The organism is Pseudomonas sp. MDV22-iso1 (assembly GCF_058145095.1).
In genome coordinates this window covers 1-57,671 of the sequence record NZ_JBYVMF010000002.1, presented here as the reverse complement: position 1 = coordinate 57,671, position 57,671 = coordinate 1, and the positions used below count along the sequence as shown (strand labels likewise).

The 57,671-nt window shown below is 58.7% G+C and carries 46 protein-coding genes (1 of these 46 running past the window's edge); 18 read left to right on the top strand and 28 right to left on the bottom strand.

Annotated elements, in window-relative coordinates; translation table 11 throughout:
• On the bottom strand, window positions 1–2,650 hold the 5' portion of the coding sequence (locus tag AC3ZVB_RS02610) for an EAL domain-containing protein (protein WP_490145712.1). Its footprint begins 227 nt before the window's first position; only the first 2,650 of its 2,877 coding nucleotides appear in the window; its start codon is at window positions 2,648–2,650; the stop codon falls past the left edge of the window.
• Window positions 2,651–2,907: 257 nt separating this feature from the next.
• On the opposite strand from AC3ZVB_RS02610, the gene uvrD reads away from it, so the two are divergent.
• From uvrD to AC3ZVB_RS02595, 3 genes are all read left to right on the top strand, one after another.
• A complete protein-coding gene (gene uvrD / locus AC3ZVB_RS02605; RefSeq protein ID WP_162436587.1) occupies window positions 2,908–5,091 on the top strand; it encodes a DNA helicase II in 2,184 nt (727 codons plus the stop codon).
• Between the two features lie 286 nt (window positions 5,092–5,377).
• Complete coding sequence (locus tag AC3ZVB_RS02600; RefSeq protein WP_490145711.1) at window positions 5,378–6,250, top strand: Tim44 domain-containing protein; 873 nt, start codon at window positions 5,378–5,380, stop codon at window positions 6,248–6,250.
• Window positions 6,251–6,386: 136 nt separating this feature from the next.
• Window positions 6,387–6,794 carry an SMI1/KNR4 family protein gene (locus AC3ZVB_RS02595; RefSeq protein ID WP_110657681.1) on the top strand — a complete coding sequence of 136 codons (408 nt, stop codon included), beginning with the start codon at window positions 6,387–6,389 and terminating at the stop codon, window positions 6,792–6,794.
• A 57-nt stretch (window positions 6,795–6,851) separates the two neighbouring features.
• On the opposite strand, the gene AC3ZVB_RS02590 is transcribed toward AC3ZVB_RS02595, so the two are convergent.
• A complete protein-coding gene (locus AC3ZVB_RS02590; protein WP_490145710.1) occupies window positions 6,852–8,615 on the bottom strand; it encodes a cation:proton antiporter in 1,764 nt (587 codons plus the stop codon).
• 200 nt (window positions 8,616–8,815) lie between these two features.
• On the opposite strand from AC3ZVB_RS02590, the gene AC3ZVB_RS02585 reads away from it, so the two are divergent.
• Complete coding sequence (locus AC3ZVB_RS02585; protein WP_016772447.1) at window positions 8,816–9,298, top strand: acyl-CoA thioesterase; 483 nt, start codon at window positions 8,816–8,818, stop codon at window positions 9,296–9,298.
• A gap of 46 nt (window positions 9,299–9,344) precedes the next feature.
• Here AC3ZVB_RS02585 and pdxY read toward each other — a convergent pair whose 3' ends face one another.
• Complete coding sequence (pdxY, locus tag AC3ZVB_RS02580) at window positions 9,345–10,217, bottom strand: pyridoxal kinase PdxY (RefSeq protein WP_162437649.1); 873 nt, start codon at window positions 10,215–10,217, stop codon at window positions 9,345–9,347.
• Between the two features lie 120 nt (window positions 10,218–10,337).
• On the opposite strand from pdxY, the gene AC3ZVB_RS02575 reads away from it, so the two are divergent.
• Entirely contained in the window at window positions 10,338–10,751 is a 414-nt protein-coding gene (locus AC3ZVB_RS02575; RefSeq protein ID WP_162437654.1) for a DUF3301 domain-containing protein, read from the top strand.
• Window positions 10,752–10,806: 55 nt separating this feature from the next.
• Here AC3ZVB_RS02575 and AC3ZVB_RS02570 read toward each other — a convergent pair whose 3' ends face one another.
• Complete coding sequence (locus tag AC3ZVB_RS02570; protein WP_490145709.1) at window positions 10,807–11,772, bottom strand: CobW family GTP-binding protein; 966 nt, start codon at window positions 11,770–11,772, stop codon at window positions 10,807–10,809.
• Window positions 11,773–11,799: 27 nt separating this feature from the next.
• Between AC3ZVB_RS02570 and AC3ZVB_RS02565 the strand changes: the two genes are divergently transcribed.
• Window positions 11,800–12,156: an NADH:ubiquinone oxidoreductase gene (locus tag AC3ZVB_RS02565; RefSeq protein ID WP_194690876.1), complete on the top strand. Its 357-nt coding sequence runs from the start codon at window positions 11,800–11,802 to the stop codon at window positions 12,154–12,156.
• 4 nt (window positions 12,157–12,160) lie between these two features.
• Here the strand turns inward: AC3ZVB_RS02565 and zigA are convergent, their stop codons facing one another.
• Entirely contained in the window at window positions 12,161–13,366 is a 1,206-nt protein-coding gene (zigA, locus tag AC3ZVB_RS02560; RefSeq protein WP_490145708.1) for a zinc metallochaperone GTPase ZigA, read from the bottom strand.
• 115 nt (window positions 13,367–13,481) lie between these two features.
• Here zigA and folE2 point away from each other — a divergent pair, with 115 nt between their 5' ends.
• The gene (gene folE2 / locus AC3ZVB_RS02555) at window positions 13,482–14,378 is read left to right on the top strand and encodes a GTP cyclohydrolase FolE2 (RefSeq protein WP_490145707.1); all 897 of its coding nucleotides are present in this window, start codon (window positions 13,482–13,484) and stop codon (window positions 14,376–14,378) included.
• 43 nt (window positions 14,379–14,421) lie between these two features.
• Here folE2 and AC3ZVB_RS02550 read toward each other — a convergent pair whose 3' ends face one another.
• Window positions 14,422–14,943: a DUF3617 domain-containing protein gene (locus tag AC3ZVB_RS02550; protein WP_194690873.1), complete on the bottom strand. Its 522-nt coding sequence runs from the start codon at window positions 14,941–14,943 to the stop codon at window positions 14,422–14,424.
• Between the two features lie 131 nt (window positions 14,944–15,074).
• Between AC3ZVB_RS02550 and cls the strand changes: the two genes are divergently transcribed.
• Window positions 15,075–16,514 (top strand): cardiolipin synthase, encoded by a 1,440-nt coding sequence (gene cls / locus AC3ZVB_RS02545; protein WP_490145706.1) that lies wholly within the window; start codon window positions 15,075–15,077, stop codon window positions 16,512–16,514.
• Here cls and cfaB read toward each other — a convergent pair.
• The 5 genes from cfaB to hflK (AC3ZVB_RS02520) form a co-directional block, all read right to left on the bottom strand.
• Window positions 16,511–17,698, bottom strand: a complete 1,188-nt coding sequence (gene cfaB, locus AC3ZVB_RS02540) for a C17 cyclopropane fatty acid synthase CfaB (RefSeq protein ID WP_162437642.1) — start codon at window positions 17,696–17,698, stop codon at window positions 16,511–16,513. The two genes, cls and cfaB, sit on opposite strands and share 4 nt — an antisense overlap.
• Window positions 17,699–17,882: 184 nt before the next feature.
• Window positions 17,883–19,802, bottom strand: coding sequence for a cation-translocating P-type ATPase (locus tag AC3ZVB_RS02535; protein ID WP_490145705.1), 1,920 nt, complete (start codon window positions 19,800–19,802; stop codon window positions 17,883–17,885).
• Window positions 19,799–20,857 (bottom strand): protease modulator HflK, encoded by a 1,059-nt coding sequence (gene hflK, locus AC3ZVB_RS02530; RefSeq protein ID WP_490145704.1) that lies wholly within the window; start codon window positions 20,855–20,857, stop codon window positions 19,799–19,801. Before hflK (AC3ZVB_RS02530) ends, AC3ZVB_RS02535 begins: the two co-directional genes overlap by 4 nt.
• The gene (gene hflC, locus AC3ZVB_RS02525; RefSeq protein ID WP_162437639.1) at window positions 20,854–21,891 is read right to left on the bottom strand and encodes a protease modulator HflC; all 1,038 of its coding nucleotides are present in this window, start codon (window positions 21,889–21,891) and stop codon (window positions 20,854–20,856) included. Before hflC ends, hflK (AC3ZVB_RS02530) begins: the two co-directional genes overlap by 4 nt.
• Complete coding sequence (hflK, locus tag AC3ZVB_RS02520; protein ID WP_490145703.1) at window positions 21,888–23,855, bottom strand: protease modulator HflK; 1,968 nt, start codon at window positions 23,853–23,855, stop codon at window positions 21,888–21,890. The genes hflC and hflK (AC3ZVB_RS02520) overlap by 4 nt, the downstream gene beginning before the upstream one ends.
• A 213-nt stretch (window positions 23,856–24,068) precedes the next feature.
• On the opposite strand from hflK (AC3ZVB_RS02520), the gene lpdA reads away from it, so the two are divergent.
• Window positions 24,069–25,469 (top strand): dihydrolipoyl dehydrogenase, encoded by a 1,401-nt coding sequence (gene lpdA, locus AC3ZVB_RS02515; protein ID WP_490145702.1) that lies wholly within the window; start codon window positions 24,069–24,071, stop codon window positions 25,467–25,469.
• A gap of 114 nt (window positions 25,470–25,583) precedes the next feature.
• On the opposite strand, the gene AC3ZVB_RS02510 is transcribed toward lpdA, so the two are convergent.
• The gene (locus AC3ZVB_RS02510) at window positions 25,584–26,057 is read right to left on the bottom strand and encodes an Lrp/AsnC family transcriptional regulator (protein WP_162437636.1); all 474 of its coding nucleotides are present in this window, start codon (window positions 26,055–26,057) and stop codon (window positions 25,584–25,586) included.
• Window positions 26,058–26,200: 143 nt separating this feature from the next.
• Here AC3ZVB_RS02510 and AC3ZVB_RS02505 point away from each other — a divergent pair, with 143 nt between their 5' ends.
• On the top strand, window positions 26,201–26,830 hold the full coding sequence (locus AC3ZVB_RS02505) for a LysE family translocator (RefSeq protein WP_490145701.1): 630 nt from the start codon (window positions 26,201–26,203) through the stop codon (window positions 26,828–26,830).
• Here the strand turns inward: AC3ZVB_RS02505 and AC3ZVB_RS02500 are convergent, their stop codons facing one another.
• The 7 genes from AC3ZVB_RS02500 to AC3ZVB_RS02470 form a co-directional block, all read right to left on the bottom strand.
• The gene (locus AC3ZVB_RS02500) at window positions 26,831–29,002 is read right to left on the bottom strand and encodes a hypothetical protein (RefSeq protein WP_490145700.1); all 2,172 of its coding nucleotides are present in this window, start codon (window positions 29,000–29,002) and stop codon (window positions 26,831–26,833) included.
• A complete protein-coding gene (locus AC3ZVB_RS02495; protein ID WP_490145699.1) occupies window positions 28,989–30,185 on the bottom strand; it encodes a DUF3142 domain-containing protein in 1,197 nt (398 codons plus the stop codon). Before AC3ZVB_RS02495 ends, AC3ZVB_RS02500 begins: the two co-directional genes overlap by 14 nt.
• A 180-nt stretch (window positions 30,186–30,365) precedes the next feature.
• Entirely contained in the window at window positions 30,366–31,214 is an 849-nt protein-coding gene (locus AC3ZVB_RS02490) for a class I SAM-dependent methyltransferase (RefSeq protein ID WP_162437632.1), read from the bottom strand.
• Window positions 31,208–32,365, bottom strand: a complete 1,158-nt coding sequence (locus AC3ZVB_RS02485) for an acyltransferase family protein (protein WP_490145698.1) — start codon at window positions 32,363–32,365, stop codon at window positions 31,208–31,210. The genes AC3ZVB_RS02490 and AC3ZVB_RS02485 overlap by 7 nt, the downstream gene beginning before the upstream one ends.
• Window positions 32,362–33,252, bottom strand: a complete 891-nt coding sequence (locus tag AC3ZVB_RS02480; protein WP_490145697.1) for a class I SAM-dependent methyltransferase — start codon at window positions 33,250–33,252, stop codon at window positions 32,362–32,364. The genes AC3ZVB_RS02485 and AC3ZVB_RS02480 overlap by 4 nt, the downstream gene beginning before the upstream one ends.
• Window positions 33,249–34,553 (bottom strand): glycosyltransferase, encoded by a 1,305-nt coding sequence (locus tag AC3ZVB_RS02475; RefSeq protein WP_490145696.1) that lies wholly within the window; start codon window positions 34,551–34,553, stop codon window positions 33,249–33,251. The genes AC3ZVB_RS02480 and AC3ZVB_RS02475 overlap by 4 nt, the downstream gene beginning before the upstream one ends.
• The gene (locus AC3ZVB_RS02470; RefSeq protein ID WP_490145860.1) at window positions 34,547–36,163 is read right to left on the bottom strand and encodes a glycosyltransferase; all 1,617 of its coding nucleotides are present in this window, start codon (window positions 36,161–36,163) and stop codon (window positions 34,547–34,549) included. The genes AC3ZVB_RS02475 and AC3ZVB_RS02470 overlap by 7 nt, the downstream gene beginning before the upstream one ends.
• Window positions 36,164–36,590: 427 nt before the next feature.
• Here AC3ZVB_RS02470 and AC3ZVB_RS02465 point away from each other — a divergent pair, with 427 nt between their 5' ends.
• The 8 genes from AC3ZVB_RS02465 to AC3ZVB_RS02430 are packed head-to-tail and all read left to right on the top strand — an operon-like array spanning window position 36,591 to window position 45,598.
• Window positions 36,591–37,505, top strand: a complete 915-nt coding sequence (locus AC3ZVB_RS02465; RefSeq protein ID WP_490145695.1) for a GDP-mannose 4,6-dehydratase — start codon at window positions 36,591–36,593, stop codon at window positions 37,503–37,505.
• Complete coding sequence (gene gmd, locus AC3ZVB_RS02460; RefSeq protein WP_162437627.1) at window positions 37,502–38,473, top strand: GDP-mannose 4,6-dehydratase; 972 nt, start codon at window positions 37,502–37,504, stop codon at window positions 38,471–38,473. Before AC3ZVB_RS02465 ends, gmd begins: the two co-directional genes overlap by 4 nt.
• A gap of 3 nt (window positions 38,474–38,476) precedes the next feature.
• Window positions 38,477–39,919 (top strand): mannose-1-phosphate guanylyltransferase/mannose-6-phosphate isomerase, encoded by a 1,443-nt coding sequence (locus AC3ZVB_RS02455; RefSeq protein WP_490145694.1) that lies wholly within the window; start codon window positions 38,477–38,479, stop codon window positions 39,917–39,919.
• Complete coding sequence (locus tag AC3ZVB_RS02450) at window positions 39,920–40,717, top strand: ABC transporter permease (RefSeq protein WP_162437625.1); 798 nt, start codon at window positions 39,920–39,922, stop codon at window positions 40,715–40,717.
• Window positions 40,717–41,979, top strand: coding sequence for an ABC transporter ATP-binding protein (locus AC3ZVB_RS02445; RefSeq protein WP_162437624.1), 1,263 nt, complete (start codon window positions 40,717–40,719; stop codon window positions 41,977–41,979). Before AC3ZVB_RS02450 ends, AC3ZVB_RS02445 begins: the two co-directional genes overlap by 1 nt.
• Window positions 41,976–43,352 carry a glycosyltransferase family 4 protein gene (locus AC3ZVB_RS02440; RefSeq protein ID WP_490145693.1) on the top strand — a complete coding sequence of 459 codons (1,377 nt, stop codon included), beginning with the start codon at window positions 41,976–41,978 and terminating at the stop codon, window positions 43,350–43,352. The genes AC3ZVB_RS02445 and AC3ZVB_RS02440 overlap by 4 nt, the downstream gene beginning before the upstream one ends.
• Window positions 43,336–44,466 carry a glycosyltransferase family 4 protein gene (locus AC3ZVB_RS02435; protein WP_194690851.1) on the top strand — a complete coding sequence of 377 codons (1,131 nt, stop codon included), beginning with the start codon at window positions 43,336–43,338 and terminating at the stop codon, window positions 44,464–44,466. Before AC3ZVB_RS02440 ends, AC3ZVB_RS02435 begins: the two co-directional genes overlap by 17 nt.
• 1 nt (window position 44,467) lies before the next feature.
• A complete protein-coding gene (locus tag AC3ZVB_RS02430) occupies window positions 44,468–45,598 on the top strand; it encodes a glycosyltransferase family 4 protein (protein WP_490145692.1) in 1,131 nt (376 codons plus the stop codon).
• 121 nt (window positions 45,599–45,719) lie between these two features.
• On the opposite strand, the gene AC3ZVB_RS02425 is transcribed toward AC3ZVB_RS02430, so the two are convergent.
• From AC3ZVB_RS02425 to AC3ZVB_RS02385, 9 genes are all read right to left on the bottom strand, one after another.
• Window positions 45,720–47,750: a 2Fe-2S iron-sulfur cluster-binding protein gene (locus AC3ZVB_RS02425; RefSeq protein ID WP_490145691.1), complete on the bottom strand. Its 2,031-nt coding sequence runs from the start codon at window positions 47,748–47,750 to the stop codon at window positions 45,720–45,722.
• Between the two features lie 18 nt (window positions 47,751–47,768).
• Entirely contained in the window at window positions 47,769–48,395 is a 627-nt protein-coding gene (locus AC3ZVB_RS02420; RefSeq protein ID WP_162437619.1) for a glutathione S-transferase family protein, read from the bottom strand.
• A 126-nt stretch (window positions 48,396–48,521) separates the two neighbouring features.
• Window positions 48,522–49,424 carry a LysR family transcriptional regulator gene (locus AC3ZVB_RS02415; protein WP_490145690.1) on the bottom strand — a complete coding sequence of 301 codons (903 nt, stop codon included), beginning with the start codon at window positions 49,422–49,424 and terminating at the stop codon, window positions 48,522–48,524.
• A 397-nt stretch (window positions 49,425–49,821) separates the two neighbouring features.
• Complete coding sequence (locus AC3ZVB_RS02410) at window positions 49,822–50,460, bottom strand: antitoxin Xre/MbcA/ParS toxin-binding domain-containing protein (protein WP_490145689.1); 639 nt, start codon at window positions 50,458–50,460, stop codon at window positions 49,822–49,824.
• Between the two features lie 432 nt (window positions 50,461–50,892).
• The gene (locus tag AC3ZVB_RS02405) at window positions 50,893–51,243 is read right to left on the bottom strand and encodes a copper-binding protein (RefSeq protein ID WP_490145688.1); all 351 of its coding nucleotides are present in this window, start codon (window positions 51,241–51,243) and stop codon (window positions 50,893–50,895) included.
• On the bottom strand, window positions 51,240–54,398 hold the full coding sequence (locus tag AC3ZVB_RS02400; protein WP_490145687.1) for an efflux RND transporter permease subunit: 3,159 nt from the start codon (window positions 54,396–54,398) through the stop codon (window positions 51,240–51,242). The genes AC3ZVB_RS02405 and AC3ZVB_RS02400 overlap by 4 nt, the downstream gene beginning before the upstream one ends.
• Entirely contained in the window at window positions 54,395–55,879 is a 1,485-nt protein-coding gene (locus AC3ZVB_RS02395) for an efflux RND transporter periplasmic adaptor subunit (protein ID WP_490145686.1), read from the bottom strand. The genes AC3ZVB_RS02400 and AC3ZVB_RS02395 overlap by 4 nt, the downstream gene beginning before the upstream one ends.
• On the bottom strand, window positions 55,876–57,132 hold the full coding sequence (locus AC3ZVB_RS02390; RefSeq protein ID WP_490145685.1) for a TolC family protein: 1,257 nt from the start codon (window positions 57,130–57,132) through the stop codon (window positions 55,876–55,878). Before AC3ZVB_RS02390 ends, AC3ZVB_RS02395 begins: the two co-directional genes overlap by 4 nt.
• Before the next feature lie 99 nt (window positions 57,133–57,231).
• Window positions 57,232–57,573: a hypothetical protein gene (locus tag AC3ZVB_RS02385; protein ID WP_019821287.1), complete on the bottom strand. Its 342-nt coding sequence runs from the start codon at window positions 57,571–57,573 to the stop codon at window positions 57,232–57,234.
• Window positions 57,574–57,671: the final 98 nt, after the last annotated feature.

Here is a 57,671-nt window from a genome sequence, read left to right as displayed (position 1 = left end):
CGCGGATAAACGCCTGATCGATTTTTACGTAATCGACAGGAATGCGTTTCAGGTAGCTCAGGGATGAATACCCCGTACCGAAATCATCGATAGCCAGTTTTACCCCGAGGTCGCGCAGCTGCTGAAAGGTAGAAATGATGTGCTCGACGCTGTCGAGCAATTGGCTTTCCGTCAGCTCCAGTTCCAGGCAATGCGGTTCCAGGCCTGTTTCTTCCAGCACCTGGCGAACAAGACTGACGAGCTTTCCTTGGCGCAGTTGATGCACCGAAAGGTTGACCGACACCCGAATCGGTTCAAGCCCCTGACGTTGCCACTCACAAGCTTGCCAACACGCCTGACGCAACACGAACTCACCGATCGCGCCAATCAATCCGGTTTCTTCGGCAAGCCCGATGAACTCTGCAGGTGGCACGCGCCCCATGCTCGGGTGATCCCAGCGCACCAAGGCTTCGGCGGCATTCAGTCGACCGGAAGCCAGGCAAAGTTTGGGTTGGTAAAACACTTTGAGCTGCTTTTCTTCAACCGCTTTGCGCAGTTGGTTTTCGAGCTGCAAACGCTCCAGTGTGCTGGCCTGGAGACTTTCGGTGTAGAACTGGAAATTGTTCCCGCCCAAATGTTTTGCGTGCTGCATGGCAATGTTTGACTGACTCACAAGCGCAGAAATTTCCCGGGCATTGTCCGGAAACATGCTGATGCCCATGGACGCGCTGACCACCAGTTCATGACCCTCAACTGTTATCGGCAATCTCAACTTGGTCGACAACCGCGTCGCCACACGTGCCAGGCTCGACAAATTGCCATAAGCGTCGAATAGCACGGCAAACTCGTCGCCCGACAAGCGCGCGATGGTGTCCGCCTCGGGTAACGCATTGATCAGCCGGCGGGCCATTTTCTGCAGCAACTGATCGGCCACTTCATGGCCAAGGCTGTCGTTGAGCAACTTGAAGCGGTCCAGATTGATGTGCAGCAACGCCAGACTGCGTCCGCCCTGACGCACGCGCTGATGAGCCTCACGCAGACGTTCGCGGAACAGCGACCGGTTGGCCAGCCCTGTGAGCTCATCGTAATGGGTCAGGTAACGCATACGTTCTTCGGATTCTCGACGCGCCGAGAGATCAGCGAAGAAGCCGACGATATGGCTGACATGTCCCCGATCATCGCGCACCGCATTCAATTGCAGCCATTGCGGATACAGCTCGCCATTCTTGCGGGTTTCAACCAGCTCACCCTGCCAACTGCCATGCTGCTCCAGTCCATGACGAATGGCCGCGTAATGACGACGGGCATCCCGACTGCACGGCAACTCGACGACATTGCGTCCAAGCATGTCGTTGATGTCATAACCGGTTACGCGGCTGAACGCCTGATTGACCGCGATCAGGGTGTAATCAGGGTCGAAGATCACAATGCCTTCACTGGCCGCTTCAAACACCGTCGCCGCCAGTTGTCGCTGTGCTTCCTGACCTTTGCTGACACTGATGTCGCGGCGCGTGCCGACCATGCGCAACACCCGGCCACTTTCGCTGCGTTCAACGGCTCGCCCGCGATCCTCGATCCAGACCCAATGCCCATCGCCGTGACGCACGCGATACTCGATCTGATAATCCTCGCTGCGGCCCTTCAAATGCTCCACCAGCGCTCGTTTCAACGATGGCAAGTCTTCGGGGTGCAAGCGCGGGTTCAGGTGACTGAGCAATGCCGTCACATACTCCGGAGCAATCCCGAACAGCTCCTCGAGTTGGGTGTGATGGACCTCATCGGTTTGCAGGTTCCAGTCCCACAACCCCAGCTCACTGGCCTTCAGGGCCAACGCAAGACGCGCTTCGCTTTTGCTGAGGGCCTGATTGGCGGCGTCCAGTTCAAGGCTGCGTTGCGCCACGCGGCTTTCCAGTTCGATCTGGATTTCCCGCAGCTCATCTTCTGCACGGCGCCTTTGCTCAATCTCCTTGGCCAGCGTTTGATTCAGCCGATCGCCGATGCTTTGCGCCTGCTGCAGATGTTCGATCAGTGCCTGGTTCTGGAAACGTCGCAACAAGCCGCGATCGATCAGCCGGTTGACCTGCCAGGCGACCACGCTCAGGGCGCCAAGTAAAATCAACCCGAACCAGCCCCAACCCTGCTCTTGCTCGTCGCCCCCCCAGAACAGATAGGCGATGGCCGGCAACAGACAGGGCAAGGTAAAGGAGAGAAACGCCGGCAGGCTCACCGCATAAGCCACGCTGGCGGACAACGCGGCAGCGCCGATCAGACCGAATACCCAGGCCTGCTGTATGAAGTTGTCCGCCGGTACGAGGGCAATGCCAGCGCCCGCCAGGGTGAGACCGGTGAGGCTCGAGCCAAGGAGAAACATGCGCCGCCAGACGGGATGAGCCTGACGATTGGGAATCGCCGAATCGAAGGCCGCGACCTGAATCACCCGCAACGCCACCAGCGACAGCAACCAGACCAGCCAGACACTGACCAGAAAATATCGTTGAGGACTCCAGAGCAGGCCGGCACAGACCAGGCCATTGATCAGCATGAACAGCGTGGGCAACAGGGACCCCTGATAAAGCAGGCGCGTGCGCTCCACCGCCATTTCCATGGCGTACTGTTTACGGATAACCCGGGGCTCCACGGTGGGGCCCGACAGGTCGGAGCTGAGGGTCATAGGCAATGTTCTTGTTCTTATAATGATGAGCATGGGCCCGAAACGTCGAGGGAGCATACACAAGCGAGTGCCCGGACCAAACTGCTTCGGATCATGAAAAATCCGAAATCCGTCCCCCGATTCGTCTCTGGAAAGCCCCCGAGCGAGCCCCGCCAGCGCTTGCAGCCAGTGACCGACCGGTCGTCATTCGTGCCTCTTTCATCGGTAAATGCAAAGCTCGGTTTGCCCGGTGTGACGGCGCACCCTAGAATGCCCCGATGCGCGATGATCTCTCCCTTCTGCTGAACTCCCTCAACGATGCCCAACGCCAGGCCGTAGCTGCCTCCGTGGGTCGTCAGTTGGTCCTGGCCGGTGCTGGTTCCGGTAAAACCCGAGTGCTGGTGCACCGTATCGCCTGGTTGATCCAGGTCGAAAACGCCTCGCCTCACTCGATCCTGTCGGTGACCTTCACCAACAAGGCCGCTGCCGAGATGCGCCATCGCATCGAGCAACTGATGGGGCTCAACCCGGCCGGCATGTGGGTGGGCACTTTCCACGGGCTGGCGCACCGCTTGCTGCGGGCGCACTGGCAGGAAGCCGGCCTGAGCCAGACCTTCCAGATTCTCGACAGCGACGACCAGCAACGGCTGGTCAAGCGGGTGATCCGCGAGCTCGGCCTGGATGAACAACGCTGGCCCGCTCGTCAGGCCCAGTGGTTCATCAACGGCCAGAAAGACGAAGGGTTGCGTCCACAACACATTCAAGCCAGCGGCGATCTGTTCCTGGCGACCATGCGCAGCATTTATGAAGCCTATGAGGCCGCGTGCTTGCGCGCAGGCGTCATCGACTTCTCCGAATTGCTGCTGCGCGCCCTCGACCTGTGGCGCGATCACCCAGGGCTGCTCGCGCATTATCAGAAGCGCTTCCGGCACATTCTGGTGGACGAATTCCAGGACACCAACGCCGTGCAATACGCCTGGTTGCGCCTACTGGCCAAAGGCGGCGACAGCCTGATGGTGGTTGGTGACGACGATCAGTCGATCTATGGCTGGCGCGGGGCGAAAATCGAAAATATCTATCAATACTCCGATGATTTCCCGGATGCGCAAACCATTCGTCTGGAGCAGAACTACCGCTCCACCGCCGGCATCCTCAAGGCAGCCAATGCCCTGATTGCCAACAACACCGGGCGCATGGGCAAAGAATTGTGGACCGATGGCGGCGAAGGCGAAGCGATCAACCTTTACGCCGCGTTCAACGAACACGATGAAGCTCGCTACGTTGTCGAAACAATCGAAAGCGCGCTGAAAACGGGCTTGGCTCGCAGTGATATCGCGATTCTGTACCGCTCCAACGCCCAGTCGCGCGTTTTGGAAGAAGCCTTGCTCCGCGAGCGCATTCCCTATCGGATTTACGGCGGGCAGCGCTTCTTCGAGCGGGCAGAAATCAAAAACGCCATGGCTTACCTGCGTTTGCTGGAAGGTCGGGGCAACGATGCTGCCCTGGAGCGGGTGATCAACGTTCCGGCCCGTGGCATCGGCGAAAAAACCGTCGAAGCGATTCGTGACCATGCGCGCCACAGCGATGTGTCGATGTGGGAAGCCATGCGTCTGCTGGTGGCCAACAAAGGCCTGACCGGTCGGGCTGCGGGTGCCTTGGGGGCTTTTATCGAACTGATCGAGAATCTCGCCGCCAAGTGCATGGAAATGCCTCTGCACTTGATGACTCAGACCGTCATCGAGCAATCCGGGCTGATCGCTTATCACGAAGCCGAAAAAGGTGAGAAAGGCCAGGCCCGGGTAGAAAACCTTGAGGAACTGGTCAGCGCCGCTCGCAACTTCGAGAACGCCGAAGAAGACGAGGACCTGTCGCCACTGGCGGCGTTCCTCGGCCACGCATCGCTGGAGGCAGGTGATACTCAGGCCGACGAGCATGAAGACAGCATTCAGTTGATGACGCTGCACAGCGCCAAAGGGCTGGAGTTTCCTTATGTGTTCCTGGTGGGCATGGAGGAGGGTCTGTTCCCGCACAAGATGAGCCTGGAAGAACCCGGTCGTCTTGAGGAAGAGCGTCGTCTGGCCTATGTCGGTATTACCCGGGCGATGCAGAATCTGGTGATGACCTATGCCGAAACGCGGCGCCTGTATGGCAGCGAGACCTACAACAAGGTGTCGCGTTTCGTGCGCGAAGTGCCCAAAGGCCTGATTCAGGAAGTGCGGTTGTCCAATAGCGTCAGCCGTCCTTTCGGTGGAGGCCAGCAGCAGAGCTCCAGCAGCCTGTTTGGCGGTAGCGAGATTCCGGATACCGGATTCAGTCTTGGCCAGGCAGTGCGGCATTCGGTATTTGGGGAGGGTGTGATCCTGAACTTCGAAGGTGCTGGCGCTCAGGCTCGCGTCCAGGTGAATTTCAGCGAAGGCAGTAAATGGCTGATGCTGGGTTATGCGAAGCTGGAAGCGATCTAACCCGAACGTGATTCCATATGGGAGCAATGCTTGCTCGCGAAGAACGATAACGCGGTCTCTTGATAGACCGTGCTGTTGCCATCGCGAGCAAGCTTTGCTCCTACAAAGGCCAATTCCTACCGAACTTATCCACTCCTCCTACAGACCAAAGTTAACAGGCCTTATTGCGCTGACTGAAGCTGAACCCAACCTGTCAGGCAAAAGCCCGAAACACTCTGCCGCTAGCCAGTAACACTTCAGCTGTGCAACATGGCGCGCGTGCCTTCCACAAATGGGAATTCCCTTTATGAAACGTTTTCTTAGCATCGCCATGGCGTTGTGCATCGGCCTGACGATGAGCCTGGACGCCAACGCCAAGCGCTTTGGTGGCGGCAAGAGCTCCGGCGCTGCGCCGACTCACCAGACCAGCCAAATGGCTCCTTCTTCTGCTGCAGGCGGCGCTGCGGCCACTGCAGGCGCAGCCGGTGCCGCTGGCGCTGCTGCAAAAGCCGGTGGCGCTTCGCGCTGGCTCGGCCCTCTGGCCGGTATCGCTGCCGGTGGCCTGCTGGCTTCCATGTTCATGGGCGGTGGCTTCCAGGGCATGCAGATCTTCGACATCCTGATCATGGCTGTCATTGCGTTCCTGATCTTCCGTTTCATCGCCGCTCGTCGTCGCAAGCAGCAAGAGCACATGGCTCCGGCTGGTCACGCACCGATGCAGCGTGAAGTGTTCGAACAAAAGCCTGCTGGCGGTTCGATCTTTGGCGGTTCGGCAGCTCCTGTAGCCGCTCGTCCGGTGATCAATGCACCAGCCTGGTTCAATGAACAGAGCTTCATCGAAGCGGCCCGCAACCACTTCCAGTCCTTGCAGCAGCACTGGGACGCGAACGAAATGGACAAGATTGCCGAGTTCGTGACCCCGCAATTGCTGGAGTTCCTGAAGCGCGAACGTGCCGATCTGGGCGACGCTTTCCAGTCCACCTACATTGACAACCTCAATGTGCAACTGGACGGCGTGGATGATCGTGCGGACAAGACCATCGCGACCCTGACCTTCAGCGGCGTGTCGAAAACTTCGCGCTTCGACCAGGGCGAAGTGTTCAGCGAGAGCTGGAACATGGAACGTCCGCAGGGCGAAAACCAGCCTTGGCTGGTGGCCGGTATCCGCCAGAACGGCTGATCCCTTCTGCGTTAAGCATGTTGTAATGAAAACCCCGGACTCGTCCGGGGTTTTCTATTTCGCGGTTGCATCTATACCAAGCTACTGTATAAACCGCCCCAACTAAACCGCGCCATCAAGCAAGAGGATCCCGGACGTGGAAGAAATCATCGAACAACTGCGTGAAGCCAACGAACCGGTACCGGTCCCCTTGGAGCTGCCTGACGAAGACCAGTTGGTGGAAATCGAAGAACAACTGTTCATCGACATTCCATTTGTCTTCAGAGAATTTTTGCTGACCGTCAGTGACGTGGTCTACGGCAGCCTGGAACCCGTGACGGTCACCGATCCGCAATCCCACACCTACTTGCCAGACGTTGCCGCTAATGCCTGGGATGCCGGTGTCGATCGCAGCATGATCCCGATCTGTCAGGACGGTGACGACTACTACCTCGTTGAAGAGGATGGCACCGTGGTGCTGTGGCAGGCTGAAGAAGAGCTGATTGCCGAAGAAACCTGGGAATCGGTCTGGCACTGGGCGCGGGACGTCTGGCTGGAAAGCTGAAACACCCCAAGTGATTTTTGTAGCAGCCGGACGCAGGCTGCGCCAGCTGCTGCAAAATCAGTGGCCGGACGCATCCTTGTGGTTGTCCAGGGTTTCCAGCAAGGCCACCTGCATCCGCGTGTGTACGCGGATGAACCAGCGCCAGAGCAGCGCCGCTACGGCCGCCGCCACCACCGCAACCAGCATCAGCAACTTGTTGGTCGGCAGAATACTGGCCGACAAGGCTGCCAGCAGCAGGAAAATCACCAACAGCGAAAGGATCGGTATCACTTCGGAGATCACCCGACGCACTCGCTGTGTATGACGACCCGCCATCTCAGGCTTCACGCCCATCTCTGCCAACAGCATCGATAGCGCCTTGAGCTTGCGATAGGCCGCGATCAGGAACGGCAGCGACAGTATCAACGCCCCGCCCCAGATCAGTGCTTTCTGCCAGCTCGGATCACTGATCCAGTCCTGTAGATACGCAGACATTCGCTCGGCAAAAAAAGCGCCCGAGAAGAAAATCGCGATCACCAGCGCCAGATTGACACCCACCTGCAACAAAATCCGCCTAATCATCGACGCCAGCAGGGCACCCTCGCCCTGTGGCTGAATGCTGCGCAGCCATTCGCCGTACATTCCCAACACCCGGCCGAGCCGCTGCGGCATTACAGCGGCCAGCTTGATCGACAGCGGATCGGCCGCGCGGATCAAATAGGGCGTCAGCAAGGTGGTGATCACCGAGACTGCAACGGCCACGGGATACAGGAAGTTACTGGTGACCTGCAGCGTCATGCCCAGTGCCGCGATGATGAAAGAGAACTCCCCAATCTGTGAAAGCCCCATCCCGACGCGCAGTGACGTGCGCCCGTCATTGCCGGCGATAAACGCGCCGAGACCACAAGAGAGCATTTTTCCCAACACCACGGCCACGGTGATCACCGCGATTGGCCAGGCGTATTGCAGCAGGATCAGCGGATCGAGCATCAGCCCGATGGCCACAAAGAAGATGGCACTGAATAAATCGCGCACCGGTTCGATCAAGCGCTCGATCTTCAGCAATTGCCGGGATTCAGCCATGATCGCGCCGATCAGGAACGCGCCGAGCACCATGCTGTATTCGAGCTTGACCACTAACAGACAGAAGCCGAAACACAGCCCCAACACGGTGATCAGCAGCATCTCGTTGCTTTCGAATTTGGCCACATAAGCCAACAAACGCGGGACCAGCAGAATACCGATCACCAGCGCGACAATCATGAACAGCGACAGTTTGCCGACCGTGGAAAAGACTTCGCCGGAACTCACCGTACCGCTGACTGCGATACTCGACAGCAAAGCGATAATGCCAATACCAAGGATGTCCTCCACGATCAGTACACCGAAGATCAGTTGCGCAAAGCGCTCATTCTTCATCTTCAGATCGTTGAGCGCCTTGACGATGATCGTGGTCGAGGAAATGGCCAGGATCGCGCCGAGGAACAGGGAATCCATGGTGTTCCAGTCGAACCATCGGCCGATTTCGTAGCCGATCCAGATCATCAGCACGATTTCCAGGAATGCGGCGATAAACGCGGTGGCGCCGACCTTGAACAGCTTGCGCAGGCTGAATTCCAGGCCCAGGCAAAACATCAGGAATATCACCCCGAGTTCAGCGAGTGTCTTGATGGTTTCCTCATCGTGGATGAGGCCGAACGGCGGTGTATGCGGTCCGATGATGAAACCGGCGACGATATACCCCAGGACTACCGGCTGTTTAAGCCGATGAAACAACACGGTGACCACACCGGCGACCAGCATGATGACTGCCAGATCCTGAATAAAACTGATCGCATGCATGGCGTGGGCTCCTTGAGACAGACTTTCGGAGGTTAACACCGCGACTTCCGCCAGAAAGGCGGTGCAATATATGGAAACAGATAGATCGCGCGTGACGGCAGCCATGCGCCCGGCGTCCCGATAACAGTCGGTTTGAAAAAGCTGACCAGGCACCCGTAGAGGTGCACTCCTTCATCACTGCCTTGAACCGTGAGAACGCTATGGAACCCGGAAACGCCCAACTGTCGATGACGGTATTGATGACCCCCGACATGGCCAACTTCTCTGGCAATGTTCACGGCGGCACACTGCTCAAATACCTGGACGAAGTCGCCTACGCCTGCGCCAGCCGTTATGCCGGTCGCTACGTGGTGACGCTCTCGGTGGATCAGGTTATTTTTCGCGAGCCGATCCATGTCGGCGAACTGGTGACCTTCCTGGCGTCGGTCAACTACACCGGCAACACCTCGATGGAGGTGGGTATCAAGGTCGTGACCGAGAACATTCGTGAGCGCTCGGTACGTCACACCAACAGCTGTTTTTTCACCATGGTCGCCGTGGATGACCAGCGCAAACCGGCCGCCGTCCCGCCACTGCAACCGCAGAACAGTGAGGACAAGCGTCGTTTTATGCAGGCACAGCAGCGTCGGCAGATCCGTCAGGAACTGGAAAAGCGTTATCAGGAAATAAAAGGCGACGCTTGAAGTAAAGATCGTCCGAACGCGGGCCGCGTTCGGACGATTTTAGTCATTACAGACTTATCGCCGTCGCCTCGAACCGCACCCGCGGATGAGCGATCCGGTCCTGGGCCCGCACCAGTTCCAGCTCGTAGCTTGCGCACGCCTGGGTCTCCAGCAACACTTCATGCACCGCGGACGCAGTGAATTCAAATGCAGCCACCAGGCTGTCGCCCAACAGCACGCGCGCCAGGAACAACCCTGAAGTCAGGTCACCAACGCCCACCGGCTGACGCGGGAACGCCAACAATGGTCGACGCAAATGCCAGCTGTTCTCCGCCGTTACCAGCAACATTTCGAAGACATCTGCCGGTTTTCCAGGGTAGTCCAGATGCTTGACCAACACCGCTTTCGGACCACGCGCCAATAGCGTTCGCGCCATGGCGAGGCAGTCGAACAGCGACTGCGGCTTGCGCCCCGAGAAGCTGTCCAGCTCAAGCTGGTTTGGACACATGAAGTCCGCGACGGCCGCCGCCTCTTGCAGCAGGAAATCGCTGACCTCCGCCGGCACGCTGCACCCCTTCTCCGGGTGCCCCATTACCGGGTCGCATAAATACAACGCCTTGGGATTCATCGACTTGATTCGCGCCACACCGGTCAGGATCGCGCGCCCCTGAGCCGCACTGCCAAGGTAGCCGGAGAGCACAGCATCGCAGTTACCCAGCTCACCGATTGCCGCGATCCCTTCGACCAGCTCGGGAATCTGGTGCGGCGCCAACACCTCACCGGCCCACTGGCCGTATTGGGTGTGGTTGGAGAACTGCACGGTATTGAGCGGCCATACATTCACCCCGATCCGCTGCATCGGGAATACCGCGGCGCTGTTACCGGCGTGGCCGAACACCACGTGGGACTGGATGGCAAGTAGATGGGGCGTACGTTTCATGCGGTGAGTCTTCCGTACAACGATTGAAATTAGAGCCGCGCAGTATGCGACTAAACGCAGCCTGTACGACAGACCGGCGACGCAGTTAAGCTGGCACTATCTTGTTGGAGCACCCTGTTGATGCTGACCCTCGGAAATATCTTAGTGTTGATGCTGCTGGCCACTGCTGGCGCGTGGCTTTGGCACAACCATGGCCTGCGCGAGCGCGCGCTGGAGCGGGTCAAGCAGCATTGCGGCAAGCTTGGCATCGAGCTGCTGGACGGTAACGTCGCATTGAAAAAAATCGGATTTATCAAAGACGCAAACGGCAAACGGCGTTTGGCCAGGGTCTATAACTTCGAGTTCACCGTGACGGGCGAAGCCCGCCACAACGGCACCATTACCCAGTTCGGCGCCCACAGCGCGCAAATAGAGCTGGCGCCCTACCCGATGCCCTTCGACGATACCGCGGCGGTGGTCGATGTGGTGAAACCACGGGCCGAGGTGATCGAGCTAAGCCAGTGGCGGCAAGAGCACACCAAGTGGCGTCCTTAAGTAAAAAGATCGTCCGAACACAGGCCCGGGCCGCGTTCGGACGATCTTTTGATCTTTAAATCACTCGACACCCAGCCATACCTTTCTGCAACGAATCCAGGTCCTGCGCCTCACTGAAAATCAGCTCTATCCGCGAATCCTGTCGCCATTCGCTGGGTTGCCAGTCCAGCGTTGAGTTATCCAGCGCGTTGCCCGATACCCATCCCTCAACACTGTGGATCACCATCTTGGCACGCTGCCAGTCGAGGCTTTCAAGCCATCGATCCACTCGCGCGGCATCAAATATCTGACCTGGATGCCAACGCCAGCCGATGCTCCAGCCGCCCGCCTGTTGCTGACTCAAACAGATCGGTATCGCAGGATCAGTCCAGATCGCCGGCATCTGCGCCAATCCTTTGGGTGCAATAAAGTAATCCACACCTGCTTCAGCCTTCGCATCAAGACCCGGTAAAGCATTCAAGGGCAGTACACCTTGCTGCGTCCAGTACAGCGGCATGGCTGGCAGCCGCTCGATGATGCGCGCTCGATCATCCTCACCCAGCGCCTCAGACTTGTTCAGCAACAACAGACCAGCGCTGCTCAGGGCCTCTTGTTGCGATTGAGGGAGCGATTTACCGGCGGCGAGTGCCTGAGCATCCAGTACCAGCAAACACGGCTGAACCGCCAACACTCCCAGCCACGGCGCCTCACTCAACTGCCGGAGTAGTTGTGCCGGATGCCCCAACCCCGACGGCTCGATGAACAGCCGATCAGGCCGCGCCTTGCGTAACAAACGTCCCAGCCCGACCTGAAAAGGCGCACCGTTTACGCAACACAAACACCCTCCGGCCACTTCACCCAGTGCGATACCATCGGCGTCCTGGGTCAACAACGCAGCGTCGAGGCCGATCTGGCCGAACTCGTTGATCAGCACCGCCCAGCGCTCACCGGCAGGCCGTTGAGTCAGCAGGTGCCTGATGGTGCTGGTCTTGCCGGCGCCCAATGGGCCAGCAATGACATGGGTAGGAATGTTCTGCAGCATGGTTGAAGGGTTCTGAGGAGGTAGAAAATGCGGTTGATGGGATGGTCGTTACTGCTAGCGCTTACTTCAGGCGAGGCGCTGGCCCAGGCATGTGTGGTACATAGCACAGGTGTACGACTCGACGTAAAAGTTTGTCAGCAGAACCGCAACATCCCGGAGAAGCTCTTCGCCAACGGGTTCTGCCAGCCGAATCTACCAGGGCAAACAGTCGACGTGCAGTACGTGGATGAATGTCCCACCGGGGCGTTTGGCGTCTGCAGCAATGCCCAAGTCGCCAATATGCCTTACCGGCAGGATATTCACTATTACGGTATAGCCACCGATGCGGCCTATTTGAAGCCGTTTTGCGAAGCCCAAAGCCAGGGAAACTGGCTCAAGCCATGACCCCTCAGGCGACCTCCTCGTACCACGGGCCAAACGGATCCGCCAGCAGTCGCCATCCCTCTTCGCCCAGTTTCATTTCGTCGTCAGTCAGCAGGCACTGGTCGAGTTGTTCGTTCAGTTGATCGAAGTCGATGTTCTGGCCAATGAACACCAGTTCCTGACGGCAATCACCTGAGGCGGCCGTCCAGTTCTTCATAATATCGGCAGTAGTTTCTGCGTCCTGTGGCCACTGGTTTTTCGGTACAAAACGCCACCAGCGCCCGGCGTAACCATAGCGCATCAAACCACCCGCTTGAGACCAGCTACCGGCGTCCATGTGCTTGCTCGCCAGCCAGAAGAACCCTTTGGAGCGCAGCAGCTTGCCGTTCTCCCACGATCCGTTGATGAACTCGAAAAACCGCTGCGGGTGAAAGGGCCTCCTCGCCCGATAAGCAGTGGAAGCAATGCCGTATTCCAGCGTTTCCGGCACGTGCGCGCCCCGCAGCTCCTGCAACCAGCCGGGTGCCTGGGAGGCCTTCTCGAAATCGAAGCGCCCCGTATTGAGGATCCTTTTCAGAGGGATTTCACCCATTACCATCGGGATGATCTGTGCCTGTGCATTAAGCCGTTCAAGAATCGCGATCAATTCCTCGCGCGCGCTGCTGCTGATAAGGTCGATCTTGCTGATGAGAATGACGTCGGCGAACTCGATCTGTTCGATCAACAGATCCGTGATGGATCGCTCGTCTGCCTCGCCCAGGGTTTCACCACGGGACGCAAGGCTTTCAGCGGCCTGGTAGTCGATCAGGAAGTTCACGCCGTCAACGACGGTGACCATGGTATCGAGCCGCGCAATGTCAGCCAGGCTCTGCCCGTCTTCGCCGCGAAAGGTGAAGGTTTCTGCCACCGGCAAGGGCTCTGAGATCCCCGTGGATTCAATCAACAGGTAATCAAACCGACCCTCCTTAGCGAGTTTGCTTACCTCCTCCAGCAAGTCTTCGCGAAGGGTGCAGCAGATGCAGCCGTTGCTCATTTCCACGAGTTTTTCTTCGGCGCGATTGAGGCTGACGTCGCGCTGTACTTCGCTGCCATCAATATTGATCTCGCTCATGTCGTTCACGATCACGGCGACGCGCAGGTTCTCGCGGTTACGCAATACGTAGTTGAGGAGCGTGCTTTTACCGGCGCCGAGAAAACCCGACAAGACGGTGACGGGGAGACGATGGGGCATCAGGCATTCCTCATAAGGGGTACGCGGGTCAGTGGAGCCAGTTCAGGAAAAAGGCGTAGGCGAGTTTAATGTAATAACATAACATGTCAAACTCGCTTCCATGATGGACCTGCTTATGAATGCGCTGACTTTGCCGGATATCGCCATCCAGCCCTCTCGCCAATCTCTGCCACTCGATTGGGTCGGCATGTGCGGCATTGCACTTCCAGTCTTGATTAACGGGCAGCAACTCGCTGCAAAAGTTGACGCAGGCGTGAGTCTCGACAATGAAGAGGCGCGAGGCATCCACATGTCACGGTTGTATCTGGCGCTGGAAATGCTTGAGAACGATCAGCTGACACCTGCGTTATTGCACAGAATATTAGAGCGTTTCATCGACACGCATGAGGAGCTTTCCAACAACGCCTATCTCAATATTCACACGGACTTGCTGCTAAAAAGACCGGCACTGATCAGCCCACTGAGCGGATGGAAAGCCTATCCGGTTATCATTCGGGCAAGTCTGAAAAATGGATTGTTCCACGTGGAACTATCAATAGACGTGTCTTACTCCTCGACATGTCCCTGCTCGGCAGCGCTGGCACGGCAATTAATCCAGCAACAATTTGCCAATGATTTCGGGGAGAAGTCACTCAATCTCGATGACGTATTGAATTGGCTTGGCTCTACAAACGGCATCGTTGCGACGCCTCACAGCCAACGCAGCACCGCACATTTGCGGTTGCGTTTGAACGATGACTGCAATGCGCTTCCGCTGATCGCGATCATCAATGACGCAGAAATGGCGCTCGGCACTGCGGTTCAAACCGCGGTTAAACGCGCCGACGAGCAAGCCTTCGCCTTGGCCAACGGCCAGAACCTGATGTTCTGCGAAGACGCGGCTCGACGCCTGCACGGCGCTCTTAAATGCGTTCCAACTATCAATGCTTTCCACCTGCGGATCATTCACGCAGAAAGTCTGCACGCCCACGATGCCGTTGCAGAAAGCCGATGGAATTGGGAGGCCACATAATCCGATAACGGAGCGCGGCCTTCCCGTTCCCATCACCTTTGGATCAGGCTCGCGGTTTCACCGTCCCGCAGTCCTGACCCAACCACACAGCTCGGCTCTCCAGACTGCCCTTCTGCTGGATACCCGTGGCGTTGAACGTGCCGTTCACCTTGGTGGTGAACTCGCGATCACTGAGGAAGGTGGCAACGCCGGCGCCTTGTGCTTTCGGACAGCTGAAGCGGAATTTCCACTGGTTGCCACTGCGATCAGTGATTTCCTGTTTGCAGCCCGATTGTGGGTCAGTGAGCGGAATGTTATCCGTCTTCACCTGCTCCGGTGTGAGGCACGCGCGTATACCTTTGCCACCCATGGTGATCCCCTGCTTTTCCAGCTGAGCGCGCTGTTCAGGGGTCATCTGACCTTGCAACTGACCAAGGATCAACTGCAGATCCGGCAGGTTCTGGTCATCGACCTTCATGTTGCTGGTGGTCAATTCCCACAAACCGGGCTGAAGCATCTGTGCCTGAGCGGCCAGAGGAAGTGCCAAACCCAACGCCATGGCCAAACCCAGAAGACGAACGTTCATCGAGTAACTCCTGATCAGTAGTGGCCGTTAGACGTCAGCCACAGGCATCGGTTCATGGGCCATTTAATTAGCGACATTCTGCACGGAACATGGTCTGTTAAGCACTGAATCTTCAGGAGCAAGGCTGCCCCATGGATTATTTTGGACCACACATTTTCGGCTACATGATTGCACTGCTTCACACGCTTGGCTCGATCGCCGCCGTCCACGCCGTGCTGACCGTACGCACCGCACAGGGATCCATCGCCTGGGCCCTCTCGCTGGTGTTCATTCCCTACCTGACGTTAATTCCCTACCTGGTTTTTGGTCGCAGCACCTTCGACGGCTATATCAAGGCGCGTCGCCAAGCCAACGAAGAGATGCGCAAAGCGATCTCCGAGCTGAACTGGCGCCCTTGGGTAGAAGAAGCGCTCACCGCACGCGCCTCGAACGCCTATGCGTCGTTACGAGCAATGCCCAAGCTGGGGCGCATGCCGTGCCTGGCCAACAATGAAGTCAGCTTGCTGATCAACGGTCAGGCTACGTTCGAAGCAATCTTCGACGCTATCAGCCACGCCAAAGAAGCGGTTCTGATCCAGTTCTTCATCATCCACGACGACCGTCTCGGCCAGCGCCTGCAAAACCTTTTACTGAAGAAAGCCGCTGAAGGGGTGGCGATTTATTTGTTGTACGACCGAATCGGCAGCCACTCGCTGCCCCACAGCTATGTGCAATCGTTGCGAGATGCAGGTGTCGAGGTCAAAGCGTTCGCCACCCGAAGCGGCTGGCTCAATCGCTTCCAGGTCAACTTTCGTAACCACCGCAAGATCGTCGTGGTGGACGGCGTGCTCGGCTTCGTCGGCGGGCACAACGTCGGTGATGAGTACATGGGGGAAAAACCCCCGCTCGCCCCGTGGCGTGACACTCACGTCCAAGTGCGCGGCCCCGTGGTGGCCTGTATGCAGGAATCCTTCGCGGAGGACTGGTTCTGGGCCGCCCGCTCGCTACCACCCCTGATTTTGCCGGATGTCTATCCAGATGACGGCGTACTCTGCCAATTGCTCGCCAGCGGCCCTGCAGACGCCTACGAGACCTGTTCGTTGTTCTTCGTGGAGGCCATTCACGCGGCGACGGAACGGGTGTGGATCACCAGCCCCTATTTCATCCCCGACGAAGCCGTATTTGCCGCCCTGCGATTGGCCGTGTTGCGTGGGGTGGACGTGCGCCTACTGTTGCCTTCACGGCCCGATCACCGAATCGTCTACGCTGCCTCCAGCCTTTACGCCTTCGAAGCGGTACGAGCCGGCGTACGAGTGTTCCGCTACCAGCCTGGTTTCCTGCATCAGAAGGTGGTGCTGATCGACAGTGAAATCAGCGCTATCGGCAGCGCCAACATGGACAACCGTTCGTTCCGGCTTAACTTCGAAGTGATGCTGCTAACCGTCGACAGTGTGTTCGCCGGCGAAGTGGAACAGATGCTCACCGACGACTTCGCGCAGGCTCACGAGATCGCCAAAGAAGAAAGCCGGGAGACCCACCGCCTGCAACAGGTCGGCATGCGGATCGCCCGGCTCATTTCACCGATCCTTTAAGGCGTGTAGATGTCGTCGCGGGTCCATGGCAATTCATGGCTGCCATCGGGGTGAGCTTTGACGGCCAGGATCTGGTGGAGATTGATCCAGCCCCTGGCGAACGCGTAAGCGCAGCCAGCCAGGTATAACCGCCAGATCCGCAACGCCTGCTCCGGCACCTGCTTGGCAGCCGCTTCCAGATTGTCCTCCAGGCGCTCGCTCCAATGATCGAGCGTTCGTGCGTAATGCAGGCGCAAACTTTCGACGTCGACAATTTCCAGACCCGCTTCACTGATCTCGGCAGAAATCATCGACAGATGCGGAAGCTCGCCGTTAGGGAACACATACTTCTCGATGAATTCACCGGCGCCACGCCCCACCGGACGGCCATCGGTGTGCTTGGCGGTGATGCCGTGGTTCATCACCAGACCGCCCTCTTTCACCGCGCCGAACAGAGTTCTGCAGTACTCGGCAAGGTTGGCGTGACCGACGTGTTCGAACATGCCAACACTGACCACCTTGTCGAACCGACCGTCCTGAGGCAGGTCGCGATAGTCGAGCAGTTGCAGTTCCACCAGGTCATCCAGCCCTTCGGCCGTCACACGCTCCCGGGCGAGGGCCAGTTGCTCTTTACTCAGTGTGATGCCGAACACCCTGGCGCCAAACTCCCGCGCGGCATAACGCGCCAGGCCACCCCAACCACAACCAACGTCCAGCAGATAGTCGCCGGGTTGCAGCCGCAACTTGCGGCACAGATGGCGGAATTTTGCTTGCTGGGCTTGCTCGAGGGATTCGCTACCGGTCTCGAAATACGCACAGGAATACGCCATGTCGCTGTCGAGCCAAAGCTGATAGAACGCGTTGGAAAGGTCGTAGTGGTAGGAGATTGCCTTGGCATCGGTTTCCTTGTCGTGAACCGTGCGAACAGGCTGATTGTCGTCGTCCTCACCCACCAACGCCTGACTCCACTCGTCGACGATGCGAATGACATCGCTGATGGACCCTTCCAGTTCGAGCTTCCCTTCGACAAACGCCGCTCCTAGCGCGTCAAGGGTGGGATGGGTGAGCTGGGTAACCATTTGCGGGTCCTTGACCACAATGGTGACGCTCGGCGTCGGCCCCAGATTGTATTCATGGCCGTCCCAGAGTCGCAGGCGTATCGGTAACTGCAGATTCTGTAAGGCCGGTGGAATGTGCGCGAGCATGGAGAATCCCCCTTGTTTCAGACGTCTGATTGAGAGGGTAGACCATCCTTGAAAAATAGCTGGCTATCGAATTAATAGCCGTTTTCTATGATTCACTGCGGCGATAAAACCACCGCTGCGAACCCACAAAGTCCTTCGCCCTCACGCAGATGACTGCAAAGTTGGCGTGCAGTTCTGAAAATGTTCATTGAGCACTCATGTCCTCTTTCATTTTCAGCAGAGGCTCCTGGAAGCGCAACAAACGCCCGGCATTCCCCAGCACCAGCAACGTACTGAAGTTATGCAGCAAAGCGGCAATCATCGCCCCTGCGGCGCCGAGCCAGCCAAACGCCGCGAAGGCTACAATCGCGAGGGTCCAGCCCAGGCCAATGATCACGTTGACCTGCAGTGTGTGGCGACATTGGCGGCTTAATCGCACACAGGTTCCGAGCCTGCGCAGGTCACTGCCGATCAGCACGATATCGGCTGATGCCAGTGCAATGTCAGCGCCACCCGCGCCCATGGCCACGCCGACTACGCCAGCCTTCAGCGCCAGTGAATCGTTGATCCCGTCACCGACCACCATCGGCCGGAAGCCGCTGCCGATTTCCTGCAGCACACGATTCAGCTTGTCCTCAGGCAGCGCCTGCGCTTCGACATCTTTGATGCCCACCTCTTCAGCCAGGGTGTGCGCGACACTCTGGCGATCACCCGTCAGCAGTAGCTGGCGACCCAAACCCAACTCCCGCAACTCGCTCAAGGCAAAACGCGCCTCGGGTTTGACGGTATCCGCCAGCAACAACCACGCGAGGAATTCGCCATCGAGCGCCAGGCCGGCAATCGGTCCGTCGTGTTCAGGAACGGCACTGGTGGTAATACCCAGTTGAGCGAACAACTCTGGCCGACCCAGCGCGGCTTCCCCCGCCTCGGTCATTGCCACCACTCCAAGCCCCTGCCGTTCACGAATGTCCGAGAGCAGCAGGAAATGCTCCTGGCCGACCAGGCCAGCGAGCGCACGGCTGACCGGATGACTGCTGGCGGCCCCAAGGCTGGCAGCCAGATTCAGCACCTGACTACGATCCGCCAGCGGGCTGTCGATGGATTGCAGGCGCAAGGTGCCGAAGGTCAGCGTCCCGGTCTTGTCGACCACCAGCGATGTCAGATCAGCCAGCTCTTCCAGAAACGCAGAGCTGCGAATCAGGATGCCGTGTCGAGCCGCAACCGCCACGCCTGCGATTGCCGTAGCCGGCGCTGACAGCACCAGCGCGCAAGGACAAGCCGCCACCAATACCGCGAGCATCGCTTGCGCGTCATTGGTGATGAACCAGGTGACGGCAGCCAGTAACAACACCAGCACCATGTAGCTGCCCGCGTAGCGTTCCAGCAAACGGGTAATCGGCGGCTTGGAACGCTCGGCGCTTTGCATCAGCGCGATGACTTTACCCAACGTCGATTCATTGCCGGTGCGGGTCACCTCGATGCGCAACAGACCATCGAGGTTGATCGCGCCGCCAAAGACCGGCATGCCGACACCGGCCTCCATCGGTACCGACTCACCTGTAATTGACGCCGTGTCGAGGCTCGCCTGACCGGACAGCACACGACCATCGGCCGGCACTCGATCACCGGCTCGCACCTCCACAATGTCGCCAGCTTTGAGCGTGCCGTTATCGACTTCGACGATGCTGCCATCCGCCTGGACCTTGCGCGCATGACTACGCGTCAGTTGGCCCAGCGCATGAATGGCTTCCTGCGAACCGATGACACTGCGCTCTTCCAGTACGTGACCGAAGATCATGATGATCGGCAGCAAGGCGGCGGTCAGGAGATCGCCAGTGGCCCAGGCGCCCAGCATCGCCAATGCAATCAGTTGATCGGTGATGCCGTGCAAGCTGGGATATCGCAGGCTGTACCAGGCCGAACGCATGACCGGGATGGCCACCAGCACGGAAGCAAATCCCAGCAGTAACTGACTGACGCCTGTCTGCTCGGGCGACAACCAGCGCCAGACCAGGCCGAGCGTCAGCAGACCCAGAGCGAGCATCGCCAGGGTCAGTTGGCGTGCGGCACTGCGTTGTTCAGCCGAGGACAACATGCTCGGTGCCGCGGCGGTGTGCGCAGTCATTGTGCTGCTCCCTGAATGATCAATCGTGAATCGTCTTTCGGGTTGACCGTGGTAACAGATCCAGCCTGGCCGAGAATTGTTGGCATTCGTTCACGGTAAATGCGCAGCAGCATTTGCGGGTCGGTTCCCTCCTCCTGCGCCTTCGCCAGGCTCAAAACGGTCGCTGTGTCTGCCGAGGCTTTGGCCAATCGTTCGCTCGCCTGGGCATGAGCCACTTGCAGCGAACGGTCGGCTTGCTGATTGGCGGTCTGGGTGAGTTTCTCGGCCTCGGTGCGCGCGTTGGCGACCGCTTTGTCGGCTTGCTGACTCGCGGTCAAAACGGCGTTGAACGCGTTGACCGCTGGCCCCGGCAGGCTCGATTGAACGTCGACGCGCGCCACCTCAATACCCACGCCCTGCCCCGTCGCTGTCAGTTCGGCCAAGCGCTGATTAATGCCTTGCACCAGATCACCCCGAAGCCGTTCGCGGCGTTCGGCCGCCTGATTGTCGGCGCCGATCAATTCGGGACGGGCGACCAGAATGGTGTCCAGATCGCGAGCTGCCGTGAGGGCGACGGCGCTGCGTGTCACCAACCGATCGAGTGCCGGCAGTACATGATCGCCTTGCAGGACGAAGGCATACGGGTCGGTGACTTTGTAGAACACCCGGACATCCAGTTGCACCACTCCCGCATCCCCGGTCAGCAGGTAACCGGAGCCCGCTAGCGCATCGCTGATCGGCGTCGCAAAACTTGCCACTCGATCAGCCTGCAGGGCGACATCACTGCGCAAGAGATTTTCTACACGACGCTCGATAACACGGTCCGCCGCTGGCAGCAGGATCACTTGTTCAAACGGTCGCGGCCACGCGAGCAACAACCCCGCATTTTGAATTCGATCCAGCGCACCAAAGTGCAGAACCACCGCGCGGTTCTGCGGATCAATCTGCCGCACATTGGAGAATGCCCACGCCAGCGCGGCTAACACCGTCACCACGTACAACCCCAGAAATGCCAATCGCCCCGCTTGAATCCAGGGGCTGCTCAACTCATTTGTTCCACGTGGAACCCTGTTCATGGCTGCAACCCAGTCTTGTTTTCGAGCGTCGGCGGACCGTCCACCAACACGCGAAATGGCGCTGCATCCGTTCGCAAAATCAACTTGGTTCCTGGCGTGACGATCGTGCCCAAGGTGTCCAGAGAGCGGAGCAAATTGTAGAGCTGCGGCGAACCCGCGTAAGCGCGACCATAAATCTGCGCGGCTTCAACCCGGGACTGGGCTTCGATGTCAGCGGCTTTCACCGTCGCATCCGCTTGGACGATGCGTGCATCACGTTCTGCGGCTGAGCGTATTTGTGCGGCTTCGCGCTTGCCGATCGCAGTACGTTCGGTGGCGATGGTTTCTCGCTCGGCGCGCATTCGATCGACCGTCGCGGTCAACGTCACCGAGGGCAATGTCAGGCGTTCAATCCCCACCTGCAGCACACGCACCCCGTAGGTCGCCAGCAACTGCTGATCAATTTGTTTGCGCAGTTGCGTTTCGAAGTCAGCGATACGGACCTGATTGGCGTCGGTGTTCACTAGATTAGCCAGGTCGAAACTGCTGGCTGTGGTTTCCAGCGCCGAGCCGACAAACGTACGAATCTGCCGGGCCGCTTCATCCGGCTGGTTTTGCACCGCGCGCATGAAGCGCTGGACGTTGTCCGGATCACCTTGCACCTGCCACGCGACATAGGCCTGGACGATGATCCGCAGACCGTCCCGGGTGCCGACATCCTGCAACCCGCTCGACGTAGTGCGCAGTCGAAGATCGACAGGAATCGCCGCTTCGAACGGTGCCGGCCACCGCCAGCCAAGACCCGGTTCAAGGAGCACTCGCGACGGGTTGCCGAAGCGCGTGATCACCGTGGCTTCCCCGGAACGCACTTGCACCAGACTTGCCGCTGCGATGGCAAACGCTACCAGCAATGCCGCCCAGCCCATGCGTCGCCACGGGAAAGGACCCGCTTCCTCGGGAGCACCGTGGTGATGGTGATGTCCATGGTGATGCCCGCCATGACCGTGTTCATGGCCGCTGTGGTCATCGTGATCGTGAGTATGCGACTGGCTCAATGGGCAACTCCTGGCTGAGCGGTAGAGCGTGCTGGCACAGGGTCAGCTGGCAAGGTGAAGGTACGGAGGTCGATGGTGGGTGCGTTACCAGTGCCGCCGCCCAGACGATGATCGAGGATCAACAATCTGGCGTTGGCGAGACCTTGTGAGAGCTGACTTAAATACTGCTCCAGCACGAAGGCCTGACCGGCACTGTCGAAGGCTTTTTGTTCTGCGGAAAATTTCAGATCGGCAGCCTGAGCAGTCGCGTTGATTTCCCGGGCGCTGGCGGTTGCCTGATCGCGCGCCATGCTGGCCTGTAATTGCGCTTCATTGGTAGCCTGCGCCGCCGCACCGCGCTCTCGGGAGATCAATGCTTGCGCGCCGATCTGCGCAGCTTGCACGCCGTGATAAGCATTGGCTGCACCCGCCGGCGGGTGAATCGCCTCGACCACGGTCGCGAGAATTTCGACGCCACTGTCCAGTTTCTTCAGGTCTGCCTGCACGGACCGACCGATCTCTTCGCCCAGCCCTACCCTGTCATCACCGAGTAACCCATCCAGGGTGCGCGACGCAAAATCGTGAACCAGAATCCGGCTGGCCGTGCTGCGAATCAATGTGGGTATGTCAGCGCTGTTATAAGTCGCCGCCAGCGCCGCCTGATCAGTCAGGCCGATGCGATAGACAAAGCGCACGTCCATGTTAACGATCTGGAAGCTTTGTTTGTCCGCGCGGCTACTGGCGATAACTTGGGATTTATCGTTCACATGACTGGCGTCCCACAAGCGATTGGCAGTCGTTGGGGCCGGGCCTTCCGCAGGGTCGGCCAGAACCGGTAATGGGTTCTCGCCGACACTGGTGGCCAACTCGTGAACCACGCCATTTTCAACGCCCAATACCCGGCCCAACGGCCACGGTAATCCGGCATGTAAACCAGGGCCAAAGACCTCCACCGGCTTGCCGAAACGTTCGTAGATACCGCGCCCTTGCAGCGGTATTTCATGGATGCCCGTCAGTGCCCAGCCAACAATCGACACGAAAACCACCACCGGCACAAACGCCCGGCGCATGAACGTGAAGGCCCAGATTTGCCGCAAGTCGATACCAAAACGGTTATGCAATTCATGCTGCAGCGCCAGCAACGGTTGCGGTGGCCAGCGCAGCATTTCGGCGACAAAGCTTCGCGCCAGCAGCGTTGGTTCTAGTTGCTCGCGGCGGGGACTGAACAGCGACAGCACCGCGCGTAGCAGCAACTCGATCGCAACAAGTCCTGGCAGCAAACCGATCAACACCGCCAGTCGCACGGGCCACACTGCTGTTTCACCCGCAAACAACAGGCACAGAGCGCTTAACACCAGACAGATGATGGAGACGCGTGTCAGTTGCGCCAGCGCCCCGGCTTCAGGCCACTGTGCGGTGTTTTCCTGGGCGAGTTGGCGTTCGAACACCAACAACCCGAATGCCAGCAACAACGACAGCGCCGCGCCAACATGGGCCGCCAAGCCTAAGGCGATGGGCGGCAATGCCAGGTTCCAGACCTGGCTTACGCTGAACAGCACCAGAAGAGCCCACCCACCAAGCCACAGTGTCGGTGGGCCGATCTGCACCAGTGTGCGCAGCCATCGTTCATTGATGCGGTCCAACAAGCGCTCATACCAGCCCAACGGCACAGGCTCGTCATCCGTAACGATGGCGGGCACCCCTGCTGGCGGGTTCAACGCCCTCGCGCGCCATTGCGTCACGAACCGGGCCGATTGCAGGCCGGCAATCAGCACCAGCAACCCGGCACTCTGATTGACCAGCAAGGCAGCCCAAGGTGATTGCGCTGAAAACAGCCTGACGAAGAAGGCCAGTAGCAACCCGCCAGCCACGATGGCGCCCAAACCGATCAGCAACTGACGCAATCGTCGCCCCTGGAAGACTGCCTGTTGAAAGCGCGGCAGTCCCGCGACTACCACCTCTTCTGAATCGAGATCGACTTGCATACCACCTCAGATTGTTTCGCACGGTGCTCAATTCGTTACGATATAACGAAAGTAGTGAAATATTTGTACTTAATTGCTCTATCAAAAGCGGCGCAAGCTGTCGCTTGGCTGAAGCCTTGACCGAAACCTGCGGCATCGCACATATTACGTTCGTAATTTTATCGCCCAACTACTTTTAACCCTTCCCGATCCCTTTCTAGCCAGGAGTACAACATGAGCACTTATGACGTCGTGATTCTCGGCGGTGGCCCCGGTGGCTATAACGCAGCAATCCGCGCCGGCCAGTTGGGCCTGAAAGCCGCCTGTGTTGAAGGTCGCGCCACACTCGGCGGTACCTGCCTGAATGTCGGCTGCATGCCCTCCAAGGCGCTACTGCATGCCTCTGAACTCTACGAAGCGGCCATGGGATCGGAATTCGCCAACCTGGGTATCGAGGTCAAACCCGTCCTCAACCTTGCCCAGATGATGAAGCAGAAGGATGAAAGCGTGACGGGCCTGACCAAGGGCATCGAGTTTCTCTTTCGCAAGAACAAAGTCGACTGGATCAAAGGCTGGGGGCATATCGACGGACCGGGCAAGGTCACGGTGACAGACAGCGCCGGCGGTAAAACCGAACTGAGTGCCAAGGACATCATCATTGCCACCGGGTCCGAGCCCACCCCCCTGCCGGGCATCACCATCGACAACCAACGCATCCTTGATTCCACAGGTGCGCTGTCACTGGCCGAAGTGCCGAAACACCTGGTGGTGATCGGCGCCGGCGTGATTGGCCTTGAGCTGGGTTCGGTCTGGCGTCGCCTGGGTGCGCAGGTGACGGTCATCGAATTCCTCGACCGCATCTGTCCCGGTGTGGATGCCGAGGCAGGAAAGACACTGCAACGCTCGTTGAGCAAACAAGGCATCAGCTTCAAGTTGAGTTCGAAAGTCGTCAGCGCGACCACCTCGGCGAACGGCGTGCAACTCAGCGTTGAACCCTCGGCGGGTGGCACTGCCGAGTTGCTGGAAGCCGACTATGTGTTGGTGTCCATTGGGCGCAGACCCTTCACTGAAGGCCTGGGTCTGGAGAATGTCGGCCTGGCCACCGATAAACGCGGCATGCTCGAGAACAAGGGCCACCGCACGGAAGCCGCTGGGGTTTGGGTGATCGGTGACGTGACCTCCGGGCCGATGCTTGCGCACAAGGCTGAAGACGAAGCCATGGCCTGCGTCGAGCAAATCGTCGGCAAGGCTGGCGAAGTCAATTACAACCTGATTCCTAACGTGATCTACACCCGGCCTGAGCTGGCGAGCGTCGGTAAAACCGAAGAGCAATTGAAGGCTGAAGGCCGTGCTTACAAGGTCGGCAAATTCCCCTTCACTGCCAACAGCCGGGCGAAGATCAACCATGAAACCGAAGGCTTTGCCAAAGTCTTGGCTGACGAGCGAACCGACGAAATTCTCGGCGTGCACCTGGTCGGCCCGAGTGTCAGTGAAATGATTGGCGAGTACTGCGTGGCAATGGAGTTCAGCGCGTCGGCGGAGGACATCGCCCTGACCTGTCATCCACACCCAACGCGCTCTGAGGCGTTGCGGCAGGCGGCGATGAATGTGGAGGGGATGGCGACGCAGATGTGATGGCGCACTGAAATATTTGTGTTGCCTGTCCGGTCGCCATCGCGAGCAGGCTCACTCCTACAATGGAGCTGTGACAATTTGAGAGTTGCTTGCTCGCGATGGCAGCAACTCGGTCTACAGCGGCAGATGCTCCAATGGCAACCCGCCCGGTGCCTTGACGGTGTGAATCGCAAAGTTGCTGCGAATGTCACTCACGCCGGGCAATTTCAATAAGCTCCCCGTCAGGAACCGGTCATAACCGCGCAGATCCGGCACCACGACTTGCAGCAGAAAATCCGATTCCCCCGACACAAGAAACGCCGAGATCACCTCGGGCAGTGCCGTTACAGCCACTCGAAACGCTTCGGCCTGTTCATCATTGTGGCGTTCAACCTTGACTCCGACGAACACCGTCAAGCCCAGTCCGACTTCGTCACGGTCCAGATTGGCCTGGTAACCGCGAATCACCCCCGCCTCTTCAAGCATCCGCACGCGCCGTAAACAAGGCGATGCGGACAACCCGATTTCGTCAGCCAGTTGCACGTTACTCAGTCGGCCGTCTCGTTGCAGCGCTGCGAGAATTTTACGGTCGTAGGCATCCAGTTTCATTTTTGGCAGATCTCGATGGCTTGATCGGAAATACGTGGCAGATTATGCCAATACTGACTCCATTAGAAGCAATCATCGCAACCACCTGCCCCACCCTTGCATCCTAGACTGTCACTACCAAATCGACGACGAACGGGTGCGACATGGATGGACTCTGGCTGTTTTTCATGGCGTTGGCGGTTGTGTTTTTGCTACCGGGACCGGACATGATTCTGCTTTTGCAAACCGGTGCGCGACAGGGCAAATCTGCTGCGCTGGCGACCGCTATAGGCTTGGGCATCGCCCGAGGTTGCCATGTGGCGCTGGCGGCGTTGGGGCTGGCGGTGCTGTTCAAAACAGCGCCCTGGACGTTTGACGTGGTGCGGCTGGCGGGCGCTGCGTATCTCTTGTGGATGGGGATCCAATGCTTGCGAACCACCCTGCTGCCAAACCTCGACAGCAGCGTTACGGCACCCGCAAAGACGCGGTGGCGTGAGGCGATTCAGCGAGGGTTGCTCACTAACCTGCTGAACCCCAAGGCACTGTTGTTTTGCTCGGTATTGTTGCCGCAATTCATCGACCCTCACGCCGAGTCGGTGCTTGCGCAGTTCGCGGTACTCGGCGTGATGCTGGTCAGTGTCGGCTTGTTGTTCGACAGCGCATACGCGCTGGTCGGCGCTGCGATGGGCCGATGGTTGCAACGCAGTCCTTCGGCTCAACGCTTGCAGCAATGGGTGTTCGGCAGTTTGCTGATCGGCTTCGCGGTGCGACTCACCTTTGTTCAGCAAGCGTGATCAAGCTCGCGCCTTGCGTTTGCGGCGATTGATCAGCACCAGGGCCAGCGCGGTAAACGCCACGACCCCACCCATCTCCAGCCACTTCTTATAAGGCCGAAGCGTGGCGCGGATCGGGTCTATCGCCTGAGTCACGTAACGTCTGTCGGCCTTCTCGAAATCTGGATAAGGGCAACTTTCACCGAAGAACACCGCCCATTGCACATAGGGTCCTTCTTTAACGTAACGTTGATAGAAGGCTGTTTTTTCTTGCGGATCGGAATTCCATCCTGTTGCCGCACACAGTACCGCTGCGAAGGCTTGGCTGGTATGAGGCAGATTGTCGGCGGCGCGACTGGCCAGCGCATTGGCCACGTAGCGGTAGTGATAGCGCTTATCAGGTTGTGCGACGCTGGCTTGCTGACGGTTCACTTCCTCTTGAGCCACCAGAGGGCCAACGTTCAGCTCGGTATTTTCAAGGCTGTAATTGCCGCCGAAGGTCGCGTAATCCGGGGACATTTCGTAGCCCAATAACTCCATGCCGTTGTAACGAGCGAGTTGGGCGGCATGAAAATAAGCAAAGGCACGCTTGGTTGGCCACCACTTCGATTCGGCGTCGTTGCGCACCTCTGCATACCACTTGGCCGTGGCGTACAACCCGATACTGTCAAAATACACGGGCGCTTCGTCATAGCGCCCTTCCCGCAACAAGCGGCGCCCCAGCAGGTTACGCAACTTTGCAGAAACCGACAGAGGCGCGACATCGCTGTCCTCCTGACCGGAAGCGGTCATTGCATAGTCAATAAGATCCTGCTGACTGAAGGCTTTCGGTACCGGGACTTTCGTATCCACGTACTGCTTGAGTTCATCGACGGTCAACACGCGCTCAGCCACGGTGGCTGCATCGAGCCAGTAAATATCCCCGCTGTGATACAGCTGATCGAACGCCTGCAGGTAATCACCGCGCTGCAAGGCCAGAATCGCGCTTTCACCCTCGACCCGACATTTCGGCTGCAATGTTTCATAGTCGAATTCCGGCGTGCGTCGATCCCCCCAGGATTCGGTTTGCGGGAATGCCTGAGCCGCCTTTGCATACGCTGCGGCGGCAGCGACTTTATCCCCATCGCGCAGCGCCAGTTTCGCCCGTAGCCACCATGCTAATCCTCCGTCCCCTGCGTGCTCGAGGAACGCTTTGGCGCTGGCGTAATCACCTTGCTGATAATTGACCGCCGCCAGCCGATCAGCGTTCTCGAGGCTACCTCGCGTGCTGTTTTGCAGCAGTTTGATCAGTTTCAGTTCATTGGGTGGCTGATCACCAAATGACCAGCCCAGACGGCTGATCAAGGACGCAGTCACCAGTTGCTGCACCGGTTTTCCCGTGAGCAACTGCGCTAACGGTTCTTCAGACATCGCGGCCAGTTCGGCGGTCAGCTGTTTCAATGAGCTGTAGCCCACCGGCGATCCATGGAGATTCTGCGTGGCATAGAGCTCGATGGCGCTGTTCCAGTCGCCCGCCGTTCGCGCCACACGAGCTTCTTCGCCGAGACTGGCGACACCCAGTTCCAGAGGATCAATGAAGCCGTCGATGCTTAACTGTCGGGTTTGCTGAAACGCCTCACGAGCCTGAGACAGAAACTCTGAGGCCGCGTCCGTATCGGCGCCCATCGCGAACAGCGCGCGGCCCAGGGAGTACGCGGCCCATGTGCTTCGCAAGGCTCGCTGATCCGCTGGAAGCGCCAGCACTTTATGGAAATATTCGGTCGCGAGCGGGAAATTCCCGGCGTTGAACGCTGCAGCGCCTGCCAGATACAACCTGAGTTCCGCCGGTAAGTTCGCACCCTGCATTTCGACCTGATGTGCATCCGTCAGCCCGCGAAGCTGTTTCACTATTGCCTGCTGGTCTTCGGTCAAACCCGCCAGCTCGGCTTGGCTCCGTTGCTCCACATAGTCCGCCCCATCGCCGTAGCCGACATCAGGTGTGCGGGTGGCAACGGTGACATTCTTGAGCCCGGCAATGGCATGCCCGAGGCGGCTGATCTCGAAGCGGAAATTACCTTCCGGCAGCTCCGCCAAGGTCTGGGCACGATTGTCGAGCAGGCGCATCGGAAAGTCCGGCCCGCAGGCCAGTGCTGAACCCAGCGGTAAGCCAAGGCTCAAGCACAGGAGATGACGGGGCCAGTTACGGGTGAACATTTGAAGCTCCTTGATCGATTCGTGCGCAACGAGCCCAACCGATAGCGCGTTGTTCGCCGGCGAGTATGCGACCCTCGCTCAGGCGCGTGAAGGTCAGCACATCCGGAGTCTGTTGCAACGCATAACCTGCCAGCGCATCGGCACCTTCACAGTTTTTCACGGCAAGCGTTACACGCGAGGGCCAGGCTCCGTCGAGATTGCCCTGGTTGAGCACGCTGATGTCATTGAGACCTTCTTGCGCTGAGAGTTCGATCGTCAGGCGACGTTCTAACGCCTCACCCCGAGCCACAGCACCCAAGGTCGTCAGGCTCCAGGCCCGGCGGTCGTTTGCCAGCGGCAATCGGAACCAGATCAGGCCCGCCAGATGCGCCGGCGGATCGTCACGAAGATCACGAGCGAGCTCGCTGAGCTGTCGAGGGTCAGCCATCAACTCTCGGCGCTCCCCGACCTGCTCGAGGGTCACTTCACTTTCCACAACAGGTGCGCCCATGGTCTGTGGTAGCAAGGCAACGCCATAGGCGGGAAGCGCAAGATAAAACGGCTTCGACGTCACACGGTTCCATTTCTCGACCCATTTTTTGGTCTGTTCCACGTGGAACAATCCACGTCTTGGATCACTTACCGCATGCACTTGCAACACGCTGCTGTCGACGGTCGCCAAGAGCGCCGGCAACTCAGGGCTGTCGAGCCAGGCTGGCAGCGCGGTAATGCTAAGCGGCAAGGAGGGAGGCAAGGCACTGCGCAAATCACTGAGAAATTTCTGATAATCCGGCAGACGAGCATTCCCTGCGTCGTGGTCGATTTCCACGCCAGTGACAGTCAACCCCTGCCCTTGCCAATCGTTGAGCAACTGCAGAATCTGCGCGGTGATTTCGGTCGGTTCGAGGGACTTGAGTTGACCATCGAGGCGAATAACCGCAATCAGCGGTCGCGCGTCCCGCTTGAGCAAACCAGGATCGATACGCGCCCTGCTCCAGCCTGCTTGAGGGAATGCCTGCAATGCCAATACGCGTAGGGTGGAAAATTCCGCGCGGCTGTCGCGCAACGCGATTTCGTGCGCCGGTGTCCATTGGCGCTGCCAGACATAGAGTTGCTGATCGAGCGGCGGTGCGTCGGGTTGTTCACAGCCATTGAGCAACAGCACCGAAAAGAAAATGGCCCATGGGCGCACGCGGGAAAACATAAAACACCTTGAGCAAAAGTGATTCTGTAGCAGCTGCCGAAGGCTGCGTTCGACTGCGCAGCAGTCGCGAATCTTGATGCTCAGTTTAAAGGGATCTCGCGATACTTGAAATTGACGACGGCTGCGCACGCGAACGCAGCCTTCGGCAGCTGCTACAAGTTATTCATAACGAGCAGGCGGCTACAGGTTTTCTCCCAAGGGCTTGCGCGCAATGATCACCTGGCTTTTCGCGACCACGGCATCCAGTGCCTGTTTGATCTGCGCGCCCCTTGGCGAAGCAAGAATGGCCTGCCAGGTATCGGCCCAGTGATTGAGCAACGGATGGTCAGCGTTGCTGAAATCAACCTTGGCTTCCCAGAACAACAGCATCCACATCGACCAGTAAAACCCGTATTGGCTGTGGCTGATCACCTCCAGTCCAGCGTCGCTCACCATGGCTTTGAACTGCTCTTCGCTGATGATGCGAATGTGGTTGGGCTTCTGGAAATACTCAGGAGCCGCAATGTCTTTCTGCAGGTCTTCGGAACTCGGGTGCGGACAGCTGAGCAGGTACAGCGCACCGGGTTTGCCAACACGCACCAGTTCAGCGAGAAACTGCGCTGGGTCGTCAACGTGCTCGATGACCTCAGTCGACACGACGCGCGTGGCGGTCTCGTCGGCGATAGGCAGCGGGTTGCAGTCGGTGACATGGCACTCAACACCCCGAGCCGGTGTATCACTCAGTCGCTGACGCGTTGCTTCGACCTTGGACGCGTCGATGTCGGCGATGATGATCTTCGCCCCGCGCATTGCGCAGAAGTGCACGTTGCCGCCGTCACCGCAGCCAACGTCCAGCAAAGTGTCCTCGGGCGTCACCGGAAAACCGGTGAACAGTTCGCCGGTTTCCTGATTGAACCAGCCACTGAGCATCGCGTCATGCAAGCCGAGCATGTATGGATCAACCTTCTCCGGTGCGGGCACGACGGGTGCCACAACCGGTGGCACGGGAGCGGGCGTACCCGCCGTGAGTTTCTTCAAAAGGCTCAGCATGAGGTAGCTCCAGAGGAAGGGACGGCGGTTCGGGACAGGCTCAAGCGCTGCACCAGCGAGGCGCCTCTGTTACGCATGGGCATTTCGACGAAGCGATAGTTGAGTTCGCTCAACAGCGCGATCAGGCCGAACGCTATCAGCAATGTCAAAACAGGATGGCCCGCCGGGCTCGGCAGGTTCGCGGCCTGCAAACGGAAAATCACTTCACGTACCAGCAGGTAAGCCGGAATGTGGATCAGGTAGATCCCGTAAGAGCGGCTACCGACCCACGTCATCAGGTTCTTGAACAGCCCGCGAGGCATCAGGTAATCGCGATTGTAGGAAGCGATCCACACCAGCAGCGCACACAACAGCGCAATCACACCGATGCGGCAACTGGTGAAAGTGAAGCGGTCGGTGGCCATGAAACTGAGCGCCAACGACACCCCTATCAACGTCGATAACCCGGCCCACGGACGACGCAGAAATGCCGGTTCCCAGCGCAGGTATGACGGCTGCGAACTCCACATCGCCAACAGCACGCCGAGGGCTAAAGCGTCGGTTCGGACCACCATCAATATCGGCGTGCGCAAGGTGAACAACTGCACGGCGACCAAGGCGAGCAACGCCCAGACCAGATGCTTGCGACACACCAGAATCAACAACGGGAACAGCAAGTAGAACTGCTCTTCCAGGGACAGGCTCCAGTACACGAAACTGGTGCCGTATTCGTAGTGGTAGAAGCTGTCGGCGAAGCGGAAATTGGCGTACTGCGCCACCCCCGCCAACGTCGCCTGCAGGTTCGCGTGCAGCGTGCCGAACGCGCCTGAGCGGTTGAGAAAAATACACGCCAGCAACATCAGCGCCAGCCACAGCCACGCCGACGGCAACAAGCGAAACGCCCGTCGCAACCAGAAATTACGCGTCTGCTGCCAGTACTCCTGACGGGTGCTGCAACCCTGTAATGCCGGTATCAGACTGCGCGCGATGACGAAGCCCGAAATAGCGAAAAACAAATCGACGCCCCACCAAGGCTGGGCGTACAGGGTGATGGCTTGCAGCAACGGTACGCTGGCGGCAAACAGACTGTCCTGCAAGTGATGAAACAACACGCCCAGCACCGCAATACCGCGCAGCAGCTCAATGTCCATGATGCGTTTTTCGTTGCTCATGACGTCCTCCTGGACGCAGTCTCGGTCGCCAGTGGCTTGCGAGCGATGATCACCTGACTCTTGGGCATGAACTCATCGAGCATCTGCTTGATGGCCAGCCCGTTGGGTTGAACCAAGAGGTCTTGCCAGGTCTTCGCCCAGCTCTCCATCAGCGGTGGATACGGCGCCTGAATCCGGTCACGCACGGCACCACCCACATCACGTCCGGCGGCCCGTTCACTGGCCCAGAAAAAGATCATGCCCATGACCCAGAAAAACCCGGTGGCTTGACGGTGCTCGATCACCAGGCCGGCCTCTTCGACCAGGGCAGCGAACCGCTCGGGGGTAAAAATCTGCACATGGTTGGGGGACTGATAGTAGCTGGCCGGAGCGATGCCCTTTTGCAGATGCTCACCCACCGGCGCCGGAACGCTCAGCAAGTAAAGCGCACCGGGCCGGCCCATCCGCACCAGTTCCGCCATGAAAGGTTCTGGCTGATCGATGTGCTCAAGCACTTCCATGCACACCACTTTGCTCGCGCAACCGTCGGCCAGCGGCAACGGCAAACTGTTACTGACGAGGCCCAGATTCGGTTTGTCCGATTGCGCTTCCACTTGCCGGGCGAGGTCACGAACCTTGTCGTGTTCACTGTCGGTGAAAATCACCGACGCGCCCTGGCGCACTGCAAACAACGTCGCCACGCCTTCGCCGCAACCAACATCGAGCAAGGTGTCATCAGCGGTAATGGCAAAGCCCTTGAGCAGTTCGCCGTTGTCACCGAGAAACCAGCCATCGAGCATCGCATCGTACAAACCGACGTCACGAGGCGACACAGGACTGTCGGGAATTGCCACGGGCAACGGCGCCGGCGGCGCGGGTCGCCACTTTGCCAGCAGACGCCGAATCATGCGCCGGACACGTGCGAGGAAGGCGATTTGCGATGCTCCAGCAACTGTTCAAGAAACACCTTCAGACGCAGTTCGGCGCTGGCCTGACTGCAAAAACCCTTCAGCCTGTGGACCGCATGGGCCGACATCCTTTCATAGCGTTCGACGTCGTGTTTGGCGACGTCGTAGCTGGCGCGATAGGCCGAGCACAGCGAGTCCCAGTCAGTGACGTACCGCAAGGTGCGATAAGCCACTCGGGGATCGTGGGGCCAGGCGGTCAGCTCGTCGGTGGAGTCGACAATGAACGCATTCTCGCTGTCGACATAGTCGGCCATGGCCGTGTTCAGAGGGGCGATTGCCGGTTTGCCGCAGGACATGAACTCCATCAGCGGCAGGCATTGTCCTTCACCGTAGGAACAATTGACGACATAGCTGGTGGCCTCGACCAGGCGTTCGTAATCGACATCCGCCAGATAGCCATGGATCAGCACGATGCGGCACTGATAGGACTGATTTTTATAGACGTGGTGCAGCATGTCGTTCAGCGCGTCGGCGATGTCATGATGAGTGAGCTTGAGAACCAGGGTTGCATCCGGCACGTCGCGGAACGTGGTGCAGAACGCGCTGATCATGTCCTTCCAATTCTTGCGCCCGTCATACGGATTGAACACCGAGGTGTAGATCACTCCCTCAAGCAGCAGCTCATGATCAAGCGGCGGTCCGTCAAAAACGATGGGGGTGCCCTCACGCAAGCGTTCAGGCCCGTAAGGCCGAACGTCTGCGGTGCGGCTGTCGATCAGCAACCCTCGCAGATTAAGACGGATGTCCTGCGCGACCGGGCGCTTTTCCAGTTGTTCGCCCAGCGCAGCGAAGCGATCCCAGACTGGCGCCGGAATGGCGCTGATCGGGTAGTCAGATCCCATCGCATTCCGGACAGCGTTCACGGTGTAACTTGAATGGGTGATGGCCGTGCCGCTGGACGCCAACACCACTCGCCAGTCATGCCGGGGTTCTCCTTGCCAGCTCTCGGTGGGAATGGTGCTGAACTCCCAGGCGAACACGGGAATCGTCGGGCACGCGTAGTGAGTCGGCGTGAGGTGCGGCGGAGAGAAAGACAAGAACACGCAGTCCTCGCCCCTGCTCTGGCAATCGAAATACAACCGGTCAACCAGTTCGTCCGGGTCGCTGACTTCGATCACTTGCCCCAGTCGCTCCAGTACCGGCCGAAACTCCTTGAGGACGAAGTAATAGCTGTACTCGGGCCGTCCCAGGTTCTGCTGGATATTGCTCTTGTTGGTTTGCGAATGAATGATGATCAGCATGATGCAGTCCCCGCTTCGACAACCGCTGGGGTGATTTCGCTGACAGGCGACTTGCCGAAAAATTGCGCCAGACGCTGCTGCACGGGAGCGAAACTACAGTACTCGCGCATGCGCTCATTGGCGGCTTCAGCCATGGCGTGCCAAGCCTCTGGCCGATGTTTGGCCATGGCGTAGCTGTCCTCGTAAGCGGCTTTCAATGAGCCCCAGTCCGGGCGATGGCGCAAGGTGCGATAGAGGATGCGTGCATCTTCCGGCCAGATCGTGGGTTCCTGGCTGGACTTGACGACGAAGGCCACGCGGTCGTCGATGTAATCGCGCATTGCCGTGTGGTCTGGCGCGATTACTGGTCGGGCGCAGGACATGAATTCCATCAATGGCAGGCACAGGCCTTCGCAGCGTGAAGCGTTGACGTAGAAACTCGCCGCGCCATAGAGCCGGGCAAATTCCTCGTCCTGCAGATACCCGTGCATGACCACCACACGGCAGGCAAACGGGGACAGCCGCGAAAGCAAAGTCATGAGTTCGACGTAATAGGTCGACAGGTCGTTGTGGGTCATCTTCAACACAAGCGTGGCGTCTTGCGCATCACGCAACGCCCAGCAAAATGCAGTGATCAGGTGGTGCCAGTTCTTGCGGCCATCATCCGGGTTGAACACGCTGACATAGACGACGCCACTGACTTCGATCTCGACCGTTTCACTGGCAGGGGGCAACGTCTGTTCCGGCGTTTCGAGCACTTCGATGATCGGTGCTTCCACCGGTTCCGGATCAAGTGCCTGCGGTGGTGGCGACCTCCGGAGCCTGGCCAGAAATGGACGCACAGCGTCCGGGACCAGATCACGTACAGCTTCGCGGTACCACATCAGCAGGTTGTGTTTGAGCAGGTACGGCACCGAGTGCTCACTCTCGGCCGACAGCGCCCGGTAGGCTTCACGCATGTAGTGCCGGGTGATGAACAGACGGCGCCGAACGGTGAGTGGGGGCGGTGCCGGAGGCTCAACTTCTGGTTCTACGATTTCCGGTAGCGGCACGTCGACAACCGGTGCAATCAGGCCATCGGCGGACAAGCCCATTGAATGGCTATCGAGGATACAGCCCTTGATTTGCAACGTGGTGCCAGGATTGATCGGCGTACCCGGATACTGCTGACGGATATCGGCAAAGCGTTCCCACAACGGCGTGGGTAAGACCAGCACCGGAAAGTCTTCACCCAATGTTCGGCGGATGGCTTCGGCGGTGTGGGTGGACAAGGTGATTACCCGGCCCAGCCGCGCCAACGTCTGGCTCCAGTCGTGGCGTGGATCGTTGTCCCAGTACTCGGCGGGTATGCTGTCGAACTCCCAGGCGACCACGCACACCATCGGGCATTGCAGATTGGTGGGGGTCTTGTGCGGTGGAGAGAACGAAATGAACAGGCTGTCCTGACCGGTCTGTTGCAGCTGCCGGAACAGCGGATCGACGTCCGCGGGCGACGAGACGACATGAACCTGCCCCAGGCTTTCGAACAGCGGTCGATAGGCCTTGAGCACAAAGTAGTAACTGTATTCCGGCCGGCCGAGACTCTGGCTGATGGAGCTGTCGTTGACGTCGGAGTAAAGAATGAAATTCATGGCATCCCACGGTGAAATCGCCATCCCGGCAACCTCACGCTATGACGGTGAAGCCACGGATCGGGACAGCGTTGCTGTCCTCGTCCATCGTCTTCATGCCCGCCTTCGTTCTTGTTTTAGTGGTCAGTTTCTCGCCGTTTCAGAGTGGCGTAACCGAGCTCTGGATAATCATGGCGAGGGGCATTCTAAACACATCCGTTGAGGATTCGTGAACCGCCCGGCGAGAATAAACAGGGCTACGCTAACGAGAACTGACCGGTCACGGATGGACTTGTTGAAATTGCCGCGCAATTGGCACAGATTGGCTACCAAACAACTACAACAAATCATTTCGCCTGTCTTTGGACCAAGGAAGCCACACGGTCCTTCAGACATCTCCGTATAGCCAATGGGGAATGGCCGAAATGTATGACCAAGGGGCTGCTGTTTGAAAAAGCGTCTGTTCGTTACGGGTCTGACTGGATTCGTAGGACAACACATCCAATCGCGTCTGCTGGCGAATACCTCGGATTGGGAGCTTCTGTCTGTCCCTTGCCGATACGATCTCAGCGAGCCGGCAAGCCTCGAAGGCTTGTGGCCGCAAATGCCCGATGCGGTTATTCACCTCGCTGGACAGACCTTCGTTCCCGAAGCGTTTCGTGATCCTGCACGCACGCTGAACATCAACCTGCTGGGCACGCTCAACCTGCTCCAGGCCCTCAAGGCCCGAGGCTTCACCGGCACGTTTCTGTACGTCAGCTCCGGTGATGTCTATGGCCAGGTCAGCGAAAACCAACTGCCCATCACCGAACTGCAACCGCCCTGCCCGCGCAACCCTTATGCCGTGAGCAAACTGTCGGCGGAATTCCTGAGCCTGCAATGGGGCTTGAGTGAAGGCTGGCCGGTACTGGTCGCCCGCCCGTTCAACCACATCGGGACAGGCCAGAAAGACAGCTTCGTCATTGCCAGCGCCGCGCGCCAGATCAGCCGGATCAAGCAAGGCCTGCAAGCCCCGCAACTGGAAGTCGGCGACATCGACGTCACCCGCGATTTTCTCGACGTGGGCGATGTGGTGTCGGCCTACCTGGCGCTGCTGGAGAAAGGCACTCCGGGGCAGGTCTACAACATTTGCTCGGGCCGTGAGCAAAGCATCCGCAGCTTGATCGAACAACTGGGCGACCTTGCCCAGGTCGACATTCAACTGATTCAAGACCCTGCACGACTACGCCGCGCGGATCAGCGTCGGGTGTGCGGCAGCCCTGCCAGGCTCGTCCAGACCACAGGCTGGACACCTGAAATCACAACACAACAAACCCTGCGGGCGATCCTGTCCGACTGGGAGAAACGGGTAAGACAAGAATGACAAAAAGTGCACTGATCACAGGGATCACCGGCCAGGACGGCGCTTATCTGGCCAAACTGCTGCTGGACAAAGGATATAAAGTCCATGGCCTGGTAGCGCGTCGCAGCAGCGATTCGCGCTGGCGTTTGCGTGAGATGGGGGTCGAGGCCGATATCGTTTACCTGGACGGTGACATGGCCGATGCCTGTTCGGTGCAGCGCGCGGTTATCAAGTCGGCCCCGGACGAGGTGTACAACCTGGCAGCGCAGAGCTTTGTTGCCGCCTCCTGGGATCAACCCGTCACCACCGGCATCGTCGATGGTTTGGGTGTCACCCACCTGCTCGAAGCGATCCGCCAGTTCAGCCCGCACACACGTTTCTATCAAGCCTCCACCAGCGAAATGTTCGGCCTGATCCAGGCAGAACGGCAGGACGAAAACACACCGTTCTACCCTCGCAGTCCTTACGGCGTTGCCAAGCTGTACGGCCACTGGATCACGGTGAACTACCGCGAGAGCTTCAACCTGCACGCCAGCAGCGGCATCCTGTTCAACCACGAGTCGCCACTGCGCGGCATCGAGTTCGTCACCCGCAAGGTCACCGATGCCGCCGCCCGCATCAAGCAGGGCAAGCAGCACGAACTGAGCCTGGGCAACATCGACGCCAAGCGCGACTGGGGTTTTGCCGGCGATTACGTCGAAGCCATGTGGCTGATGCTGCAGCAGGACAAGCCCGATGACTTCGTGGTCGCCACCGGCGTGACCACGACCGTGCGTGAAATGTGTCGGATCGCTTTCGAACACGTCGACTTGAACTACCGTGACTTCGTGAAAATCGACCCGGCGTTCTTCCGCCCGGCCGAAGTCGAAGTACTGCTTGGTAATCCCGCCAAAGCGCAGCGTGTGCTGGGCTGGAAACCAAAAACCGACCTGGATACCTTGATCCGCATGATGATGGATGCGGACATGAAACGCGTCGCCAAGGAGTAGGCCATGCTGATACCCGTGATTCTTTCCGGCGGTGCAGGTACCCGGCTGTGGCCAGTCTCTCGTGAGGGCCATCCCAAGCCCTTCATGACACTGCCCGACGGCCAATCCTTGCTGGGCAAGACCTATCGGCGCGCAGCCAGCCTGCTCGACGGCTGGGGCGATATCGTCACGGTGACCAACCGCGACTATTACTTCCAGACCAAGGATCACTATCAGGATGCGCAACTCGGCCGGCATCGCGGGCACTTTCTGCTCGAACCCACAGGCCGCAACACTGCCCCGGCCATCGCCGCGGCCGCCCTCTCCCTGCAGGCGCTGCACGGTGACGAAGCGATCATGCTGGTCATGCCCGCCGACCACCTGATCGTCGACGAAGAAGCCTTCAAGCTCGCCGTCGAACATGCCGTGGCGCTGGCCAGCTCCGGGCATCTGGTGACGTTTGGCGTGGTGCCGACCGCTCCGGAAACCGGTTTTGGCTACATCGAGACCGGTACGACACTGGACGAAAAAGGCGCGGCCACCGTGCAGCGCTTCGTCGAGAAACCGGACCTGCAAACCGCAACGCATTATCTGGAAAGCGGCAACTTCCTGTGGAACTCCGGGATGTTCTGCTTCTCGGTCGCCACCCTGCTTGCTGAACTCGAGATCCACGCCCCCGCGCTGCTGGAACAGACAAAAACCTGCATGGCCGCCAGCGTGCCGGTGGAAACCAGCTCAAGCCTGCAACAGGAACTGTCGCCCACGCTGTTCGCCGAAATCATGGACATTTCCATCGACTACGCGTTGATGGAGCGCTCCGAGAAAGTGGTCGTGGTGCCCGCCCGTTTCGACTGGAGCGACATTGGCTCCTGGGGCGCCGTCGCCGCGCTGGTACCGGCTGATGCGCAAAATAACCGCGCCGCCGGCGAAGCCATTTTCATCGACAGCCACAACAACTTTGTCCAGAGCGAAGACCGGTTGGTTGCCGCGGTGGGTGTGGAAAACCTGATCATCATCGACACCGCCGACGCGGTTCTGGTCGCCCACGCCGACCGTGCCCAGGATGTGCGCCGGGTGGCCAAGCAGCTCAAGGATAAAAAGCACGAAGCCTATCGGCTGCACCGTACGGTCAGCCGGCCATGGGGCACTTACACCGTGCTCGAGGAAGGCCCGCGCTTCAAGATCAAGCGGATCGTGGTCAAGCCTGGCGCCAAGCTGTCATTGCAAATGCACCATCACCGCAATGAACACTGGGTGGTGGTCGAAGGCATGGCCAAGGTCACCAACAACGGCACCGGCACCCACCTGGTGGCCAAGAACGAATCGACGTTTATTGCCGCGGGTCACAAGCATCGCCTGGAAAACCCTGGCGTGATCGACCTGGTGATCATCGAAGTGCAAAGCGGCGAATACCTGGGAGAGGACGACATCGTCCGCTTCGAAGATCAATACGGCCGGACGGTATGAATGCTGCGTAATCTTTACCAATCGTTGTGGAGTTACCGGGGATTTATCCTCGGCAGCGTCAAAAGAGAGTTTCAGGCGCGGTATCGCAACTCCCTGTTCGGCGCCTTGTGGACCGTGCTCAACCCGCTGTCGATGATCGTGGTCTACACGGTGATCTTTTCCACCATCATGCGCGCCCGGTTGCCGGGTGTGGATGACGGATTGGCCTACAGCGTCTACCTGTGCGCCGGCCTGCTGACCTGGGGCCTGTTCGCCGAGATCACCACGCGCAGCCAGAGCATGTTTCTGGAAAACGCCAACCTGCTGAAGAAAATCAGCTTCCCGCGCATCTGCCTGCCGGTGATCGTGTTGATGAATGCCGGGATCAATTTCGCGATCATCCTGGGTCTGTTTCTCGGCTTTCTGCTGATCAGCGGACGCCTGCCCGGCATGGCGTTGCTGGCGCTGGTGCCACTGCTGATTCTGCAGGTGATGTTCGCTGCGGGACTGGGGATGATTCTGGGTGTGCTCAACGTGTTCTTCCGCGATGTCGGGCAGTTCTTCGGCATCTGCCTGCAGTTCTGGTTCTGGCTGACACCGATCGTTTATCCATTGTCGATCCTGCCACCGGGCATCCAGCGCTTGATCGGGTTGAACCCGATGACGGCCCTGATGAACAGCTATCAGAACCTGTTCCTCTACAACCAATGGCCAAACTGGAACTCGCTGATCCCGCTGCTGGTCATCGGGCTGTTGTTCTGTGTGATGGGGCTGCGGCTTTTCCGCCAGCGTGTTGGTGAAATGGTGGATGAGCTCTGATGGGACATATACGCGTCAGTGGCCTGGGCAAGGCCTACAAGCAATACCCGAATCGCTGGAGCCGGTTGTTTGAATGGATGGTGCCGTTTTCCCGCACCCGCCATCACTTGCACTGGGTCCTGCAGGGCGTCGATTTCGAGATCCAGCCCGGCGAGGCGGTGGGCATCGTTGGCGTTAACGGCGCGGGCAAAAGTACCTTGCTGAAGATGATCACCGGCACCACCCAACCGACCTGCGGGGAGATCCAGTTGAAGGGTCGAGTCGCAGCGCTGCTGGAGCTGGGTATGGGTTTTCACCCAGACTTCACCGGGCGCCAGAACACCTTCATGGCCGGCCAGTTGCTCGGCATGCAGGTGGAAGAAATCGAAGCGCTGATGCCGGAAATCGAAAGCTTCGCCGAAATCGGCGAAGCCATGGACCATCAGGTTCGCACCTACTCCAGCGGCATGCAGATGCGCCTCGCCTTTAGCGTGGCCACGGCACGGCGTCCCGACATCCTGATCGTCGACGAGGCGCTGTCCGTGGGCGACGCCTACTTCCAGCACAAAAGCTTCGATCGCATCCGTAACTTCCGCAAGGCCGGCACCACGTTGCTGATCGTGTCCCACGACCGCTCGGCGATCCAGTCGATCTGCGACACCGCCATCCTCCTGGAAAACGGCCGCATGGCCATGCGCGGCAAGCCCGAAGAAGTGATGGACTATTACAACGCCATGCTGGCCCAGCGCGAGGGTCAGACGGTGCGTCAGGAGATGCTCGCCAACGGGCAGGTGCAAACCATTTCAGGCACGGGTGAAGCCGGCATCCTCAGCGTGCGCCTGCTCGACCCGCAGGGCCGCTCGGTGGAAGTGGCGGAAGTCGGACACGCGATGGTGCTGGAGGTGCAGGTCGAAGTCCGCCAGGACATCGAGCGGCTGATCCTCGGCTTCATGATCAAGGACCGCCTCGGCCAACCCATGTACGGCATCAATACCCATCGTGTGGACAAGGCGCTCACCGACCTGAAAGCGGGCGAGCGTGTGACCTACCGTTTTGCCTTCGACATGCGCCTGGGCAAGGGTAATTACTCGGTGGCCTTGAGCCTGTCGCGACTGGACTCGCACCTGGACCGCAATTTTGAATGGCGCGACTACGGACTGGTGTTCCACGTGATCAACAATCGCCAGGAAGACTTCGTCGGTTGCTCGTGGCTGGAAGCGCAGACCAGCGTCACCCGCTCCAGCGACAAGGTCATCGAAAGTGATTCAGAGGTGCTGCAATGACCCGACTGTTGGTGGAGTGCACCTACGTCTTTGAACACCCTGATGCCAACTCGGGCATTCAGCGGGTCGTGCGCAATGTGATTCAGCAATTGCCAGCGGCAGACGCCCGGCGCGAGTGCATCCCGGTCGTGATGATCAATGGCTCGCTGTTCGAGGTAAAAAGCCTGGCGCCGTTGAAGTCGCCGAAGATGGACTTGATGGCGCTGCGGGTGAAGCTCGAGCAGATGGCCAATCTGTTCTGGCTGCGCCACCGCACCCTCGAAAGACGTCGCCCCTTCAGTGAATCGCGTCTTGCCCGTCGGGTGCTTTATGTGGGTTGCCGCCTCGCCGCATTTGCGTGCTTGAGCCTGCCGATACGTCTTCTCAACCGGGCGCTCAGAGGCCAAAAAATCCCTGAGCGCTGCGTGCCGTTGCAGCACCGTGCCGGTGATCAGCTGGTGCTGCTGGATTCGTCCTGGCACGCCAATTTCTTTCCCTTGGCCGAGCAGCTCAAGCGCGACGGGGTCGGCATCGTTTCAGTAATCTACGACCTGATTCCCCTGACCCACCCGCAGTTTTGCGATGCCGGGCTGGTGAAAGTGTTCAACGAATGGTTTGACTGGATCGCCCGCACCGCCGATGGCTATGTCGCGATCTCCACCACCATCCGCGATCAGGTGCGCCAGGAAATGGTCCGCCGGGTCGGCACGGCGCAGGTCGAGCAACGCTGGTTTGATTACTTCCACCTCGGCTCCGAACTCGACCTGAGCGACGCCCACTCGGCCGTCGATCAAGGCTTGCTGGACATGTTCAAGACACGCGAGCCGGTGTTCCTGATGGTCAGCACCATCGAGCCGCGTAAAAATCATGCCTACCTGCTGGACGCGTTCGAGCGTGCCTGGGCCGCAGGGTCCAAGGCACGGTTATGCATCGTCGGGAAGATTGGCTGGAAGTGCGAGGCCCTGGTCGATCGCATTCGCCAGCATCCCGAATTGAACCGCCGCTTGTTCATGTTCAACGGGCTGTCGGACAAGAGCCTGGAGCACGCCTATTCCCACGCGACGTCGCTGGTGTTCCCGTCCTACGTCGAAGGCTTCGGGTTGCCGCTGGTGGAGGCCATGCAACGAGGTCTGCCAGCCATGGCCAGCGACATTCCGGTGTTTCGCGAGATCGGCGGCGACTACATGGCGTACTTCGATCTCGCCGACCCGCAAAGCCTCGCGGACCTGGTGACCGGCATGGAGCGCAGCGGCGAGTTTCCTGCGGCCCTCAGCCTTGAAAACTGGCGGTGGCTGAGCTGGCGTGAAGCGAGTGCACAACTGGTCGAGCGCATCGAACGTAACCTGCACACCGAAGCGAAAGTGCTTGAGAGCCAGCATGCGAATTGCCCTTAACGCCCGCATCCTGCAGGCCCCGCGCACCGGCATCGGCCATTACGTCGCCGAGCTGGTGAGCGCCCTCGCCCATGAGCCGGATGTCGAACTGGCGCTGTTTCATGGCTGGGGCTGGAGTTCAGTGTTGCCCGATGCGGCGATGCCGGGTTACTCGCGCCTGACGCCGCTGCTGCGACAAATTCCTGGGGCATACCAGGCGCGACGCTGGCTGGAACAAAGGCGTTTCGACCAGAACCAAACCCAGGGCATCGACCTGTATCACGAGCCGAGCCTCTGGCCGCTGGCGTTCAATGGTCCGACGGTCATCACGCTGCATGACCTGACGCACCTGCATTATCCCGACACCCAGCCACCGGCACGTCTTCGAGAAATCGAACGACGGCTGACCGATGGCGTACAGCGGGCCAGGCTGATTCTGACGGACTCGCAGTACGTCGCCGACGAGGCGCAAGCCTGTTTCGGACTGCCGGCAGAACGCTTTGTGGTCGCACCGCTGGGCGTGTCGGCACGGTTTCGGCCAAGAGCGCCCGAGGCCATCAATCAAGTACTCAAGGCCCATGGCGTCGAGGCGCGGGAATACTTTCTGTGCGTTGGTACGCTGGAGCCTCGCAAGAACCTGACACTGGCCCTGCGCGCCCACGCCCGACTTCCGGAAACCGTACGCCAGCGTTTCCCGTTGCTGATCGCCGGAATGGCCGGCTGGCAGCGCGATCAATTCAATGACGAGCTGCGTGCGTCCCTCGCCGCAGGCCAGGTGTGCTTGCTCGGCTACTTGCCCGATGAGGATCTGGCACAGCTGTTGGCCGGCGCCCGGGCATTGGTCTTCCCTTCCCTGTACGAAGGGTTCGGCCTGCCGGTGCTGGAAGCCATGGCCAGCGGCACTCCGGTGATTCTGACGCGCCATTCGGCGATGCCGGAAGTCGCCGCAGACGCCGGCAATTACATAGAACCGGACGACCCGGACACCTTGCGCGATGCCATGACCCGGTTGATCGATGACCCGGCGCATTGGCAAGCCTGTCGCGAGGCGGGTTTGCAAAGAGCTAAGCTTTTTTCCTGGGAGCGTTGCGCGAAGGTCACGGCCCGCGCTTACCGCCAGGCTATGGGAGACTGATATGCGTGTTCTGCACTTTTATAAAACCTACTTGCCCGACTCCATGGGCGGTATCGAACAAGTCATCTTCCAGATGAGCGAAAGTGGCGCTCGCCACGGCGTCGAGAGCACGGTACTGACGTTGAGCAACAACCCGGCGCCGGGCGTTATACAGATACGCGAGCACCAGGTTCACCAGGCGAAGATGGATTTTCAACTGGCCTCCACCGGTTTCTCCTACAGCGTGTTCAAACAGTTCCGCGAGTTGGCGGCAGAAGCCGACGTAATCAACTATCACTTCCCTTGGCCCTTTATGGACCTGGTGCATTTTGTAAGCGCCACCAAAAAGCCCTGCGTGGTGAGTTATCACTCCGACATCATTCGCCAACGCCATCTGCTCACGCTTTATCGTCCGTTGATGCGTCGATTCCTGGACAGCGCTGATCGAATTGTCGCGGCCTCCCCCAACTACTTTCACACCAGTGATGTACTCAAGGACTACCGCGAAAAGACCCGGGTCATCACCTACGGCCTGGACAAGGCAGGTTATCCACAGCCCGATACCGCGCGCACCGAACGCTGGCGCAAACAATTGGGTGACAAGTTCTTTCTCTTTGTGGGCGTGATGCGCTACTACAAAGGGCTGCACATCCTGCTCGACGCCATGCAGGGGCTGAATTATCCCGTGGTGATCGTGGGCGCAGGCCCTCTGGAAAAAGAACTCCACGCCCAGGCCAAAGCGCTCGGTTTGAAGAATCTGCATTTCCTCGGGTTCCTGGGTGATGAAGACAAAGTGGCGTTGCTGGAGTTGAGTTACGCGGTGGTGTTCCCGTCGCACCTGCGGTCCGAAGCCTTTGGTATCTCGCTGCTCGAAGGCGCGATGTTTGGCAAGCCGATGATCTCCAGTGAAATCGGCACCGGCACCAGTTACATCAACATCAACAACGAAACCGGGATCGTGGTGCCACCCAGTAATCCACAAGCTTTTAGAGAAGCGATGCGTACGCTGTGGGAAAACCCGACGCTGGCCGCGCAAATGGGCGTGAAGGCGCAAGCCCGCTATCGGCAGTTATTTACGGCCGACGAAATGGGCCGTAAATGGGCGGCGTTGTATGAGGAGTTGTTGGCTGGGAAGTCGCTGGCCTATGCCTGATTTTTGTTTTGTAGGAGCTGTCGAGTGAAACGAGGCTGCGATCTTTTGATCTTGTTTTTACAAAGAAAAATCAAAAGATCGCAGCCTCGGTGCCCTCGTCAGCTCCTACACGGTGATTGAATTACAAATCGAGTACTAAAGGTTGCGAACCTTGCGCAGGAACGGCGCAACAAATCAGCACATCGCCGTCATCCGGAAGCTCCGCAGGCACCTGTGGATAATTGACCTGGCCGCTGATCAACCGCGTCTTGCAGGTCCCGCATGAGCCACCGCGGCAACTGAATTCCGGGCGCAACCCGCGACTTTCCGCCAACTCCAGCAAACTGCCACCGTCAGGATGCCAGCGAGCTTCCTTGGCTGAGCGCTCGAAGACCACCGGAACTGAAGTGGTCGCGGCCGACGGTTGCTCGATGACCAATGCGTCAGGGTCTGGTTGACGCCTCAAGGTGGAGGGCCCGAAGGTTTCGGCATGAATCCGGGCATCGCGAATGTCCATCTCGCGCAGGCTGTCGTACAACCCCTGAGTAAAACTGCCCGGACCGCAGAGGACAAAATCCAGCTGATCGTAGTCTTCCACTTCGAGAAGGGTTTTGATCAAGCCGGTGTCGATTCGTCCCGTCAGGTCATAATCTTCGCCCTCTTTCACGTCCGCCTCGGGTTGGCTGAGCACCCGCAGTACCCGTACTGCATCGCCGGCGCCTTCCAGCAGCTGATCCAGCTCGGCACGAAAAGGCAGGTCGGCCAAGGTGCGTGAACTCTGGAACAACCACGTAGGCCGAATGTGCCGTGTGCGTAGGCCTTGATAGACCACTTCACGCAACATCGACAGCAACGGCGTTATGCCTACCCCGGCCGCCAATAGCACCAGCGGTCGACGCTCATGAGGCGCCACCGTGAAATGCCCCTGCGGTGTGCGAGCCTCCAACAGATCGCCAACGTTCACTTGTTCATGCAGGTGCGAGGACACCCGCCCTTCGCGTTTCACACTGATGCGGAAGAAATCATCTGACGGCGCGCTCGAAAGACTGTAGGTGCGGATGTGCACTTCTCCGTCGATATTGAACCGCAACGGCAAATGCTGCCCCGCCTGAAACACCGGTAACCCGGCACCGTCGGCGGGTTCCAGATAGATCGAACGGATGTTGTGGCTTTGCGCTTCGATCCTTACCACCCGCATTGGCCGCCAACGATCGCCCAGCGCCTGGGCTTGCAGCCTTGCGGCAGCCTGTTCCCAAGTGCCGGTCATCAAACTGTTGGGTGAAACACCGTCAAAACGCCAGCGCAAAGCCAGCGCCGCGGGCCTGCGCACAACGCGCTCAACCTCGAATGTCCACAGGCGTTCAGCCCCTTGAAACGCCTCGACCTGCGGGCCTTCCAGAATGATTTCGGTACGACCACTGAGGAGCAGCAGATCTCCCGAATTGAAGTCGATGAACAGCAAACCGGCTCGTGGATTGAGGAGCAGGTTGCCCAGGGTATTGAAGTGCAGATTGCCGGCGAAATCCGGAATCGTCAGAAGATTGCCCTGTACCTGTACGAAACCAGCCTGGCCACCGCGGTGGGAAACATCCACCGAGCGCTCCCCATCGACGTCGACGTAACTGGCAACGAAGAAGGTGTCGGCGTTGGCGATCATTGCCATTGCGGCTTCATCCAGACCGTTCAAATGTTCAACGGTAAGCGTCGCCGGGTCCGCCATCGGCACCGATCGAAACTGCCGCAGTTGGATGTACTGCGGGCAATTGCCGAAAGACTGGTCGACCGCGACATCAAAGCCGTCGCCCGTCATGGCATCGATACGCCCGTTAATGCGGTTACGGCGTCGGGTGTGCAGTTCGATGCCCAGCAGGCCGATTGCGGCGCCAGGCTTTAACTGCGCGGGGTCATCGAGAGCCGGAACGCTATCGAAATGCAACGTGCCTGGCGCAGGTGAACGCGCGAAACCTGGCGGCCCTTCAAGGATGCTGGCCCAAGGGTTTCCTTGCGCATCGACTGCCCCGTACAGCATGAACGGCAGTTGCTGATAGAACATGCGGTGCTGGTCCGGCATCTCACGGCGAATGACCTTACGCCCGAACGCCTCCATACGCTCGGCGACACCGACGTGAGCCTGCAACTGTCTTTCGCCAGCGTGCCAAGGTGAACGGTCCATATGGGCTTCTCCCCTGCATCAGGCAGTGGTTTGCAAACCGGCGATGGTGCGCGGCATAGCGACAAAACCGGGCAAGGCTTCGACTCGGGCCAGCCAGGCGCGCACGTTGGCGTAATCATCGAGGGACACATTGCCTTCAGGCGCATGGGCAATGTAGCTGTAGGCAGCGACGTCGGCGATTGTAGGTTCGCTCCCGGCAAGCCAGGGCGTATCGGCCAGTTCGTGATCCATAACCTTGAGCAGGTCGTGAGCGCGAGTGATGGCTTCTTCCGCGTTGTATGGCGCACCGAACACCGTGATCAATCGAGCCCGGGCGGGACCAAAAGCAATTTGCCCAGCGGCGACCGAGAGCCAGCGCTGAACCTTCGCTGCCTTTACAGGATCGGTTGGCAACCAACGACCGTCCCCGTATTTCGTCGCCAGATACACCAGTATCGCGTTGGAATCAGCCAGGACCACGCCCTGATCATCCATTACTGGCACTTGCCCGAAGGGGTTGAGAGCGAGGTATCCCGGCTGCTTGTGCTCGCCCTTGGCCAGATCAACGAAGATCAGTTCGGTGGGCAGCTGTAGCAAGGACAGCATCAATTCGGCACGATGAGCATGGCCGGAACGTGGGAAGTTATAGAGCTTGATCGGTTGCATGGTCGTCTCCAAGGGAGAGGCGCCAGTAGATAGTTCAGCGCCGATGGCAGCCATCTTCCTTCAGTCGCTAAAACAACAGAATAACCACCCAATGCAAACCATTATTTCAGCCAGTGAAATAATGATTTAGTCCTGCAAGGCTGGATGGTCGCGCAGTTCATTCACGGCAAAATCGACGAAACTGCGAATTCGCGCCGGCGCCTTGCGTCCGCCCTGATAGACCACATGGATGGGCAATGGCAGTAGCTCGTACTGGGCGAGGACAACTTCCAGTTCACCAGCCGCCACCTGGCTTGCCACCTGATAGGACAACACCCGGGTAAGCCCCAACCCCAGACAGGCTGCACTGATTGCTGCCTGATTGGCCGTGACGATCAACCGCGGTTCCAGCCGAACGCTGAGCGAATTGCCCCCATCGAGGAATGGCCACTGTCGCTGCTGACCCGTTGCAGATGTCGCTATCACCGGTAGCCGGGCAAGGTCCTGCGGATGCAGTGGCCGGCCGTTAGCTTCGAGGAATGCCGGTGAGGCGCAAATCACCCGGCGAACTTCTCCCACTCGGATTGCATGCTGGTTACTGTCGGCCAGCTCACCAATGCGCACCGCGACATCAACACCCTCTTCGACCATGCTGACGATTCGATCAACCAGCAGGGCGTTAACGCTGACCTCTGGAAACCGGTTCAGGTACGCCACCATGATTGGCGTGACGAACAGGTCGCCGAACAGCACGGGGGCTGTAACCGTCAATTGCCCACGGGGTTGGGCATGACTGCCTGCTGCCGAATCTTCGGCTTCCTGCACTTCGGTGAGAATTCTCCGACAATCTTCCAGGTAACGCTGGCCCGCTTCGCTGAGGTGAACACTGCGGGTAGTGCGTGTCAGCAACTGGGTACCGATGCGTTTTTCCAGTGCGGCGACCGCGCGAGTCACACTGGCTGCAGACATGCCCAAATGCCGCGCTGCTGCCGAGAAGCCTTGCGCTTGGGCGACGGCGGCGAAGACCTGCATTTCCTGAAAGCGGTCCATGAAGGTTTGCTCTGATTCAAACGCAAAAGATCGCAGCCTTCGGCAACTCCTACAAGAGCCCCATGGATGCGATCTTCAGCGCTGGCGCCCAACAACATAGTTTGACACACGAACATCAATAAAATCAGTCATTTACAGGACCTTCAGAGCTCCCAAAATAACAATATAATTTGACACAACCCATGGCAATATTCGAATGACGGGATGAGTTTATAACAACATAGTTTGACACTACCCGCAGGAGCCAAGTGATGCCGCACAAATATTTTGACACCAGCGGCTCATTGAATTCAGGGGGTAACCGGCTTAACGGAGCACGCTATGAATGAATACTTTGACAAAAATGCCCATTGCGTTGCGTACCCGCTTGTGACGGTTCTACTTAGCTGCAGTTGGATCAAAATGACATGCCCTCAGCTACCTGAATCAGCATTTCTTCGACCCGATGTGTGCCGTGGGTTGTAGTAAGCATCCCAGTTGGACTTTTGCCCGAAAAACGGGATTTGGGTTTGGAAAGCCATTGTTTGGCCTTCCCTGCGTCCCCGAAGATCACCTCGGCCAGGGCGGTAATGTGTGCAAAGCGGAACAGTCGATCGCTCTCATCCACCGTTAAGAGCTGATTGCTGATCAATTTTGTTTTGAGCATTTTGAGTGGAATGATTCTGTCGCGTTCTTCCGGACTTATGGTTCCAACGTCGCAAAGCGACATGATCATGCTGGCCGAGAAGCCAGCTACGATCATCTCGTGAATGTCCTGATCAGAGGCGTTTGAGGGGATATTTAGAGACGCCTCCAGCCGGATGCGGTAGGCATGATAAGCATCATCACGCAGGACTCCAGCAAACACGGGCTGTACTGATGTTGTGCCATGCGTAGGCTTTAGCACTATTGTGCCATTCACTACCGTAATCGTTAGATCGTCCCCAACACCTACCCCCATTTTGACAAGCAATTCTGGAGGTAAATCAACGATAACATCGCCGCTACCGTCCTCAGTACTCTGGCATTTGACTATCCAACGCTCGCTTTCATTCATGATCGTCCGGCTCTCATTTCTTCATTAGAGAAGACACGTCATTATGCTCGCGCGCAGAGCTGATCTCGTCATTGGATAACCGTGCATAGAGGCAATTCTTGCTGGTTATTGCGACGAGCGGCTGCGCCCTCCGGCGCATCGGCAAAGATACCAGCGAAAAGCTCGACTGCACGCCGCCGTTTTCACTTTCGAGTGCTACATCGGACGGTAATGGGTCTACGACAGCCATCGGTCTATACAATTGGCTGGAATCACCATCCAACCTAGTCCGAACCTCGACTGCTAGCGACTCAAAACCGCTGTAGACGAAAGGCCGTAATCGGCTAAGCAGCCAGTCGAGTACATCACGGGTGCACCGTTTTTTCTGACCTGCGGATTTAGTGATAATGACCGGCACGACAAAGCATGCCGGCCAACTTCACTACTGCTGTTTCACTTTTTAATAGACACAATAGTGGCTTTGCCGCCCTCTAGCCGAAAGGAAAACGATACGCGGTCTCCGACCGACAGCCCTGTCAGTTGATCTTCCGTCACGGAAAAAGCCATGGTCATTGGCGGCCATTGCACGGATGGAACAGCACCGTGGGAGATAGTCACCGTATGCTTCGTAGTATCGATAGACTTGATCGTTCCGTCGGCGGTGGCAACTGGAGCCTGCGTTGTATCCTGCTTCATCTGCATTCCCTCCATTCCGTCCATTTTCATACCCGGCATGTCCTCCGCGTGGGCCGAAAGAGACAGCGCAAATACGGTGCTCGCAAGTGCAATCAGGGTCAGTTTCATACGACTTTTCCTTGAGGATTGATGGGTTCGACTGAGAGGTGTCGGCGACGCATCAGGCGATAGGCTGCCGGAATGACAAACAGCGACAGCAAGGGCGCGGTGATCATGCCGCCAACCATGGGTGCAGCAATTCGGCTCATCACCTCGCTGCCGGTCCCGCTGCCCAGCAAGATGGGTAACAAGCCAGCAATGATGACGGCCACGGTCATGGCCTTGGGTCGAACACGCTGCACGGCACCTTCACGAATGGCCGCAACCAGCCCGCGCTCAGTGTTGTCACCGAGGTCTTCACGTTCGGCCCAGGCGTTCTTCAGGTAGAGCAGCATGATCACGCCAAACTCGGCGGAAACACCGGCCAAGGCGATAAAGCCGACCCCGGTGGCGACCGACAGGTTGAACCCCAACAGATAGAGGAACCATGCCCCGCCAGTCAGTGCGAATGGCAGAGTGGCCATGATCAGCAGGGCCTCATCGAAGCGGGCAAAAGTCAGGTAGAGCAGCACGAAGATGATCAACAGCGTGGCAGGCACCACCAGCTTGAGTCGTGCGTTGGCCCTTTCGAGAAACTCGAACTGCCCCGAGTAGCTCAGGCTCATACCGGGCTGCAACTTGACCTGTTCACTGACGACCCGACGCAGGTCGGCGACTACCGAGGCAATGTCCCGGCCACGCACGTCGATGTAAACCCAACCAGAGGGTCGTGCGTTCTCGCTCTTGAGCATCGGTGGACCGTCCGTGACTTTGACCTTCGCCACTGTGCCGAGGGTGATCTGGCTACCTAGCGGGGTATAGATCGGCAATTGCTCCAAGGCACCGAGTGAGTCACGCCACTCCCGTGGGTAACGCACGTTGATCGGGAAGCGTGCGAGCCCTTCAATGGTCTCACCGACATTTTCACCACCGATAGCGCCGGCCACGATGGATTGCACATCGGCGATATTCAGTCCGTAGCGGGCGGCAGCTTTGCGGTCGATATCCACGTCGATATAGCGACCACCGGTCAGTCGCTCGGCCAGAGCCGAACTGACACCGGGTACGCCCTTGGCCACTCGCTCGACCGCCTGAGTCGCGGCATCAATCTCCGTCAGGTTGGTGCCGGCAACTTTCACCCCAATAGGACTCTTGATCCCCGTAGCCAGCATGTCGATTCGGTTGCGAATCGGTGGTATCCAGATATTGGTCAGCCCAGGAACTCGTACCACTCGATCCAGCTCTTCCACGAGCTTTTCCTGAGTCATGCCTAGGCGCCATTGCTCCTGTGGCTTGAACTGGATGGTGGTTTCGAACATCTCCAACGGCGCCGGGTCGGTGGCAGTTTCAGCACGACCGGCTTTACCAAAGACATGTTCGACCTCCGGCACGGTCTTGATCAGGCGATCGGTCTGTTGCAGCAGTTGCGCCGCTTTCTGCGCCGACAATCCCGGCAGAGCCGAAGGCATATAGAGCAGGTCGCCCTCGTCCAAAGGCGGAAGAAACTCGCCACCCAAGCGCGACATTGGCCATAGTGCGCTGATAAAAACCAGCAACGCGACCAGCAGCGTGATCTTCGGTCGTCGCAAGACTGCATCCAGAGCCGGCTGGTAGATCCGGATCAGCCAGCGGTTCAACGGGTTCTGTTGTTCACTGGGAATTCGTCCCCGAATCCAGTAGCCCATCAACACCGGCACCAAGGTCACTGACAATCCCGCCGCTGCGGCCATGGCGTAAGTCTTGGTGAAAGCCAGCGGGCCGAATAGCCGCCCCTCTTGTGCTTGCAGGGTGAACACCGGAATGAACGATAGAGTGATGATCAACAAACAGAAGAACAGTGCTGGTCCAACTTCAGCCGCCGCTTCGGTCATCACGTGCCAATGACGTTCACCCTTCAGCTCCTCCCCCGGATTGGCCACGTGCCAGGCCTCAACCTTCTTGTGCGCGTTTTCAATCATCACCACGGCAGCGTCGACCATGGCGCCGATGGCGATGGCAATCCCGCCCAGGGACATGATGTTGGCGTTGATCCCTTGATAGCGCATCACGATGAAGGCAATCAGTACCCCCACCGGCAGGGAGATGATTGCCACCAGAGATGAACGCAGGTGCCAGAGAAAGATCCCGCAGACCAACGCGACGACGATGAACTCTTCGATTAGCTTGTGACTGAGATTTTCCACAGCGCGGTCGATCAGCTTGCTGCGGTCGTAGGTGGTGACGATTTCCACCCCGGCCGGCAAGCTGCTTTTCAACTCGTCGAGTTTGGTTTTGACCGCCGCAATGGTTTCGCGGGCGTTCTTGCCGCTACGCAGAATTACCACGCCGCCGACCGTCTCGCCTTCGCCGTCGAGTTCGGTGATGCCACGCCGCATTTCCGGACCCAACTGGATCGTGGCGACATCGCCAAGGGTCACCGGCACACCGCCCGATCCCAGCTTGAGTGGGATCGCCCGAAAATCATTGAGCGTTTTCAAGTAGCCGGAAGCCCGCACAATGAACTCGGTCTCTGCCATTTCCAGGACGGCGCCACCGGTTTCCTGATTGGCCTTGCCGATCGCTTCGGTCACCTCACCCTGGGTGATGCTAAGGCTGGCGAGTTTGAGCGGATCAAGCTGCACCTGGTATTGCTTGACCATGCCTCCCACCGTAGCCACTTCCGCAACGTTGGGCAGGGTCTTGAGTTCGAACTTGAGGAACCAGTCCTGAAGTGCACGAAGTTGCGCCAGATCGTGTCCGCCACTGCGATCTACCAGCGCGTACTGGAAAATCCAGCCCACACCTGTCGCATCTGGCCCCAACGCTGGTTTTGCGCTGGCCGGCAAGCGACTTTGTATCTGGCTCAGGTACTCCAACACCCGCGAGCGGGCCCAATACAAGTCAGTACCGTCTTCGAACAGCACATAGACAAAGCTGTCACCAAAGAAGGAGTAGCCGCGCACGGTCTTGGCGCCTGGCACCGAAAGCATGGTGGTGGCCAACGGATAGGTCACCTGGTTCTCGACGATCTGCGGAGCCTGTCCCGGATACGGGGTGCGGATGATCACCTGAATATCGGAGAGATCCGGCAGCGCATCGATGGGCGTGCTCTGCACCGACCAGATGCCCCAAGCCGTGACAAACAGTGTCGCCAGTAGAACCAGGAATCGGTTGGCTACTGACCAACGAATCAGGGCAGCAATCATAGCTGGCCCCCTGATTTCTCTAGACGTTCAACACGCAAGCCATCGTCGGTTTGACTCACTGCAATCCGGACTTTGTCGCCCGTTTTGAGGCCCTGCATCAAAGCCGGATTGGCGAGCGGGAACGTCATCGTCATGCCAGGCATGCCCAGCGTTTTGAAGGGGCCATGGGCGAGTGTGACTTCTTTGTCGTTGATCTCAACGATCTGCCCATCCGCCTCATGAAAACTGGAGGCTGCTGCGTTGGTTGGTGACTGTTCCTCTGAGTTTGCAACGATGCCCTTAAGACTGGCCTCCGAGTCGAGCAGGAACTGGCCAGAGGTAACCACCTTCTGGCCCTCTTCCAGACCTTTCAAGATCGCCGTCTTGCCATCGTTTTCCTGCCCGATCAACACTTCAACAGGACGATAGCGGCCAGCGTCTTCAGCGAGCATCACCAGAGCACGTCGACCGGTGCGAATGACGGCCTCGCTCGGTACCCACAACACACTTTGCTCCGTTGAACGATTGAGGCTCACTCGTGCGGTCATACCCGGCCTGAGACGGCCTTCTGGGTTAGGTAACTCGACGCGTACGCGAAGGGTGCGGCTATCCGGATTGGTTTCCGGAAGAATCGCGCTGACGACGCCCTTGAGCACAACCCCAGGGAACGCGGGCAAACGCGCCTCTGCCGCTTGCCCCATGAGGATCGATCCAGATTCAGTCTCCGGAACGGCCAGGGCCAGCCAGACGCTACTCAAACCATTAACGCGTGCCAGTGTCTCGCCGGCGGCCACCGTCATACCCTCGCGCACATTGAGCTCTTGCAGCACACCACTAATAGGGCTGGTGAGGGTCAGGTTTGGTTGGACTTTGCCACTGCGCTCTACTTGAGCAATTGATGCCGCCGGCATCCCGGTGAGCCGCAAGCGCTGGAGAGCCGCTGCCAGCAAGCCCGCATCGCCACTGCGCTTGAGTGCGAGAAACTCCTCCTGAGCCGCAGCCCACTCAGGTACAAGGATATCTGCCATGGCGGCATTGGCTTTGATCACGTCGCCAGGAGCATGGGCATACACGCGCTCGACGAAACCCGCCGTACGGGCTTGAATGACAGCGACGTCCCGCTCGTTGAAAGCCAACACACCGACAACGTCCAGACTCGAAGCAAACACACCTCGACTGACGGTAGCCAGTCGCACACCGAGATTCTGAGTCAGGCTTGGATCAATGCGAACGGCTGCGCTGTCCCCTTTGATGTCGGCGTACTGAGGGACCAACTGCATGTCCATGAAGGGCGACTTACCCGGCTTATCGAACTTTTGCTGCGGGGACATCGGGTCGTACCAATACAGCACTTTGCGTTCGTCCAGAGAGGGGAGGCTCTGCTCCGGGGCTGCACCAGGTACTTCGCTCATGCCCTGCTGAGCGAACCAGTAACCACCGGCAACACCCAATACCAGCGAGAGGCCTACCAGCAATGCCCCGTTCCACTTTCTAAGGTTCATTGGCTGGACTCCCCGTAAGCAAAATACAGACGCGCACTGGTCAGCGCTCGCTGCTCTTCCACGTCAATCTGTTTGAGGCGGGCTTCGATGAGCTCGCGCCGAGCGGCCACGACGGAGCTCAAATCGCCTTTGCCGGCGCGGTAGCTGGCCATGCTGAGCTCGACCTTCTCCTTGGCCAAGGGCAGCAGACTGTCCTGGGTTCGATGTACGGCACGATTCAAGCGTTCATAGTCGGCCAGCTCGTCCTCCAGTTGCTGGGTGTGCTCGCGTGAAAGGGCTTCACGCTCAGCTTCAAGCTGGTTGAGTTCAGCGTGCTTGGCCGCAATTTTTGGGTTTTGCCGAGAGTCAGGAAACAGCGGTAGATCCCATGAAAATTGCACGCTGACCATGTCGCCGAACTGTCGGCCGCGATTCTGATAGTCGACTTCCCAGCTCCAATCCGACTGTTTTTCCGCTTCGGCTTCACGGACCTTGGCTTGCGCTTCGCGGGTCATTGGCGCAAAAGCTGCCAATTCTGGGTGATGTTGCAGCTTATGAGAGTAGTCAGAGGCTTCGACAGGCCATTCAGGCAAGCTGCCCACAGGTTTGTCATTGGCGGCTGGTCCAATCCAGCGCTTCAGGGCCGCTCGGGCCTGCGCTCTCTGACGAATCAGATCGTCCTGTTGCTCTTCCAGTTGTGCCGCTTCCTGTTTGGGCGTTACTGCATCAGCAGGTTGAGCGCGGCCGCCGGCAATTTGTGCACGGACGGTATCGGCCAGCAGACGGTTTTCTTTGTAGAAATCCTGGAACAGCGCGTCTTTACGCTCAACGGAGAAGCTGTTGATCCAGGCCAGCGCCGTGGCCTGACGAACCTTTAGACGTTCGACCCGGCGCTCAGCTGCGGCGCGGTCAATGGCTGCATCAGCGACCTCGATGCGGGCTTTGCGCTTGGCACTGTTGGGCACCTCCTGACTGACTCCGACCATTCGCATAGTCATGAAGTCCTGGTCGATGCTCCAGCGATCCGGCCCCCCAATGGGGTAGTTCTGTACGCCTAGCAGCAACTTGGGATCGGGTAGTTCACCAGCGGGGATGGCCGCACTACTGGCAGCCTGAATTTTCGCGTCTTGTGCAGTCAGCGACGGAGCATTGTTTTCAGCCAGCTGCAAAGCTTCATCGAGTGTCAATGCGGCAGCGAGACTCGGCAATGCCAGTACGCTTGCCGCCAGGCCGGCCACGAGGGACCACCCTGTGCAATAGCACTTGGAGTTCATGTTCACGATTCCTGTGATGATCCACTGCGCGCTTCATCAGACATGCACGCAGATATGCCATCCCGCTAACGCGGAATGAGCCTCAGTGTGGTACAGGAATCAAGTGCGGGGCGGTCGCCATACCCCTGACGGGGTTTGTACTGGATGGGAATCTAGGGAGAAGGACAGTACGAGGGGGCTGGATAAGGTGATAGGAGGCTTGATAATGGAGACTTGCAGCATGCCACCTGTCTTGCACTCCTGGCCTGGCTTGCAGGGTTTGCCGTGCTCGGTGGGACTTTTCATGTCATGGCAGCAGTCTTGCCCCATGCCGTCCATCATCGCCATGCCCATGGTTTTCATGGGGCAGGGCTCAGTCGGCGCCTGAACACCCGCCATCCCGCTGAGGGGGAGCGCCAGGCTAATCAGGAAAATCAGGCAAAACCGTAGGTAGCGTTTCATGGGCTGGAGTGTAGCCGGTGGAAATGGCCCTTACAACTCACCTTCTAGACTCCTTAGTCGGCTGTCACCAACCTCTATTCCGCGCTCATTTCCATTTC

Excerpts from the sequence above, each read along its gene's own strand:
- uvrD (WP_162436587.1), top strand. The coding sequence starts at position 2,908 with ATGCGCGATGATCTCTCCCTTCTGCTGAACTCCCTCAACGATGCCCAA.
- AC3ZVB_RS02600 (WP_490145711.1), top strand. The coding sequence starts at position 5,378 with ATGAAACGTTTTCTTAGCATCGCCATGGCGTTGTGCATCGGCCTGACG.
- AC3ZVB_RS02590 (WP_490145710.1), bottom strand. The coding sequence starts at position 8,615 with ATGCATGCGATCAGTTTTATTCAGGATCTGGCAGTCATCATGCTGGTC.
- AC3ZVB_RS02585 (WP_016772447.1), top strand. The coding sequence starts at position 8,816 with ATGGAACCCGGAAACGCCCAACTGTCGATGACGGTATTGATGACCCCC.
- pdxY (WP_162437649.1), bottom strand. The coding sequence starts at position 10,217 with ATGAAACGTACGCCCCATCTACTTGCCATCCAGTCCCACGTGGTGTTC.
- AC3ZVB_RS02575 (WP_162437654.1), top strand. The coding sequence starts at position 10,338 with ATGCTGACCCTCGGAAATATCTTAGTGTTGATGCTGCTGGCCACTGCT.
- AC3ZVB_RS02570 (WP_490145709.1), bottom strand. The coding sequence starts at position 11,772 with ATGCTGCAGAACATTCCTACCCATGTCATTGCTGGCCCATTGGGCGCC.
- AC3ZVB_RS02565 (WP_194690876.1), top strand. The coding sequence starts at position 11,800 with ATGCGGTTGATGGGATGGTCGTTACTGCTAGCGCTTACTTCAGGCGAG.
- zigA (WP_490145708.1), bottom strand. The coding sequence starts at position 13,366 with ATGCCCCATCGTCTCCCCGTCACCGTCTTGTCGGGTTTTCTCGGCGCC.
- folE2 (WP_490145707.1), top strand. The coding sequence starts at position 13,482 with ATGAATGCGCTGACTTTGCCGGATATCGCCATCCAGCCCTCTCGCCAA.
- AC3ZVB_RS02550 (WP_194690873.1), bottom strand. The coding sequence starts at position 14,943 with ATGAACGTTCGTCTTCTGGGTTTGGCCATGGCGTTGGGTTTGGCACTT.
- cls (WP_490145706.1), top strand. The coding sequence starts at position 15,075 with ATGGATTATTTTGGACCACACATTTTCGGCTACATGATTGCACTGCTT.
- cfaB (WP_162437642.1), bottom strand. The coding sequence starts at position 17,698 with ATGCTCGCGCACATTCCACCGGCCTTACAGAATCTGCAGTTACCGATA.
- AC3ZVB_RS02535 (WP_490145705.1), bottom strand. The coding sequence starts at position 19,802 with ATGACTGCGCACACCGCCGCGGCACCGAGCATGTTGTCCTCGGCTGAA.
- hflK (WP_490145704.1), bottom strand. The coding sequence starts at position 20,857 with ATGAACAGGGTTCCACGTGGAACAAATGAGTTGAGCAGCCCCTGGATT.
- hflK (WP_490145703.1), bottom strand. The coding sequence starts at position 23,855 with ATGCAAGTCGATCTCGATTCAGAAGAGGTGGTAGTCGCGGGACTGCCG.
- lpdA (WP_490145702.1), top strand. The coding sequence starts at position 24,069 with ATGAGCACTTATGACGTCGTGATTCTCGGCGGTGGCCCCGGTGGCTAT.
- AC3ZVB_RS02510 (WP_162437636.1), bottom strand. The coding sequence starts at position 26,057 with ATGAAACTGGATGCCTACGACCGTAAAATTCTCGCAGCGCTGCAACGA.
- AC3ZVB_RS02505 (WP_490145701.1), top strand. The coding sequence starts at position 26,201 with ATGGATGGACTCTGGCTGTTTTTCATGGCGTTGGCGGTTGTGTTTTTG.
- AC3ZVB_RS02500 (WP_490145700.1), bottom strand. The coding sequence starts at position 29,002 with ATGTTCACCCGTAACTGGCCCCGTCATCTCCTGTGCTTGAGCCTTGGC.
- AC3ZVB_RS02495 (WP_490145699.1), bottom strand. The coding sequence starts at position 30,185 with ATGTTTTCCCGCGTGCGCCCATGGGCCATTTTCTTTTCGGTGCTGTTG.
- AC3ZVB_RS02490 (WP_162437632.1), bottom strand. The coding sequence starts at position 31,214 with ATGCTGAGCCTTTTGAAGAAACTCACGGCGGGTACGCCCGCTCCCGTG.
- AC3ZVB_RS02485 (WP_490145698.1), bottom strand. The coding sequence starts at position 32,365 with ATGAGCAACGAAAAACGCATCATGGACATTGAGCTGCTGCGCGGTATT.
- AC3ZVB_RS02480 (WP_490145697.1), bottom strand. The coding sequence starts at position 33,252 with ATGATTCGGCGTCTGCTGGCAAAGTGGCGACCCGCGCCGCCGGCGCCG.
- AC3ZVB_RS02475 (WP_490145696.1), bottom strand. The coding sequence starts at position 34,553 with ATGCTGATCATCATTCATTCGCAAACCAACAAGAGCAATATCCAGCAG.
- AC3ZVB_RS02470 (WP_490145860.1), bottom strand. The coding sequence starts at position 36,163 with ATGAATTTCATTCTTTACTCCGACGTCAACGACAGCTCCATCAGCCAG.
- gmd (WP_162437627.1), top strand. The coding sequence starts at position 37,502 with ATGACAAAAAGTGCACTGATCACAGGGATCACCGGCCAGGACGGCGCT.
- AC3ZVB_RS02455 (WP_490145694.1), top strand. The coding sequence starts at position 38,477 with ATGCTGATACCCGTGATTCTTTCCGGCGGTGCAGGTACCCGGCTGTGG.
- AC3ZVB_RS02450 (WP_162437625.1), top strand. The coding sequence starts at position 39,920 with ATGCTGCGTAATCTTTACCAATCGTTGTGGAGTTACCGGGGATTTATC.
- AC3ZVB_RS02445 (WP_162437624.1), top strand. The coding sequence starts at position 40,717 with ATGGGACATATACGCGTCAGTGGCCTGGGCAAGGCCTACAAGCAATAC.
- AC3ZVB_RS02440 (WP_490145693.1), top strand. The coding sequence starts at position 41,976 with ATGACCCGACTGTTGGTGGAGTGCACCTACGTCTTTGAACACCCTGAT.
- AC3ZVB_RS02435 (WP_194690851.1), top strand. The coding sequence starts at position 43,336 with ATGCGAATTGCCCTTAACGCCCGCATCCTGCAGGCCCCGCGCACCGGC.
- AC3ZVB_RS02430 (WP_490145692.1), top strand. The coding sequence starts at position 44,468 with ATGCGTGTTCTGCACTTTTATAAAACCTACTTGCCCGACTCCATGGGC.
- AC3ZVB_RS02425 (WP_490145691.1), bottom strand. The coding sequence starts at position 47,750 with ATGGACCGTTCACCTTGGCACGCTGGCGAAAGACAGTTGCAGGCTCAC.
- AC3ZVB_RS02420 (WP_162437619.1), bottom strand. The coding sequence starts at position 48,395 with ATGCAACCGATCAAGCTCTATAACTTCCCACGTTCCGGCCATGCTCAT.
- AC3ZVB_RS02415 (WP_490145690.1), bottom strand. The coding sequence starts at position 49,424 with ATGGACCGCTTTCAGGAAATGCAGGTCTTCGCCGCCGTCGCCCAAGCG.
- AC3ZVB_RS02410 (WP_490145689.1), bottom strand. The coding sequence starts at position 50,460 with ATGAATGAAAGCGAGCGTTGGATAGTCAAATGCCAGAGTACTGAGGAC.
- AC3ZVB_RS02405 (WP_490145688.1), bottom strand. The coding sequence starts at position 51,243 with ATGAAACTGACCCTGATTGCACTTGCGAGCACCGTATTTGCGCTGTCT.
- AC3ZVB_RS02400 (WP_490145687.1), bottom strand. The coding sequence starts at position 54,398 with ATGATTGCTGCCCTGATTCGTTGGTCAGTAGCCAACCGATTCCTGGTT.
- AC3ZVB_RS02395 (WP_490145686.1), bottom strand. The coding sequence starts at position 55,879 with ATGAACCTTAGAAAGTGGAACGGGGCATTGCTGGTAGGCCTCTCGCTG.
- AC3ZVB_RS02390 (WP_490145685.1), bottom strand. The coding sequence starts at position 57,132 with ATGAACTCCAAGTGCTATTGCACAGGGTGGTCCCTCGTGGCCGGCCTG.
- AC3ZVB_RS02385 (WP_019821287.1), bottom strand. The coding sequence starts at position 57,573 with ATGAAACGCTACCTACGGTTTTGCCTGATTTTCCTGATTAGCCTGGCG.